The sequence below is a fragment of the Streptomyces sp. NPDC051315 genome, from assembly GCF_044455165.1.
GTDB lineage: Bacteria > Actinomycetota > Actinomycetes > Streptomycetales > Streptomycetaceae > Streptomyces.
The window spans coordinates 1-57671 of the sequence record NZ_JBITEN010000025.1 but is presented as its reverse complement, the minus strand read 5'-3'; the positions used below and the strand labels follow the sequence as shown (position 1 = coordinate 57671).

General features: G+C 71.2%; 41 protein-coding genes and 8 pseudogenes. 23 read left to right on the top strand and 26 right to left on the bottom strand.

Features of this window, described 5'->3' with window-relative positions; genetic code table 11:
• Nucleotides 1–35: 35 nt before the first annotated feature.
• The 4 genes and pseudogenes from ACIBBD_RS34515 to ACIBBD_RS34500 all read right to left on the bottom strand — a co-directional run.
• Nucleotides 36–446, bottom strand: coding sequence for a DUF6069 family protein (locus ACIBBD_RS34515; protein WP_399423528.1), 411 nt, complete (start codon nt 444–446; stop codon nt 36–38).
• A complete protein-coding gene (locus ACIBBD_RS34510) occupies nt 443–1054 on the bottom strand; it encodes a TetR/AcrR family transcriptional regulator (protein ID WP_399423527.1) in 612 nt (203 codons plus the stop codon). Before ACIBBD_RS34510 ends, ACIBBD_RS34515 begins: the two co-directional genes overlap by 4 nt.
• A gap of 138 nt (nt 1055–1192) precedes the next feature.
• Nucleotides 1193–1370 (bottom strand): annotated as a pseudogene (locus tag ACIBBD_RS34505) (lactate utilization protein C); the annotation flags it as partial.
• 76 nt (nt 1371–1446) lie between these two features.
• Nucleotides 1447–1738, bottom strand: a pseudogene (locus ACIBBD_RS34500) (TetR family transcriptional regulator C-terminal domain-containing protein); the annotation flags it as partial.
• A gap of 2 nt (nt 1739–1740) precedes the next feature.
• Here ACIBBD_RS34500 and ACIBBD_RS34495 point away from each other — a divergent pair.
• Together ACIBBD_RS34495 and ACIBBD_RS34490 are read left to right on the top strand one after the other, a co-directional pair.
• Nucleotides 1741–1992, top strand: a pseudogene (locus tag ACIBBD_RS34495) (SDR family oxidoreductase); the annotation flags it as partial.
• Nucleotides 1985–2167: pseudogene (locus ACIBBD_RS34490) on the top strand (TetR/AcrR family transcriptional regulator); the annotation flags it as partial. The pseudogenes ACIBBD_RS34495 and ACIBBD_RS34490, both read left to right, overlap by 8 nt.
• Nucleotides 2168–2597: 430 nt before the next feature.
• On the opposite strand, the gene ACIBBD_RS34485 reads toward ACIBBD_RS34490, so the two are convergent.
• Nucleotides 2598–3224, bottom strand: a complete 627-nt coding sequence (locus ACIBBD_RS34485; protein WP_399423526.1) for a TetR/AcrR family transcriptional regulator C-terminal domain-containing protein — start codon at nt 3222–3224, stop codon at nt 2598–2600.
• Between the two features lie 64 nt (nt 3225–3288).
• Between ACIBBD_RS34485 and ACIBBD_RS34480 the strand changes: the two genes are divergently transcribed.
• Nucleotides 3289–4758, top strand: a complete 1470-nt coding sequence (locus ACIBBD_RS34480; RefSeq protein ID WP_399423525.1) for an FAD-dependent monooxygenase — start codon at nt 3289–3291, stop codon at nt 4756–4758.
• A 469-nt stretch (nt 4759–5227) separates the two neighbouring features.
• Here ACIBBD_RS34480 and ACIBBD_RS34475 read toward each other — a convergent pair.
• Nucleotides 5228–5553: pseudogene (locus ACIBBD_RS34475) on the bottom strand (hypothetical protein); the annotation flags it as partial.
• Nucleotides 5554–5615: 62 nt separating this feature from the next.
• Between ACIBBD_RS34475 and ACIBBD_RS34470 the strand changes: the two are divergent.
• A pseudogene (locus ACIBBD_RS34470) lies at nt 5616–6447 on the top strand (IS5 family transposase).
• A gap of 54 nt (nt 6448–6501) precedes the next feature.
• Nucleotides 6502–7353: an RCC1 domain-containing protein gene (locus ACIBBD_RS34465; protein ID WP_399423524.1), complete on the top strand. Its 852-nt coding sequence runs from the start codon at nt 6502–6504 to the stop codon at nt 7351–7353.
• Between the two features lie 57 nt (nt 7354–7410).
• Here ACIBBD_RS34465 and ACIBBD_RS34460 read toward each other — a convergent pair whose 3' ends face one another.
• Nucleotides 7411–7572 (bottom strand): hypothetical protein, encoded by a 162-nt coding sequence (locus ACIBBD_RS34460; RefSeq protein ID WP_399423523.1) that lies wholly within the window; start codon nt 7570–7572, stop codon nt 7411–7413.
• A gap of 5 nt (nt 7573–7577) precedes the next feature.
• Here ACIBBD_RS34460 and ACIBBD_RS34455 point away from each other — a divergent pair, with 5 nt between their 5' ends.
• The gene (locus tag ACIBBD_RS34455) at nt 7578–8183 is read left to right on the top strand and encodes an isochorismatase family protein (RefSeq protein ID WP_399423596.1); all 606 of its coding nucleotides are present in this window, start codon (nt 7578–7580) and stop codon (nt 8181–8183) included.
• A 93-nt stretch (nt 8184–8276) separates the two neighbouring features.
• Here ACIBBD_RS34455 and ACIBBD_RS34450 read toward each other — a convergent pair whose 3' ends face one another.
• The 7 genes and pseudogenes from ACIBBD_RS34450 to ACIBBD_RS34420 form a co-directional block, all read right to left on the bottom strand.
• Entirely contained in the window at nt 8277–9458 is a 1182-nt protein-coding gene (locus ACIBBD_RS34450; RefSeq protein WP_399423522.1) for a glutamate--cysteine ligase, read from the bottom strand.
• A 134-nt stretch (nt 9459–9592) separates the two neighbouring features.
• Nucleotides 9593–10402, bottom strand: a complete 810-nt coding sequence (locus ACIBBD_RS34445; RefSeq protein ID WP_399423521.1) for a hypothetical protein — start codon at nt 10400–10402, stop codon at nt 9593–9595.
• Nucleotides 10403–10917: 515 nt separating this feature from the next.
• Nucleotides 10918–11916 carry a type I glyceraldehyde-3-phosphate dehydrogenase gene (gene gap, locus ACIBBD_RS34440; protein ID WP_399423520.1) on the bottom strand — a complete coding sequence of 333 codons (999 nt, stop codon included), beginning with the start codon at nt 11914–11916 and terminating at the stop codon, nt 10918–10920.
• Nucleotides 11917–12022: 106 nt separating this feature from the next.
• Nucleotides 12023–12979: a GlxA family transcriptional regulator gene (locus ACIBBD_RS34435; protein ID WP_399423519.1), complete on the bottom strand. Its 957-nt coding sequence runs from the start codon at nt 12977–12979 to the stop codon at nt 12023–12025.
• A 389-nt stretch (nt 12980–13368) separates the two neighbouring features.
• Entirely contained in the window at nt 13369–14349 is a 981-nt protein-coding gene (locus tag ACIBBD_RS34430) for a threonine/serine dehydratase (RefSeq protein WP_399423518.1), read from the bottom strand.
• Between the two features lie 73 nt (nt 14350–14422).
• Nucleotides 14423–14651 (bottom strand): annotated as a pseudogene (locus ACIBBD_RS34425) (IS256 family transposase); the annotation flags it as partial.
• A 589-nt stretch (nt 14652–15240) separates the two neighbouring features.
• Nucleotides 15241–18057 (bottom strand): SpoIIE family protein phosphatase, encoded by a 2817-nt coding sequence (locus tag ACIBBD_RS34420; protein WP_399423517.1) that lies wholly within the window; start codon nt 18055–18057, stop codon nt 15241–15243.
• Between the two features lie 392 nt (nt 18058–18449).
• Between ACIBBD_RS34420 and ACIBBD_RS34415 the strand changes: the two genes are divergently transcribed.
• On the top strand, nt 18450–19493 hold the full coding sequence (locus ACIBBD_RS34415; RefSeq protein ID WP_399423516.1) for a PP2C family protein-serine/threonine phosphatase: 1044 nt from the start codon (nt 18450–18452) through the stop codon (nt 19491–19493).
• A gap of 193 nt (nt 19494–19686) precedes the next feature.
• Here the strand turns inward: ACIBBD_RS34415 and ACIBBD_RS34410 are convergent, their stop codons facing one another.
• Nucleotides 19687–22575 carry a SpoIIE family protein phosphatase gene (locus ACIBBD_RS34410; RefSeq protein ID WP_399423515.1) on the bottom strand — a complete coding sequence of 963 codons (2889 nt, stop codon included), beginning with the start codon at nt 22573–22575 and terminating at the stop codon, nt 19687–19689.
• A 575-nt stretch (nt 22576–23150) separates the two neighbouring features.
• Between ACIBBD_RS34410 and ACIBBD_RS34405 the strand changes: the two genes are divergently transcribed.
• Entirely contained in the window at nt 23151–23375 is a 225-nt protein-coding gene (locus ACIBBD_RS34405) for a hypothetical protein (RefSeq protein ID WP_399423514.1), read from the top strand.
• Nucleotides 23376–24066: 691 nt separating this feature from the next.
• Here ACIBBD_RS34405 and ACIBBD_RS34400 read toward each other — a convergent pair.
• Nucleotides 24067–26652, bottom strand: a complete 2586-nt coding sequence (locus ACIBBD_RS34400) for a DUF262 domain-containing protein (protein ID WP_399423513.1) — start codon at nt 26650–26652, stop codon at nt 24067–24069.
• A gap of 341 nt (nt 26653–26993) precedes the next feature.
• The gene (locus ACIBBD_RS34395) at nt 26994–27581 is read right to left on the bottom strand and encodes a hypothetical protein (protein ID WP_399423512.1); all 588 of its coding nucleotides are present in this window, start codon (nt 27579–27581) and stop codon (nt 26994–26996) included.
• A 196-nt stretch (nt 27582–27777) separates the two neighbouring features.
• On the opposite strand from ACIBBD_RS34395, the gene ACIBBD_RS34390 reads away from it, so the two are divergent.
• Complete coding sequence (locus ACIBBD_RS34390) at nt 27778–28215, top strand: DUF4259 domain-containing protein (protein WP_399423511.1); 438 nt, start codon at nt 27778–27780, stop codon at nt 28213–28215.
• A gap of 454 nt (nt 28216–28669) precedes the next feature.
• On the opposite strand, the gene ACIBBD_RS34385 is transcribed toward ACIBBD_RS34390, so the two are convergent.
• A complete protein-coding gene (locus ACIBBD_RS34385) occupies nt 28670–29569 on the bottom strand; it encodes a helix-turn-helix transcriptional regulator (protein ID WP_399423510.1) in 900 nt (299 codons plus the stop codon).
• 78 nt (nt 29570–29647) lie between these two features.
• On the opposite strand from ACIBBD_RS34385, the gene ACIBBD_RS34380 reads away from it, so the two are divergent.
• From ACIBBD_RS34380 to ACIBBD_RS34365, 4 genes and pseudogenes are all read left to right on the top strand, one after another.
• Nucleotides 29648–30415, top strand: a complete 768-nt coding sequence (locus ACIBBD_RS34380) for an SDR family oxidoreductase (RefSeq protein ID WP_399423509.1) — start codon at nt 29648–29650, stop codon at nt 30413–30415.
• Nucleotides 30416–30499: 84 nt separating this feature from the next.
• A pseudogene (locus ACIBBD_RS34375) lies at nt 30500–30922 on the top strand (oxidoreductase); the annotation flags it as partial.
• A 96-nt stretch (nt 30923–31018) separates the two neighbouring features.
• On the top strand, nt 31019–31228 hold the full coding sequence (locus tag ACIBBD_RS34370; RefSeq protein WP_399423508.1) for a 4-oxalocrotonate tautomerase family protein: 210 nt from the start codon (nt 31019–31021) through the stop codon (nt 31226–31228).
• Between the two features lie 375 nt (nt 31229–31603).
• Nucleotides 31604–32923, top strand: coding sequence for a cation:proton antiporter (locus ACIBBD_RS34365; RefSeq protein ID WP_399423507.1), 1320 nt, complete (start codon nt 31604–31606; stop codon nt 32921–32923).
• Nucleotides 32924–33337: 414 nt separating this feature from the next.
• Here ACIBBD_RS34365 and ACIBBD_RS34360 read toward each other — a convergent pair whose 3' ends face one another.
• The 3 genes from ACIBBD_RS34360 to ACIBBD_RS34350 all read right to left on the bottom strand — a co-directional run bounded on the left by ACIBBD_RS34360 (nt 33338) and on the right by ACIBBD_RS34350 (nt 36773).
• A complete protein-coding gene (locus ACIBBD_RS34360; protein WP_399423506.1) occupies nt 33338–34216 on the bottom strand; it encodes an alpha/beta fold hydrolase in 879 nt (292 codons plus the stop codon).
• A 773-nt stretch (nt 34217–34989) separates the two neighbouring features.
• On the bottom strand, nt 34990–35430 hold the full coding sequence (locus ACIBBD_RS34355) for a VOC family protein (RefSeq protein ID WP_399423505.1): 441 nt from the start codon (nt 35428–35430) through the stop codon (nt 34990–34992).
• Nucleotides 35431–35843: 413 nt separating this feature from the next.
• A complete protein-coding gene (locus ACIBBD_RS34350; protein WP_399423504.1) occupies nt 35844–36773 on the bottom strand; it encodes an alpha/beta hydrolase in 930 nt (309 codons plus the stop codon).
• Between the two features lie 109 nt (nt 36774–36882).
• Here ACIBBD_RS34350 and ACIBBD_RS34345 point away from each other — a divergent pair, with 109 nt between their 5' ends.
• Complete coding sequence (locus tag ACIBBD_RS34345; protein ID WP_399423503.1) at nt 36883–37329, top strand: MarR family winged helix-turn-helix transcriptional regulator; 447 nt, start codon at nt 36883–36885, stop codon at nt 37327–37329.
• Between the two features lie 115 nt (nt 37330–37444).
• Here ACIBBD_RS34345 and ACIBBD_RS34340 read toward each other — a convergent pair whose 3' ends face one another.
• The gene (locus tag ACIBBD_RS34340) at nt 37445–40234 is read right to left on the bottom strand and encodes a helix-turn-helix transcriptional regulator (RefSeq protein WP_399423502.1); all 2790 of its coding nucleotides are present in this window, start codon (nt 40232–40234) and stop codon (nt 37445–37447) included.
• 178 nt (nt 40235–40412) lie between these two features.
• On the opposite strand from ACIBBD_RS34340, the gene ACIBBD_RS34335 reads away from it, so the two are divergent.
• The 3 genes from ACIBBD_RS34335 (at nt 40413) to ACIBBD_RS34325 (ending at nt 44444) form a co-directional block, all read left to right on the top strand.
• Nucleotides 40413–41327, top strand: a complete 915-nt coding sequence (locus ACIBBD_RS34335) for an MBL fold metallo-hydrolase (protein ID WP_399423501.1) — start codon at nt 40413–40415, stop codon at nt 41325–41327.
• A 22-nt stretch (nt 41328–41349) separates the two neighbouring features.
• The gene (locus tag ACIBBD_RS34330; RefSeq protein WP_399423500.1) at nt 41350–42840 is read left to right on the top strand and encodes a carboxylesterase/lipase family protein; all 1491 of its coding nucleotides are present in this window, start codon (nt 41350–41352) and stop codon (nt 42838–42840) included.
• 404 nt (nt 42841–43244) lie between these two features.
• A complete protein-coding gene (locus ACIBBD_RS34325; protein WP_399423499.1) occupies nt 43245–44444 on the top strand; it encodes an oxygenase MpaB family protein in 1200 nt (399 codons plus the stop codon).
• Between the two features lie 109 nt (nt 44445–44553).
• Here the strand turns inward: ACIBBD_RS34325 and ACIBBD_RS34320 are convergent, their stop codons facing one another.
• The 4 genes from ACIBBD_RS34320 to ACIBBD_RS34305 all read right to left on the bottom strand — a co-directional run bounded on the left by ACIBBD_RS34320 (nt 44554) and on the right by ACIBBD_RS34305 (nt 48309).
• Nucleotides 44554–45750 carry a TetR/AcrR family transcriptional regulator gene (locus ACIBBD_RS34320; RefSeq protein WP_399423498.1) on the bottom strand — a complete coding sequence of 399 codons (1197 nt, stop codon included), beginning with the start codon at nt 45748–45750 and terminating at the stop codon, nt 44554–44556.
• 197 nt (nt 45751–45947) lie between these two features.
• Nucleotides 45948–47039 (bottom strand): NAD(P)-dependent alcohol dehydrogenase, encoded by a 1092-nt coding sequence (locus ACIBBD_RS34315; RefSeq protein ID WP_399423497.1) that lies wholly within the window; start codon nt 47037–47039, stop codon nt 45948–45950.
• A complete protein-coding gene (locus ACIBBD_RS34310; RefSeq protein ID WP_399423496.1) occupies nt 47036–47545 on the bottom strand; it encodes a DUF4334 domain-containing protein in 510 nt (169 codons plus the stop codon). Before ACIBBD_RS34310 ends, ACIBBD_RS34315 begins: the two co-directional genes overlap by 4 nt.
• Before the next feature lie 53 nt (nt 47546–47598).
• Nucleotides 47599–48309: a TetR/AcrR family transcriptional regulator gene (locus ACIBBD_RS34305; RefSeq protein WP_399423495.1), complete on the bottom strand. Its 711-nt coding sequence runs from the start codon at nt 48307–48309 to the stop codon at nt 47599–47601.
• 260 nt (nt 48310–48569) lie between these two features.
• On the opposite strand from ACIBBD_RS34305, the gene ACIBBD_RS34300 reads away from it, so the two are divergent.
• The 6 genes from ACIBBD_RS34300 to ACIBBD_RS34275 all read left to right on the top strand — a co-directional run bounded on the left by ACIBBD_RS34300 (nt 48570) and on the right by ACIBBD_RS34275 (nt 57500).
• Nucleotides 48570–49724: a CaiB/BaiF CoA transferase family protein gene (locus ACIBBD_RS34300; RefSeq protein WP_399423494.1), complete on the top strand. Its 1155-nt coding sequence runs from the start codon at nt 48570–48572 to the stop codon at nt 49722–49724.
• Nucleotides 49724–50749, top strand: a complete 1026-nt coding sequence (locus ACIBBD_RS34295) for an LLM class F420-dependent oxidoreductase (RefSeq protein WP_399423493.1) — start codon at nt 49724–49726, stop codon at nt 50747–50749. The genes ACIBBD_RS34300 and ACIBBD_RS34295 overlap by 1 nt, the downstream gene beginning before the upstream one ends.
• A complete protein-coding gene (locus tag ACIBBD_RS34290) occupies nt 50746–51918 on the top strand; it encodes an acyl-CoA dehydrogenase family protein (protein WP_399423492.1) in 1173 nt (390 codons plus the stop codon). Before ACIBBD_RS34295 ends, ACIBBD_RS34290 begins: the two co-directional genes overlap by 4 nt.
• A gap of 53 nt (nt 51919–51971) precedes the next feature.
• Nucleotides 51972–53186, top strand: a complete 1215-nt coding sequence (locus ACIBBD_RS34285) for an acetyl-CoA C-acetyltransferase (protein WP_399423491.1) — start codon at nt 51972–51974, stop codon at nt 53184–53186.
• A 48-nt stretch (nt 53187–53234) separates the two neighbouring features.
• Nucleotides 53235–55463 (top strand): 3-hydroxyacyl-CoA dehydrogenase NAD-binding domain-containing protein, encoded by a 2229-nt coding sequence (locus tag ACIBBD_RS34280; protein ID WP_399423490.1) that lies wholly within the window; start codon nt 53235–53237, stop codon nt 55461–55463.
• A 204-nt stretch (nt 55464–55667) separates the two neighbouring features.
• The gene (locus ACIBBD_RS34275; RefSeq protein ID WP_399423489.1) at nt 55668–57500 is read left to right on the top strand and encodes an AMP-dependent synthetase/ligase; all 1833 of its coding nucleotides are present in this window, start codon (nt 55668–55670) and stop codon (nt 57498–57500) included.
• The last annotated feature ends 171 nt before the right edge of the window (nt 57501–57671 follow it).

Sequence of the window (57671 nt, the reverse complement as noted above, 5' to 3'; positions counted from 1 at the left end):
CCTTGGGGCTGTTCGCGGCGTACTGATGCTGGCGGTCACCCTCTGGCGGCACCGGCTCCCGCCCCGGGGGACCTGCCGCCGAGGCCCGGGATCAGCACCGCCGCCACCGCCAGGTGCATCAGAGCGAGGGAGACCCGGGTGCCGCCGTCCATGCCGTCGCCGATGAACGGCAGGAACGACAGGGCCAGTACGGCGCCGGCCACCCCGGTCCAGATGGCGCGGGCACGCCGCGCCCCGAACCGCTCCAGGGTGGCCAGCAGTCCCCAGCCGGAGAGCGACGCGAGCAGTGCGACGACCGCCACGGGCACGGCGCCGATGTCGAGCGTCCGCTCGCCGTCGGTGATCCGCAGCCGGTGCCCCACCAGCGGGTCCGCGACCAGCCACACCAGGACAGGGGCCAGGACGGCCAGGGCCGCAACCCCCAGGCGCCTTCTCCGCGGGCTCACTCGGCGCCCCCCGAAAGCGCCCCGTGCAGGAAGACCTCCACCAGTTCCTGCGGGGTCAGGTCGGGCTCGTCCTCCGTACGCGGCTGGGTGAAGAGCAGCCCGAAGAAGAGTGCCGCGATCTGCTCCGGCGGCCGGCGCAGGGCGGCCTTGTCGGGCTCCAGCAGCTCCGCGAGGGCCGCGCGGATACGGGTCGTCGACTCGTCGCGGCCCGCGCCGCGCACCGTGCCGGGGTGCTTGCCGCCGCGATGCCCCAGCGAGCCGGCGATCGCGCCCATCCTGGAAATGTGCGCCTGCAGCGCCTCGGCCGCCTCCGCAAGCCGGTCGCGCAGCGGCTGGGACACGTCGATCGCGTCGAGCTCGCGGACCGCGTGCTCGGGGGAGAGCGCCTCGGCCATGCAGGCCCGCAGCAGCTCGTCCTTGTCGGCGAAGACCCGGAAGATCGTGCCCTCGCCGATGCCCGCGGCGCGGGCGATCTTCGCGGTCGTCACCGCGGCGCCGTACTCGGCGATCAGGGGGATCGCGGTCTGAATGATCATTTTGCGGCGCTGCTCCGGCGACATGCCGGGGGCGCGGCGGCGGGTGGTCTGGTTCTCCTTAGGCGCTGTCATGCCTCGGAGAATACGGAGTGAGGACTCACTCCGTCAATGAGTGAGGACTCACTCCGCTGGGGGACCAGGAGTGGCTCAACTCGGCCGCTACCGGCCGCAGAACCCGGATCGAGGGAGAAGTAGCACCACCTCACCACGCACGACAGCCCGGTGGTCCGCCAGGTTCTCGGCGAGCGGGCCGTGGAGCAGTCACCGTCTGCTCCACGGCCCGCTCGCCGTGCTCCCGCGCGTACCCGCGCACCACGGCCTTGTCGTACGGCGTGTCGTCGACCGGCACGTCCGACGGCGCGCGCACCCGGCCCAGGATCCGTTCCAGAGCGCGGCGATCGCCGGCACGCGGGCGGATCTCTGCTTCCGCTCTGCGGATTTTGCCGCCGGCCCCTCGGCCGTGCGGCAGGTGGCCAGCTTCGCAGGGCCATGTCGGCCACCTGCTGGAGGCCGTCTCGGCTGTTGCCGCTGGCGGCTTGGGCGGCGATGCCGTTTGCCACGGTCACGAGGTAGCGGGCGAGCGGTGCGGTATCGGTGTCGGGGGCAGGTCACCTTCGTCGACGGCTTGTGAAACCGGTCGCGCAAGAGGAAGGTGTGCTCGTTGCGCCAGGAGATGAGGGCGTCGCGGGCATTGCTTCCCGGATCGGCGGTGGCGAGGGATCCTTGGACGCCGAGGCACCCGGTGGGACAGCCGGGGCCTGCAGCAGGTCACCGAAGAGCACTTCGAGGAGACCTCCGGCACCAACGTCCGGGGCACGTTGTTCACGGTGCAGAAGGCGCTTCCGCTGCTCAACGACGGCGCGGCGGTGATCCTCAACTCCTCGGTGCGCGCCGATGACGGTGTCGCGGCGTTCGGCACGTATGCGGCCTCCAAGGCGGCGATACGGTCCTTCGCCCGGACCTGGGCCAACGAACTCAAGGACCGCGGTGTCCGGGTCAACGCGATCACGGTTCCAGCGAGCCGTCGACGACGGCGACCTGCCCCCCGGGACCGATCCGGGGCTACTGGCCCGCTACTTCACCACCTTCGCCTACGGCATCGCCGTACAAGCGGCGAGCGGTGTCGACCGCGACGAACTCCAGGAGATGGCCGACGCCGCCCTGCGCAACTGGCCACTCTCCTGAGACCCGTCCGGGTACGTCTCTCGGCCACCCCGGGTGGGCGCCCGCCACGCGCACCGTCAACCGTCCGCCTCGGACGGTTCCGTGAGCACCATTGGCTGAGACACCCGTACGGGTCACATAACGCCGTCCAGCGCGGTCGCGTCCGGCAGTCGCACGGCCCCGGCCGTACCCTCCGGAAGCGAGGCCGCCATCTCGGCGCCGCGTGTTGAGCACAGCACCACCCGGCCCGCGTAGGGAGGCCGGCGCCCGGAACCGGTCCCACTTGACTTGTGCGCGGGTGGACTGTCCGTGGGGTATGGGCCGGCGTCATGCCGATCGCTGGGCGGAGTCCTTCTCGTGCCACCGTGTCCGCTGCGGCACGAGAAGGACCGGGCGTGCAGCCCGCTTCCGCCGCGGCGGCTGGACGCCCGGTGCCCCGGCGAAGGCGCTGCTACTCGGGCACGCGGGACAGGATCGCGTCCAGCCCGAAGGTGAAACGGTCCTCGAAGGACCCTTGCCGCAGGTAGGTCAGGGACTTGTGCAGTGCCGGGTGCGTGCCGGCGGTCACGGCTCGGGCGAGACGTTCGTCGCCTCGTGCGGGTGCGGCCTGTTCTTCCTGGGTCAGGCCGAGCGTGAAGTAGTTGACCGTCCAAGCCGTCCACGCCGCCTGCTTCTCGGCCGCTCCCGCCCGGAGGAGTGCGTCAACGAGGTGGTCGGCGAAGCGCAGGGTGTGGGGTTCGGCGGGGTAGGTGCCGGTCACCAGGGCGGCACCGTCGCGGTGCGCGAGCAGCGCCTGCCGGTAGCGGCCGGCCAGCTCCCGCACGCGTTGCCGAGGCGCGGCGGGCAGGTCGTCGTAGCGGATGCCGGCGAGGACGGCGTCGGCCATCAGCTCCAGCATCCGGGCCTTGGTCTTCACATGCCACAGCACGGTGTTCATCCGGACCCCGAGGCGGTCCGCCACCGCCCGGGTCGACAGCCCTTCCATCCCCCGTTCCTGCAGCACCTGGAGCGCGGCGTCGATCACGGCCGTGCGGGTGAGCTGGCCCGCGGCGTCTTCCCCGGCTTGCCTCTTGGTCACTGACCTAGTTTACTGCAGGGCAGTTCTTGGTCACCGACCAAGGGTCGAGAGAAGGGGGAAGGTCATGGACTGTCAGGTTGTCGTCGCCGGCGGAGGTCCCGTGGGCCTGTGGCTGGCCGGCGAGCTGCGCCGCGCCGGCATCACCGTCGCCGTCATCGAGATGCGGACCGAGCGCGACATGCGTTCCCGCGCCCTGACCGTGCATCCGCGCACCATCGAGACATTCGCCTCCCGCGGCGTGCACGAGCCCTTTGTCCGCGAGGGCATGCCGCTGCCCGGCGGCCACTTCGGCGTGCTGGAGTCGCGGCTGGACTTCCGTCGCCTGCCCAGCCCCTTCCCCCACACCCTCGCCCTGCCCCAGGAGCGCACCGAGGCACTGCTGGAGCAGCAGGCCCTCGACCTGGGCGCGGACATCCTGCGAGGCCAGGAGGTCACGGGCTTCACCGACGGACCTGACCACGTCGTGGTGCACCTCACCGGACCGCACGGGCCCTGCACCCTCCGGACGGCGTACCTGGTCGGCTGCGACGGCGCCCGCAGCACCGTCCGTACCGTGGCCGGCATCGACTACCCCGGCACCCCCTCCACCGTGCTCGGCTGGCTCGGCGACGTCCGTCTCGACCAGCCCCCGGCCCCCGGCTACAGCTACTTCGGCCCCATGGGCACGCTCATGGCCGTGCCCATGCCCGGCGGCATCCACCGCCTGGTCGGTATCACCCCCCGCGACCTGACCACCACCTGGCCCGGCGACCTCACCCTGGACGAACTGCGCGAGAACGTCATCGCCATGGCCGGCACCGACTTCGGCATGCGCGATCCGATCTGGCTCTCCCGCTACGGCAACGCCACCCGCCTGGCCGCCCACTACCGCAAGGGCCGCGTCTTCCTCGCCGGTGACGCCGCCCACCAGCACTTCCCCGCCGGTGGAGTCGGCATGAACGTCGGCATTCAGGACGCCGGCAACCTCGCCTGGAAGCTCGCCGCCACCCTCAACGGCTGGGCCCCCGATGCTCTGCTGGACACCTACCACACCGAACGCCACCCGGTCGGCGTCAACCTCACCGAGACCAGCCGCGCCCAGGTCGCCCTGATGACCGCCTTCACCCCCGAGGGCCTGAGCCTGCGCGGCCTGCTCGCCCGGCTGATCACCACGCTGCCCGACCTCAACGACCAACTGGCCGCCCAGGTCAGTTCACTTGCCGTCACCTACCCGCCCGCAGAGCCCCGTGCGCACCCACTGACCGGCACTCGCGCCCCCGACCTCGCCCTTGGCGACACCGGCCTGTTCGCCCTGCTGCGCGCCGACAGCTACCTCCTGCTGGACCTCACCCCCAGCGGCCGCCTCGACCGGCTCGCCCGGCCCGGGCTGCGCGTGCACACCGGCACCCTGCACCTGCCCCCGGCCGACTGGACCGGCATCCGCGCCGCCCTCATCCGCCCCGACGGCCACATCGCCTGGGCCGACACCCGTCACGAAGACACCGCCCGCACGGACGGCCTGGGCGCCGCCCTCGCCGTCACGCACCGAAAGTGAGCCCTTCCACGAGCGTCCGGCGCATCGACCCGCCCGGCCTGTACGCCGCACCCGGCCGCATCAGCCAGGCCGTCACCACCACGGCCGGCGCTCATCCACCTCTCGGGACAGATCGCCCGGAACGCGTGGGGCAGCCCCACAGGCGGTAAACCACGCCGTCCAGGCGGCCGTCATCGCCCGGGACACCACCACCGCCCTCGCCGCGGGCGCCACCCGCGACGACATCATCAAGCCAGCGCCGCCCAGGCCCTGGACGTCCGGACCGAGCCGGGCGGCGAGTTCTGGGGATGGGCCGGAGCGCACCCTGGGCGCCCCGGCCCGCACCGCCCCGCCGGCGCCCCCATCTGGCTGCGGCTGCCCAGGCGGCTCCCACGCCGACCGTCCCGGCAGTCGGCGCGCCGTCCGCCCCGGTCTGCGATCCGGCGGCCTTCACCCGACCGAGAAGGGCTCCAGCGGTTGCGGCAGCTCGTCACTGCTCGTCGAGGGATGCCTGCCGGGCAAGGAAGTCATCGAACGCCGCCTTCTGCTTGGGGTCCATGAAGCCTTGGCGGACGTTGCGGGCCTCCTCCTGGAGCCAGTGCGCCCGTCGGGGTGCAATAGCTCGGCGACCACCACGCCTTTGCGAGCAACGGCCGTGCGCCCTCCTGCGCGACGACGAAAGAGCGTAAACGCGCCGAATTCCGCTGGGTGGGCCAACTCCGGCTCCTCTGCCCGGTTCTCGTCCCCAGCGCCACTCGTCGGGTAGGCGGTGGGGGCGCAATGCTCCCAGAGCGCCAGTGTGGCCGCGGGCATTAAGGACTGGAATCAGAATGAGGGATTGACGTGGTGTCAGTCAGCGTTGAAGCGGCCCGGAGGGGGTGGTCGCGACCGAGACGCGTGGTGGGCGCAAGCCGTGGGAGGTTGACGATGGGCTGTGGGAGCGCATCGAGCCGCTGTTGCCGGTGATTGAGCGGCGCTTCCGGTACCCGGGGCGTCGTCGGCTCGATGACCGGCGGGTTCTGTGCGGCATCCTGTTCGTGTTCTACACGGGCATCCCCTGGCGCTGCCTCCGCAGGAACTCGGCTTCGGCTCCGGGATGACCTGCTGAAGGCGACTGCGGGAGTGGAACGATGCCGGGGTCTGGCAGCGCCTGCACGAGCTGCTGCTGGCCGAACTGCGGGCGGCCGGCATACTGGATCTCTCTCGGGCGTCAGTCGACTCAAGCCATCTGCGGCGGTGAAAGGTGGTGCGGCCACCAGCCCGTCCCCGGTGGACCGGGGCAAGACCGGCAGCAAGCACCACGTGATCGTCGAGGCTCACGGCATCCCGCTGGCCACCACGCTGACCGGCGGCAACCGCAACGACGTGACCCAGCTGAACCCACTGATCCGAGCGGTCCCGCCGATCCGAGGCAAACGCGGCCAACCGCTGCGCCGCCCGAAGCACCTCTGCGCCGCCCGCGGCTACGACCACGAGAGCTACCGCGACCAAATCCGACGGTTCGAGATCACCCCGCACATCGCCCGGCGCGGCACCGAACACGGCTCCGGACGCGGCGTACACCGCTGGGTCGTGGAAGGCGCCATCGCACTACTGCACTGGTTCCGCCGCCTACGCATCCGCTGGGAGATCCGGGACGACATCCACCAGGCCTTCATCACACTCGGTTGTGCCGTCATCTGCTGGCGACGACTGAGGAGCCCGCTCTGATTCCAGGCCAAAGTAAGGTGGAATCCCGTGTCGCAACTAGCGCGAGGAGGCGGAATGCTCGCCGACTCGTCGGCGCTGGCGGCCGGAAGGCGTCATTCGGTCGGACGGCGCTGCGATGGAACCGTTCTCGCCGTGGGCAATACCGCAGCCGCTGAATGTCGTGTCGAGCGATGGGAAGACGTCGTCGCGGTGGCAGCTGGCAACGTCCATACCGCGACGAACACGGGCAGGTCTCATACTGTGGGACTCCGGTCGGACGGCACGGTGCTGGCAACGGGGTGGAATGGCGATGGGCAATGTGATGTCGCCGGATGGCGAGGCGTTACGGCCGTGGCCGCAGGCTGGCGCCGCACGCTCGGGCTACTCGCGAATGGCCGCGTGCTAGCAGTTGGCCGGAGTTCAGAAGGACAGTGCGACGTGGAGTCCTGGCGCGACATGGTGGTCGTCTCGTGTGGTGACTGGCACTCGGTCGGCGTCCGGTCAGATGGTTGTGCACTGGCCGCGGGGAACAACCGACGAGGGCAGTGTGACGTTGAAGGATGGCGTGACCTGGCCGCCATCTCGGCCGGGTACCTCCATACCGTCGGCCTCAGAGCCGACGGGCGGGCAGTAGCGACCGGAGACCGGGTAGCCGGGGCGTGCGAGGTCGATGAATGGGAAGACGTGGTGGCGCTCGGCGCGGGCAGCTACCACACCGTCGGGGTCACTGCGTCCGGGCGGGTCCTCGCGGTGGGTGACAACAGCTACGGACAGTGCGAAGTCGGCGATTGGCACGACATCGTCGCCGTGGCGGCCGGTTCAACGCACACCCTCGGCCTGCGTGCCAACGGCACAGTCGTGGCCGCAGGGAACAATGACGACAGACAGTGCGAAGTCGATGCTTGGTCCGGAATCCAGCTTCCATAGGCCTCCGGATTGCGCCAAGGCGAACTGACACGCCGTCATTCCCGGTCCCGAGAGACCTCATTCTCTTTCCAGTCCTCGGACCGCGTGTTCCGCCTTTTCACGCCCCTCCCACATGAACGTGACAGTGACGGGCTCGCCGACCGCCTCGGCCAACCCGAGCATCCTTTCCACCTCATCGTTGATCGGGTAACCCACCACTACGTCGATTCGAATGCTCATGCTGTCTGACGCTACTGGCCGCTTCTGACACCCGGCCCCAAGCTCACGTCCCTCGTCGGCGACGGCGCACCGAGGAGACCGTGCGTGCCCGCGGGGTCGAGGAGGTCGATGGGGTGGGCACCGCGACGGATCACGGTGTCCGTGCGACTGCGCCGGAGGCCGTGAAGGCAGGCGTCCGCGTTCGCGTACTCATGGACGACTTGGTCGGAGTCGCACTCCGCACCACCGCCGCGGCCCTGGACGGTTTCCAGCAGGTCGGCGTGGCCGTGTCCGGCGCTGCACCAGCGCAGCAGAACCCGCCGAGCACCGGGCTCGGCCTGTGCCGATCGCTGGTCGGTCAGAGGCGGCGCGAGGTTGCCGCGGCCGGTCCCCGCACGCGGCCTGCGGTCGTATGGACGTCGGTGTCCTGCGCGGACGGGTGGTTGACCGAGCCGACCCACACCTCGTGTCCCGCGGCCGCGAGGGCGTTGGCATACGGGGCATGGCAGGTGTCGAGGTCAGCCGGGTGCTTCCCTCAGGGAGACGACGTTGCGGGGTTGGGGTGCGCGCGCCCATCATTGCTGCACGAGGGGGGGTGCCTCAGATGCCCGCAGCCGGCCACGGGGCCGTGACTTCCCGGGGCAACGTTGCTTACGGGCACGGACGGGCAGACGGATCGCGATGCCGGCCGGACCGGGCCTCTCTCCGGGAGCGTGCGAAACCTCTCAACCCGATGCGCTGGTCAGGGAGATGAGCTGGTCGACGACGTCAGTGAGACGGGCTCTACGCCGGTAGGCGGCGCGTTGCCGGTCGGCGCCGCTGCCGGCAGCGCGCACGCGTGACCAGAGCCTGTTCACCAGTTCCGTGTCGCCGTGCTCGTGGAGGGCGGGTTGCAGCCACGACAGGAGCTGGTCGACCTGGTCGACGGCGGGGGACAGACGGCCGGTGGACAGGTCGATACCCTGCCCGGCCAGGCCGTCGCGGGCCGCCCGCCAGCACGCGGCGCGCAGCATCTCCGGCCCGGGCCGGAAAACCGGGTCGCCGGCGGTGGTGGCCCGCAGGGCCGTGGCGGCCATCGCCCTGATGAGACCGGCGAGCAGCACGGTCTCACCCGGGGTGGCGGCCGCGTCCGCGACGCGGAATTCGAGCGTGGGTACGTGGTGGGAGGGCCGGATGTCCCAGTACAGGCCGCCGCGGTCCATGACGCTCCCGGTGGCGATGAAGCCGGCGACGAGGTCCTCGAAGTGGGAAGGGGACTCGAAGTACGGGGGAGGCCCGGCCACCGGCCACCGTCCCCAGGTCGTCGTGCGCCAGCTGGCGTACCCGGTGTCCCGCCCGGCCCAGAAGGGTGAGTTGCCGGTGAGAGCCGTCAGGGCCGGGATCCAGGGGCGCAGACGGTTGCTGATCTGCAGCGCTGTCGCGAGGTCGGGAACCCCGACGTGGATGTGACAGGCGCAGGCACACTGCTCGTCGTCCAGGGCACCGAACATGGCGGCACTCAACGTGTAGCGCGGGCCGGGGGTCAGCGGCGGCGGGGACGTCTGGCCGAGTACCGGGCTGCCGCTGGAGATGACGCGCAGACCCCGGCGGGCGGCGGCCCGGACGACCGCCGCGCGCGTGGAACGGACCTGCTCGGCGAAGTCCGCAAGGCTGGTGTGCGGGTCGGTCCGCACCTCGACCTGGTAGCGCGTCAGCTCTGTGCCGACGCGTTCGCCGAGTTCTCCCGCGGCCTCGGCCACCACTGTGTCCGCTTGCGCGCTCACCGCGCGCGATACCGGGTCGACCAGAAGGAATTCCTCCTCCGCTCCCACCGTCAGCGGGGCCTGGCTGCCTGCGGTCGTCCGGCTTCGGCCATGGCAAGGGAGCAGTCCTTGTGTACCGGCAGACGTACGCCCTGTACTCGTCATGGTCACCATGCTGTCACGGACGGTGAGACCGAGGCGAGGCGCAAAGACGACATCCCAGGGGACCTGGCAGGACCAGCCGTCGCGGACCCACAGCTGGCGCACGCCCTGAATGGTGCAGGTCAGGTGGGACGTCGTCAGTACGCCCCGAACGACCAGAAGACGCCCACCTCGTCGTCGGTTACCGCGATCAGGCCCAGGTCGTCGAAGAGGTCGAGGCCGTTGAGGTACTCGGAGGTGAGGTAACCGTTGGATTTGGTGCCCTGCAGGCCCGCTGCGAGGAAGTCCGGGGCCGGGTCAGAGGCGGCCGCCGTCGCGTTGGTCCAGTAGCGCGCGGTGGGCCCGTACCGGTCGAGCAGGGTCCGCGCATCCGCCAGCACGGCGTCCCGGTCCGGGCGGGAGCGGACGGGGGCAGGCTCCGACTGCCATTCCTCGGCCATGATGGCGAGCGCGGCGACCGCCGCCTCCTCCTCCAGCGGGTACAGGCGGCCGGGCAACTCTGATGCGTCCGAGGGGTCGAAGGGGTACGCAGGCACCGTGTGGCGGGCGGCGTTGGTGCGGTCCCAGTCCAGTCGGACCCAGCCCCTTGGGTCGGGGACCGACCGGTGCAGCACGGCGCGGACATCGTGCGCCCAGTCCTCGTACCGCCGAGGGCCGGTAGCCGCGAAGGTGTACGTGTCGTCGAGCAGCCGCAGCGCCGCCGCGTTCCAGGGACAACGACGGGAGCGGTACTCCACCAGCAGACTGCCGACTTGACGGGCGAAGGCGTCCTTCGGCTCGCAGGGGACGCGCCGGAGCTGATCGAGGGCCCAGCGGACGAGCTCGCCCCCTCCTTCCGCTGCGAGGCGGGCCGGCTCCTGCGGGAGCGGGAGGTCCGTTCCGTCCCACAGCGCCTCCAGGTGCGCATCGAGCAGGTCCAGGGCGGTCCGGTCGGCAGGCAGGGGCATTTCGCCATTTTAGGCGGCCGCTTTCACACAATGCCGGGCCGGGTGATAGGCGAGATGCACGCATCACCGGAGTCAGCAGCGAATCCAGCCGCACCGACGCCAGGCTGAATGGTCCCCGGAGCTGGTTGCTGCGGCGGGTCCATGCCACGCGAACTGGAAGAAGGCGACCACTACGTCGAGTGGAACAGCGGAGACCTGCTTCACCGGTACGAGTCGTTGGCGGCTGGTTCCGTCCTGGGTCCGAGGTCCCACTGTGGGCTTGACCAGGGGGCGGGTCCGTCTGACAGCCGCCAAATTCGCGGGGCGTCGCAGACTGTCAGGGGTGGCGGTAGGCCATCGCGGGGCGACGCTCGAAGAGCCCCTTGACCGGCCGTGGCGCTCCCGCACCCTCCGGGGGCAGGCGGACCCGCTGCTGTGACTGGTCGCTCTGGCCGGCCCGACGGGTCAACCAGAGCGACCAAAGGACGTGCCGGCCGGCGCGGTCGCCCGAGGCGGGGCGCCACCCCGGCGTCCGGTCAGCGGGTGGCGAGCAACCCGAGCGTGTCGATCACGCGGTTCGAGAAGCCCCACTCGTTGTCGTACCACGCGACCACCTTGACGTGGCGGCCGTCGACGCGGGTGAGGGCCGAGTCGAAGATCGACGAAGCGGGATTGCCCACGATGTCGGAGGAGACGAGCGGGTCGTCCGAGTACTCGAGGATGCCCGCGAGCGGCCCCTCCGCCGCGGCGCGGTACGCCGCCAGCACGTCGTCGCGCGTCACGTCGCGGGCGACGGTCGTGTTGAGTTCGACGATCGAGCCCACCGGCACCGGTACACGGATCGAGTCGCCCGACAGCTTGCCGTCGAGGTTCGGCAGCACCAGGCCGATCGCCTTGGCGGCGCCGGTCGTGGTCGGCACGATGTTGACGCCGGCGGCCCGGGCGCGACGGGCGTCGCGGTGCGGACCGTCCTGCAGGTTCTGCTCCTGCGTGTAGGCGTGCACCGTCGTCATGAACCCGTGTTCGATACCGGCGAGTTCGTCGAGGACCGCGGCCAGCGGCGCGAGCGCGTTGGTGGTGCAGGAGGCGTTCGAGACGATCGTGTGCACGGCCGGGTCGTAGGCGTCGGTGTTGACCCCGAACGCGAGCGTGACGTCGGCGCCGTCCGACGGCGCGCTGACGAGCACCTTCTTCGCGCCCGCGTCGAGGTGGGCCCGGGCGGCCTTGGCCGAGGTGAAGCGGCCGGTGGCTTCCAGGACGATGTCGACGCCGAGTTCGGCCCACGGCAGCTGCGCCGGTTCGCGCTCGGCCAGCACCGTGATCCGACGGCCGTCGACGACGAGGGCGTCCCCGTCGACGGTCACCGGGCGCCCGAGCCGGCCGGCCGTGCTGTCGAAGGCGAGCAGCCGGGCGAGAGCGGCGGGCTCCGTCAGGTCGTTCACGGCGACGATCTCGAGGGCGCTGTCGCGCCCCAGCAGCGCGCGCAGCACATTGCGTCCGATGCGGCCGAATCCGTTGATGGCGATGCGAGTCATGAGTGATGTCCCTTCCCTTCCCCACCAGGCTCGCCCGCGGCCGGCGCCGCTGACAGTGGCGGGATCGCCACGGTTCAAAAGGATCCCGCCAGCGGTGCCGGGCGGGTCACTCGCCCCGGGTGAAGGTGCGCCGGTACTCGCTCGGTGTGGTGCCGAGGATGCGCTGGAAGTGCAGGCGCAGGTTCGCGCCGGTGCCGAGCCCGACGTCGGCGGCGATCTGTTCGACGCCGCGCTGCGAGCGCTCGAGCAGTTCGCGGGCCAGGTCGATGCGGGCGCGCATCACCCACTGCATCGGCGTGTAGCCGGTCTCCTCGACGAAGCGCCGGGAGAACGTGCGCGGCGAGACCCCCGCCTGCCGCGCCAGTAAGTCGAGGGTGAGGGGCTCGCCGAGCCGGTGCAGCGCCCACTCGCGGGTGGCGGCGAACCGCTCACCGAGCGGCTCGGGGACGCTGCGCGGCACGTACTGGGCCTGGCCGCCGCTGCGGTAGGGGGCCGCAACCAGACGCCGGGCCGCGTGGTTGGACGCGGCCACTCCGAGGTCGCCGCGCAGGATGTGCAGGCACAGGTCGATGCCGGAGGCGGCGCCGGCCGAGGTGAGCACGCTGCCCTCGTCGACGAACAGCACGTTCTCGTCGACCCGGACGAGCGGATGCCTGGCCGCGAGTGCCCGCGTGTAGTGCCAGTGCGTCGTGGCGCGCCTGCCGTCGAGCAGGCCCGTGGCGGCGAGCGCGAAGGCACCCGTCGAGATGGCGGCGAGCCGCGCGCCCCGGTCGTGCGCGGCGTTCAGTGCCTCGACGACGGCCCGCGGCGGGTCGTCGCGGTCCGGGAACCGGTAGCCGGGGACGAAGACGATGTCGGCCCACGCCAGCGCGTCGAGGCCGTGGGCGACGTAGTACGCGAGGCCATCGCCACCGGTCACGAGACCGGGTGTCGCCCCGCACACCCGCACCTCGTACGGCATGCTCGCGCGGGTCGTGAAAACCTGCGCAGGAATGCCGACATCGAGCGGCTTCGCACCCTCGAGCACAAGGACGGCGACGCGATGCAGGCGGGAGACTGGCACAGGAAGAGGTTACGTGGGGCGTGACGTCGATACGCCCACTGCGCGGACCGGGCAACCGGGCAGACGACACACCGGCCGGCCGGGCTGTCTTGCACGTGGCAGTCCCCGCCCGTCCTCCCACCCGTCGCCCGCCTCCAGCCGGTCTGGCATCGAAACCCGCGCTCAAGAGGTCCGGCGTTCCCGCTGGCGCGTGCGCGCTGGATCACGTGGTGCAGTGTCTCGTCGAAGGGCGGGCTGATGGTGTCGGTACAGGCCTGGCGGGCGGAGGCGAGGCGCTGCCATTGCTCGGGGCCAGTGCGGACGGGACATCCGTCACGGCTGCTGCTCCGACCTGTCGGGAGGTGTGCGGTGCGGGTGATGGTCAGCTGCTGTCTGGCGTGGACCGATGGTCACGACTCGTGGATGGGAGGGGCACCGACCCAGCGGTGGTAGGCGTCCATGTCGACGTTGCTGCCGCACACGATGGTGACGACGTGTCGGCCGGCGAAGCGGTCACGGTCCTCGAGGATCGCCGCGATGCCGAGCGCGGCCGACGGTTCGACGACGAGGCCGGCGTGGTCAAGGAGCATCCGCATACCGGCGACGATCGACGCTTCCTGGACCAGGACGGCGTCGTCAGCGACCAGGAGGAGGTCGTCCAGGACGGCCGGGATGGGACGCCGGCCGGCGACGCCGTCAGCGATGGTGTCGGTCGAGTCGGTGGTGACGACGCGCCGTTGGTGCCACGAGTGTGTCATCGCCGGTGCGCCCGACGGCTGGACGCAGATCACCTCGACTTCGGGTGCCAATGCCTTCACCACATGACCCACGCCGGTGGCCAGCGCCCCACCGCCGAGAGCGATCAGGACGGTGTCGAACGACGGCGCGTTGTCCACCAGTTCCAGGCCGATGGTCGCCGCGCCCTCGCAGGTCTCGATGTCCAGGCTGTCCTCGACCAGCCGGATGCCGTCGTACCGTGCGATGGCCGCCGCCCGCTCGCGAGCCATCTCGTGGTCGCCGTCCACCAGCTCCAACCCGGCGTCCAATGCGCGGATGCGATCAAGCTTGGCCCGAGTCGCATAGCGGGATGCCACGACTGTGACGTCGAGTCCCCGGTTGCGACCGGACCACGCGAGGGCTTGGCCAAGGTTGCCCGCGCTCGCGCACACCGCGGCTCGCGAGGCATTGCCGGCCAGCAGGCTCGCGACCACCTCGGTGCCGCGGGCCTTGAAGCTGCGGACCGGGTTCGCCGTTTCGAGCTTGATGCTCACCGTGCACCCGAGGCCTGGCTCCAGCGCCTCGCAGCGGTACAGCGGAGTGTCGAGAAAGACCGGGTCGATCACCCGGCGAGCCGCCCGAATCCGAACAGTGTCGAGACGCGTCTCCTGCACGACACAGCAGCGTAGCGTCACCGGCGCCGGTTCCATGAGCAACTGCCATGAATCGAAGGTCGGTCGAGGTGTGTCACGCTGCGGCGGGTTCCGCGGGGCGTTCGACGAGGCGACCGTACTCGAAGCGGGCGCCGGCCCGGACGAGGGCGACGAGGTGGGGTGCGGTCACAACGCGCCCGCGGGCCTGGGCGGACTCGACAAGCTGGAACACCAGCGCCAGTGCGGCGGGGGCTGCCCGCGCCGCGCGTGACCTTCGTACGGAGTCTCACCGTGGAGAGGGTCGACTCGATGGAGTCGGTGGTCAGGGCGTATGCCGGCTGGTCGGCGCGGAGGACGCACGACATGGACGGAAGCTGCCGACTCGTCGCGGTGAGAGTCACCGCTCCGGCCGGCTGCATCGACGCAGAGGCACCCTGTCCCGGCGTCGGCGTTCCCGGTCCGGCCTTCACCCATGACGGGGCACCGGAGCGAGTGCGTTCAGGACCGCGGACCCACCCCCGCCACCTGGAACGGTGACGTGCGGCCCATACGCGGGCCACACGTCCCGTGCGCACCCAGCCGTGCTTCCGGGTCCTGGATGGCTTCGCCGAGGTGCCCGAGGAGTACGACGGCGATGACTCAGGCGGCCAGGTCCAGTGGGCGACGAATCCCCGGTGGAAGGAGTCGCTGACGTTCGCCGTGTTGACGGAGCCGCGAGCCAGAGCGTTGGGCGCGGGGAAGAAGGCCAGGAGGATCGTTCCGGCCAGCGCAGTCGGTGTGCTGATCTGCCGCTGCGGCGTAGCAGTCGTGCGGACGACGGGATGGAAGCGTTTCACGGAGGACTCACCCGACTGGGCGGGTGGAACGCATGACACGCATTCCGGGCCGCGGCGCTCGGGGGTTCGCCTCGGCTCACTGGCCGGGATCGTCGAACTGGTCGAGATCGAACTGGTCGAGGAGGAAGTCGACCGGTGCGAGGTGCGAGGCGGCGGAAGTGCCGTCGGGCAGAACCTGTTCCGCCCAGATGACCTTGCCGCGGGTCGTGTACCGCGTCCCCCATCGCTGGGCGAACTGCGCCACCAGGAACAGCCCCCGTCCGCCCTCGTCCGTGGTCGCCGCCCGCCGCAGGCGCGGCGAGGTGCCGCTGCCGTCCGACACCTCGCAGATCAGGGAGCGTCCGTGCAGCAACCGCACGCCGACGGGTGGCGTGCCGTACCGGATCGCGTTCGTGATCAGCTCGCTGACGATCAGTTCCGTGGCGAATCCGGAGTCCTCCAGCCCCCACCGGAGCAACGTCTCCCTGCAGCGAGCCCGCACCGAGGGAACCAGCGCCGGGTCCGGCGGCACGTCCCACTCGGCAACGCGCGAGGGTGGGAACATGCGGGTACGTGCGGTCAGCAGCGCGATGTCGTCGGAGGAGTGCGACGGCTGCAGCGCGTCGATCACCGCCTGACACGTCTCCTCCGGCGTGCTGCTCCCGGAACCGCCCAAGGCCCGGCGCAACCTCTCCATCCCCAAGTCGATGTCGTGGGTGCGGTCCTCCACCAGGCCGTCGGTGTACAGCACCAGTTGTGAACCCTCCGGCAAGGCGAACTCGGCGGTCTCGAAGGGGTAGCCGCCCAGGCCGAGGGGCGCCGAGGCGGGCACCCCGGGACAGGTGACCGTCCCGTCCGGGCGCACCACCAACGGTTCCGGATGTCCCGCACGGGCCATCGTGCAGACCCCCACCACCGGGTCGTAGACGGCGTAGAGACAGGTCGCTCCCGTGACGCCCGCGCCCTCGTGGTCCTGCGCGGCGTCGCCCATGCTCTCCTCGTTGTCCATACGGACGACCAGGTCGTCCAGGTTCCCGAGCACCTCGTCCACGGGCAGGTCCAGGGTGGAGAAATTGTGCACCGCGGTGCGCAGCCGGCCCATCGTCGCCGCCGCGTGCAGGCCATGCCCGACGACGTCACCCATCACCAGGGCCACGCGAGCCCCTGGAAGCGGGATGACGTCGAACCAGTCCCCGCCCACCCCCGCCTCCGCGGGCAGATACCGCCAGGCCACCTCCAGTGCGTCCTGCTCCGGCTGCCCCCGCGGCAGCAGGCTGCGCTGCAGTGTCACCGCCATCGCGTGCTCCCGGGTGAACCTGCGGGCGTTGTCGATGGCCACCGCCGCCCGTACGGCCAGTTCCTCCGCGAAGGCGAGGTCCTCCGGCTCGAACGCGGGGGACTCCACCGTCCGGTAGAAGTTCGCCACGCCCAGCGCTACGTTCCGCGCCCGCAGCGGCACGGTCACCAGTGACCGCAGCCCGCCCTCCAGGGCCTTCCGGGCACGCTCCGGATCCTGTTCCCGCCAGCCGTGTGCCTGCGACAGGTCCGCCTCCAGCATGCCCCGCCCCTCCCGCAGCGTCTGCATCTGCGGGGTGCGGGCCGAGAACGTGATCACTTCCCCCAGTGGATACATAGGCATCGTCCGGTGGTCGCCGCCGATCGCCGCCCGGCGCAGATGCCGCCAGCCCTCCGCCGTCGGCTCCCACCCCCGCAGCACCGCGTCGAGCAGATCCACCGTCACGAGGTCGGCGAACTGCGGCGCCGCCACGTCGGCCAGCTCCTGGGCCGTACGCCCCACATCCAGCGTCGTTCCGATCCCCATCCCCGCCTCGTACAGCAGCTTCAGCCGCTCCCGCGCGATCTCGGCCCGCCCCGAGACCGCCGCCAGCTCCGTCGTGTCCCGAAGGGTCACCACGCTGCCTCCCCGGTCGGCGTGCGGGTACGTCGGCCGCTTGTTCACCGCCAGCAACCGGTCCCCCGCGAGATGCACCTCGTCGGAGACGGCATCCGGTGACGACAGCAGGCGCATGACCGGCTCCGGCAGTTCCAGCTCCCGCACCGGGCGCCCGTGCATGTGCTCCGGCAGTCCGAGCAGCCGCCTCGCCTCGTCGTTGGCCAGCAGCAGCCGCCCGTCGGCGCTGGTGATCAGCACTCCTTCCCGCACCGCGTGCAGGACCGCGTCGTGGTGCTCGTACAGCTGGGCCAGCTCCACCGGGGCCAAGCCGTGCGTCTGCCGCCGCAGCCGCCGGGACACCAGCGTCGTTCCCGTCATGGCCAGTGCGAGCGCGGCCGCGCCGCTGCCCAGGATGATCGGCAGCTGCGGCAGCCACAGTGCCGACAGGTTCTTGACCGTGATTCCGGCGGAGACCAGGCCGACCACCTCGCCCCGCGAGTCGGTCACCGGGACCACCGCCTGCACGTTCGTCCCCTTGCCCACGGGCAGGGGCGGCCCGCCGGCCTCCTCGACGACGGTACGGCCCTGCAGCGCCGGTTCGATGGTGCCGACGAACTTCTTCCCGATCTCCTGCGGATACGGGTACGTATAACGAATCCCCGTCGTGCTCATGGCGACGACGAAATCCACGCCCGCACGCTTGCGCGCCTCCTCGGCCCGCGGCTGGAGCACCGCTGACGGGTCCGGGCCCTGCAGCGCCGCGGCCGTGCCAGGGGCACTCGCGAACGACTGGGCGGCGACGACCGACTCCCGCCGCCCCTGCTGCAGAGCGTCACGCTCCGCCTGGAGCATCATGCCCACCACCGCGGCCGCGACCAGCAGGACCACGATGACGACCTGGAGAAGGAACACCTGACCGGCCGCACTGCGCAGGTTCAGCAGGGAAGCGTGACGTGCGCGTGACGGTCCGACGGGCGGATGACGTTCCGGGCTCCGAGGGCGCCCGGAAAATACCTCCATACACCCTTGATAGCACCCCTGTGGGGCAGCCGACACTGATCAAGTCCGTCGCGCGGCTGCCGCGTCGCGGCCCACCGGGGGCTTTCGTCGCCTCGCCTTGTCCACGACCAGCACAGCGCGTACCCGCGCTGCTGTGGCTCTTCGCGTGGTCCGGAAGCGCCGGGCGGATGCGCGGGGACGGCTTCGTACGGAGTCCCGCGCGAACGCCGGAAGCCGCCGCGCATGAGACGCACCGCCCGGTCCAGCGGCTGGTCGGCGCGCTTGGGCGCACGCACTCTCACAAAACGAAGTCCGTTCTGCACCGATAAGATACTTATGTGATCAGGACAGTGCGGTCTCGGCGGCACCGCCTTCCCTACGGTGGCCGACGCGAGACCGTAGTGCTGTCGCCCGTGATCCTTACCGTCCTCATCTCCGGCCTGGCCTTCGCCACTCCCAGGGAGATCGCCTTCAGCCGTCTCCTGCCCGCCGCACCCGCCCTCGCCGCCGCGATGTGGCCCGTGGTCCCGACGATCCTGCTGGGGGCGTTCTGCCTGCTGGTCATGATCGGGCTCAGCTTCGTCTACTCCGATCTGGGAACGCCCTACACGGCGGGTGCGATCGCCGCGGTCACTTTGGCGGCCGCCTATACCAGCCATCTCCGCCTCCAGAGAGAGGAGGCACTCTTCCAGATCCGGCTCGTCGCGGACGCCGCTCAGAAGGTGCTGCTGCGCCCGCTGCCGCGCCGGGTCCAGAACGTCGAGATCGAGTCGCTGTATCTGGCGGCCCAGGAGCAGGCCCGGATCGGAGGCGACTTCTACGAGGTGGCCGACACGCCGTACGGGGTCCGGCTGCTCATCGGTGACGTGCGCGGTAAGGGGTTGTCGGCGGTGGGGGCTGCCTCGGCGGTGATCAACTGCTTCAGGGAGAACGCGTACGACCAGCCCGACCTGAGGGGCATCATCCGTCGCCTGGAGACCAGCCTGGGCCGTTACAGCGTCGCGATCCTCGACCCGGACCAGCCTGAGCACTTCGCCACCGCTCTGATCGCCGAGATCCAGTACGGCGGTGGGCACGTGAGAATCCTCAACTGTGGGCACCCCCCGCCCCTCCTGGTGCAGAGCGGGGAGATCCGCGTCCTCGAGCCCACCGCCCCCTCGCCGCCCCTCAACCTCGCGGCACTCCTCGGAGACGACTACACCGTCGACAGCATCGACTTCACCTCGGGCGACCAGATGCTGCTCTACACCGACGGTGTGACGGAGACCCGGGACCGTACCGGTGCGTTCTTCCCGCTGCCGGAGTGGATGCGGGAGCTCGGCCCGGCGGCGCCCCGTGAGCTGCTGGACCGGCTTCACCGGGACCTGCTCCGCTACAGCGGCGGAAGGCTCGATGACGACATCGCGGCCGTCGCCGTCCGCTGTGGGCACCACGGGGCTCGAACACGCCGCACGTAGGTCGCCGGAAGCCGTGGTGCGGCTGCGTCCGCCCCGGCCAGAGGCCACCGCACCGATGGCGCGGCGCGCCCTGCACGGCGACGGGTTCCCGGTCTCGGAGGGCTGCCAGGGGGCCGCGGCCCCTCGCCCGGGGGCCCTCCCCACGGCTCATGGTCTGCGCGACCGTGCTTCGGCCGTGGTGCCGGCCGGCGGGTCAGCCGGGGTCGTCGAACATGGCCAGCAGCGCCTGCTCGTCCGTCTCGGGCGCAGCCTGCTCCGGCTGCGGAGTCTGCTCGGCCCACACCGTTTTGCCCTGAGGCATGTAGCGGGCACCCCAGCTCCTGGTGAACTGCGCCACGAGGAACAGACCGCGCCCGCCCTCCTCGGTCGTGGCCGCCCGTCGGATGCGCGGAGAGGTGTTGCTGCAGTCGGAGACCTCGCAGATCAGTGAGTCGTCGCGCAGCAACCGCAGGCCCACCGGTCCCCGCCCGCCGTACCGCACGGCGTTGGTGACCAGTTCGCTGACCACCAGCCCGGTGTTGAAATCCAGCTCGGACATGCCCCAGTCGGCGAGCTGGGCCCGGGTCAGCGCCCTGGCCCGCGCCACGACAGAGGAGTCGGACGGGAACTCCCAGTACGCCACCCGGTCCTCGGGCAGCGCGTGCACACGGGCCAGCAGGAGTGCCACGTCGTCGTGCGGGCCACCGGGCGGGAGGGTGTCCGCGACCCGGTCGCAGATGTCCTCCAGCTCCGGACCGGCGAGCTTCAGCGAGTCCAGCAGTTGCCCGGTGCGCGCGTCGGTGTCCTCGTAGCCGCGGCTCTCCTTGAGCAGGCCGTCGGTGTACATCGTCAGCAGGCTGCCCGCGGGCAGCTCGACGGAAGCGGACTCGTACGGCTGGATTCCGCCGAGACCGAGAGGCGGACCGGCCGGGAGGTCGATCAGCTGCGGCTGCCCGCCCGGCGTCAGCAGAGCGGGCGGCGGATGACCGGCCCGCGCGGCCGTGCAGCGGCAGGACACCGGGTCGTATATCGCGTACAGGCAGGTCGTCCCGGTCGCGGGGTCCTCATCGTCGGCCGATTCGTCGGGGGTGCGGCTGACCAGGTCGTCCAGGTGGGCCAGTACCTCCTCGGGCAGCAGGTCCAGTCCGGCCAGCGTCCGCACCGCCGTACGCAGCCGGCCCATGGTCGCCGCCGCCTGCAGACCGTTTCCGGGCACGTCGCCGACGACCAGCGCCACGCGCATGCCGGACAGCGGGATCGCGTCGAACCAGTCCCCGCCCACACCTGCCGTGGCGTCCGCGGGCAGATAGCGGGAGGCGAGGTCGACGGTGGTCAGCCGCGGCAGGACGTGGGGCAGCAGGCTGCGTTGGAGGGTGAGGGAGGCGTGATGCTCCCGGCGGTAGCGTCGGGCGTTGTCCATGCTGATCGCGGCACGGGCCGCCAGCTCGCCCGCCAGCGTCAGGTCGTCCTGCTCGTACGGCCTCGTCCTGCCGCGGCGGTAGAACCCCGCCAGGCCCAGGACGGAGCCCCGCGCGGACAGCGGAGCGCCCAGGTAGGAGTGCACGCCCTCGCCGAGCAGGTCGACGGGGTGCACCCGGTCGGCCGGGTGCCCGGCCAGGGCGGCGGTCGACACCGAGTCCGTGACCGGCTGCCCGGTGGCCAGGCACCGCGCCTGGGGTGTACCGGCGGGATAGCCGGCCGGCTCGTTCACGCCGCCGTCCCAGGTGTCGCGGGAGTCCTCGCCGGCCCAGGCGGCCACCCGGCGCAGCGCCACGTCGTGGGGCGGTCGTCCCGGCGGTGGCTCTTCGCCCGCCAGGACGCTGTCGACCAGGTCGACGACGACCAGGTCGGCGAAGCGGGGTACGGCGATCTCCGCCAGTTCCTCGGCGGTACGCCCCAGGTCCAGAGTGGTGCCGAGCCGGAGGCCTGCCTCGTTCAGCAGGGACAGCCGCCCGCGTGCCTCGGCAGCGAGCCGGCCGACGCCAGGCTCGCCGACCAGCAGCAGCCACGCGTCGGTCGGTCCGGCGGCGTGCGGTTGCGCCGCCGCGTCGGTGGCATTCGCCGCCGCGTCGGTGGCATTCGCCCCCGCGTCGGTGGCATTCGCCGCCGCGTCGGTGGCATTCGCCCCCGCCGCCTCGGTGGGCCGGTCCAGGAGCGGCACATGACGACCGTCGGGGGCGGTCACGGTGGCCGCGCCTCGTGTACCCGCACCGCGGGTGTCCTCGAAGCTGACCTCGACGGCCGCCCCCTCCGCGTCGCCGTGGTGCAGCTCCCGGCGGCGCAGGATCGCCGTGCGACTGCCCGCAAGGGGCACCTCGGCGAACGCCTCACCGGTCGAGGAGATCAGCTCGACGGCCCGCTCCAGCAGTATCAGCCGCTCCTGCGGGGCCAGCCGGGGCGGCGGTTCGCCGAGCCGGGACAGCTCTCCGGAGCCGAGCTCCAGCTCGACGTGCCCACCGCGCTCCCTGGCGCGGCGGAAGGAGCGCATGAGGTCGCGCTCGCGGGCCGTGCTCAGCTCCAGCAGGCGTTCCCCGATGCGTTCGGTGGCGTCCTGCAGGGCCAGCGCCATGCCGGGGTCGGCCAGCGCCCGGGGCACGGAGAGGTTGACCGCGCCGCGCACAGTGCCGCCCACCGGGTCGCGCACCGGCGCGGCCATGCAGGTCAGCTCCTTGAGGTCGTGCAGGAAGTGTTCGTGGCCGACGACCACGAACGGCGCCCTGGTGCTCAGCACCATGCTGACACTGCTGGTCCCCATGAACCGCTCGTCGACGTTGGCGCCCGGCACCAGGGAGGCGGCGTCCATGAGCTTCAGCCCCACCGGGGCGCCCCACCGCTCCAGGATGTTCGCCCGCGAGTCGGCCAGCGCCACGGTCACCGGTACGCCCGAGAAGCGTTCCCACAGGCGGTCCAGCACCGGCGTGGCAGCCCTGACGAGCCGGGAGTCGGGATCCAGGTCACTCTCGATCGGCAGGACCGGCCGCTCGCGGTCAATGCCGAGCGACTGCGAGCGCTGCCAGGAGGCAAGGATTTCAGGGCGGACCCCGGCAACCGGTGGCGCCCGGTCACCGTGATCGCTGCCCGAAGGAGTTGGATACGGCTCCACGGGACCAGGATAATCGGGCAAATGGTGCATTTGCTCCGGTGTGGATGTTCACCCCCCCCATGTTTCGGGGAGTGAAGGGGCCCAGCCCGTCTTCGAAGGTGCACGCGCCGAACTAGTCGCGCGGCCGCGAGCAACGCTGACAAGCGGTTTCGCGGGGTGGTGGGCGGTAGGCACGCACTCCTCACTTCCCAGGGCGGGCAGGGACTGTCCTGGCGCTCGTAGGACGCTGTTCCGACAGGGCGTCCCGCCCGGCGGACTGCTGTCTGCCGTATGAGCCCCACACCTGGATCGCGGTCGTAGCCGGTCGGGACCAGGGGCTCGAGCTCCGATGTGCTCCGCATGAGCCATGCGACGGCGCGAAGCGTCAGCGGTCGGCTCGCCTCGGCTCGGCCGCACGGCGCTCCTCTCGCCGGCAGGCCCGTTCCGCCAGTGGTACTTGCTGGTCGCCCATCGAGGCGGCATGGCCGCATCTGATCGTCTCAGGCGGGCTCTGGCCGACGCTTGCAGCGGCCGTGGAGGGGCGCCGCTGTGTCCTCTGGGTGGCTCGGGCTCGAGCAGGGGAGCAGGCTGGAGAGGTGGCCACTGCTCCGATCGTTGTGCACCGACCGTCTCCGTCCGGGGGCCGGCGCGTCACCGCCCACGTGCACGGCCACGACGAGATCCTCGGCACGGCATACTCCGATCACGATCTGATCGTCTTCCTCGAAGCAGCGGGCGTGGGCGACTCCGAGCGCGTCATGGATGATCCGGAATGGGTCGAGTGGCGTGGAGGTCGAGCACATCAGTGGTCAGCCGCCTGACCCCGCGGGCGCCGTACGGGCCGGCATGCGGGTGTCCGAGCGCGGTGTCGTCGCCATCGGCGCTTCCCAGCTCCAGCCCGGTGAGTACCAGGCCTACGTCCATGACCCCGGTTACCAGGAGAGTGCCCGCAAGGCAGCGGCCGAGTGGACCGCGCAACTCAACGTGGCCGTGCAGGCGGTGAACCACGCCGACGAGGGCTTCAAGCTCACCCTCGCTGCCTTGGTGCAGGACTCCAACCTCCTGGACGGCACGATCAACGGATTCAACCGGGAACCGGCTCTCAGCCCTTACCCGTCCCTGGAAGCAGCCGCGAAGGCGCAGCACGTCCCGAAGGACAAGACCGAGGTCGCCGAATGGTGGCGCGACGTGTGCCCGCCGCCTGTGAGGGCGGCGGGCACGCCGCACCCCCCGGAGAAGCCACCGACTGTCCGAGATCGACATGGCCGAACTGATCGCGAACGCGGCCCTGCACGGCCGGGTGCGGGGCAGGAACGCACGCCCCAATACCCTGCGATCGAGGTCACCGACGCGCAGACGAACGTCTGCCCGTGCCGACTCCGGCCGCTGGTGCCGAGAGCGAGTCCGGGCGGGGCTCGCTCCTCGTCGGCTCGCTCGCGGACGCCTGGGGCTGCGAGCCGTCCCCGTCGGGCGGAGAGACGGCGTGGGCGACGTGTGCCCGGCGGGCAGCCCTCAGGACGTGCCCCGGCCCTCCCAGCGGTCCCGGAACCACGTCAGGGTCTCGGTGAGCAGCTCCCGGTTGCGGTCGTTCTCCAGCAGGGACAGCCGGATGTTGGGGCGCAGTTCCAGCTTGCCCTCCGGGAGGTCGACACCGTCCAACGCGTTGAGGCGCGTGAGGAGTTCGGCGCGCAGCGCGCGGTCGGTGAACGGCGCCCGCGCGGCCATGTACTGGAACACCACCTCCGCCGTGCCCCCGCGTCCGGCGCCGGGGTAGAGCGTCATCGGCCAGATGCCGCGGCCTGGGCCGCCCGTCTCGCCGAGCATGAGGTACGCGCTCGTGGTGACGTGTCCCGCGCCGTGGCCGATCCAGCCGCCCAGTGCCTCCCAGTGGGCGAAGAGCGCGCGGATCGCTTGCACCGTCTCGGGGGAGTCGTCCGCGGCGAGCTGGCGGAAGAACCGTTCGGCGCGGGTCTCCTCGCCCGCTGCTTCCGCGGTTCCGTCCTGAGCGGTGTCCTCGCCGTCCGTCCGGTCGTCGTCCGTGCCGGCGAGCAGCGCGGCGAGGTCGTCGACAGTGAGCCGCTGGGCCGGGTCGGCGGCTCCGGTGGCCGTGAACCGGACGCCGTCGGCGGCCAGCCGGGCGCGGACGTCGTCGCTTCCCGCCTCCTGGGGCGTCGCCCACCGGAAGCCGTCGGAGACCTTGCCCGCGGAGGTGAGGACGCGGTAGGCGTTGGCCACTCCGGGGGTGTTGGCCAGGTGGTTGCCCACGGCCTGGGCGCCGGAGCCGAGGAACGCGGCGAGGTCGCCGTAGGAGGTCCAGGTCCCGTGGGGGAGTGCGGCGAGGACCTGGTGGGCGAGCTGCCAGTCGCGGTTGCGCTCCGCGCGGCCGACTCCGCGCAGCGGGGCCGGCCACAACGCGATGGCGCGGTCGGCGAGTTCGTCGGCGCGGGCCAGGATCTCGCGCACGCCCCAGCGCTCGGTGGCGGCGATGCGGCGGTTCATCTCCAGGTGGCTGCCCCGCAGCAGGTCCTGTTTGCGCTCGAAGGGGTGGTTGGACAGCTCCGCGTTGACCGCGGTGAGCGTCAGGTTGCCGAGGGTGTGCTGGAACCGGGCGTGCAGTTCCTCCGCGGTCTCGTCCTCGTCGGCCTCCTCGCTCAGCGCGCGCAGCCACTCGTCGCCGGGCGACTGCGGCATGACGTGCTCGACGGTGAGCTGCGCGGCGGCGAAGTCGACCGGTTCGGGATGCCCGTAGCTCTCCTCCAGCCGTTGCAGCACCAGTTTGCGCTGCTGCCACCGGCCGTACTGGTAGAACGGCGCCGTCCTGATCTTCTCGCGCAGTTCGGCGTCGTCGGGCCAGAAGCGGTTCTCGGAGGAGAGGAGCCGGTGCAGCCCCTCGGTGACGGGCACGTCGAGCGGGAGCTGTCCGGGCACGGCCTGGAAAACCCGGTTGAGGTTGTTGGTCGGGACCCGGCAGATCATCCGGCGGACGAGGAAGCTCTCGATGTACGCCAGGGCGCGGGCGGTCTCGGAGGAGTCCAGCTCCCCGCGCTCGCGCCGGTCGAACAGCAGCATCAGGGCGGGGTAGGTGACGGCCGCCTGCCACGCGTCCAGGCGGCGGAGCGCGGCCCGGACCGCGGGATCGGGTTCCTCCTCGGGGTGCAGCAGCCGGCGGAAGCAGGCGCCCCGGCGGTGCAGTTCCCGGATGTAGTCCTCGATCTCCGCCTCGCCCGTCCTCCTCTCCTCGAAGCGCTTCTGCTGGGCGGCGTACAGGTCCTGACGGCGGACCCGGTCGTCCCCGTCGAGCACCAGTTGCAGCCACATGAGCTGTTCCAGCTCGTCGTTGCTCAGACTGTCCTGCAGGGGGAGCCAATAGGTCTCGTAGACGTGCTCGCCGCGCGTCGGAAGCCGCATGAAGAGGTAGTTGCGCAGCAGGTCGGCCTGGCTCAGCTTGAGTCCGGTGTTGTTGAGCGACTCGAAGATGCGGTGCACGTTGTCGCCGCGCTCGGCGGTCACCGCTACCAGCGTGAGCCGGGAGGTGATCGCCTGCTCGATGCGGAACACGTCCTGCGGGGCCGCCGGATCGTCCGCCTCGACGAGCTTCTTGCGGAAGAAGGCGTAGGCGGTGGCGACGCCGCTGCCGGTGCCCTGGTCGGTGAGGGAGCCGCGGATGTGGGCGGCGAACTGCGGCCGGTCCGCCTGCGTCGGCAGCAGGCGGAGGTGGTCGTTGCCGTTCTTCCGCTTGTTGATCAGGTATTCCTCGTTGATGCGCTCGGCCTCGTCCGGCTCGGCGTCCGCGACGTGATCGCGGATGGCGGCCAGGGCCAGGGACAGCGTGGTCAGCCGCTGCTGGCCGTCGACGACGAGCCAGCGGGGGAACGTCGCCTCGTTCTGCGGCGACGGTGCGAGCACGACCGAACCGAGGAAGTGCGTGCTCGCCTTCTCCTCCGCCGACTCGAGCAGCTCGGCCTGTTCGAGGATGTCGCTCCACAACTGCTTGAGGTGCTTCTCGGTCCAGGAGTACGTCCGCTGGTAGAGCGGCACTTGGAACTGCTGCGCCCGGCCCTGCACGAGGTCGGCGAACAACGTCTCCTTGGCCTGCATATGGCCCCCTTGATCCTCGATCGTCCGCCGCTGATTACACCAGGCCAGGTCGGCCTCCGTATCGGAAAAGGCCCAAGAGGTGCGGAAGTACGGCGTGTTCGGTCGTACCGCCGGTGTGGTGATGGCCGGGCCGGTTTCGGTGAGTGCCGGTTCCCGGACTCCGCGGGCTTCTCCCGGTCCGGGACGTGCCGGCAGCCCCGGCCGGTGAACCGCTCGCTCCGCCACCCCGCACCGGTCGCGCAGCCGGCGACGCCGGGATGATCCACGCGGTCACGATCACCTGTGCAGTTCCCCGTGTCCCTGACGGAGCGCTGTCTGCCCCGTGCCGGCGTTTCCGGCTGTCAGTTGAAGATGTCCAGGAGGTCCAGCCCGGAGCCTGCATCGTCGGCGGGGCGGGACCGCGTCGGGAGCGGATCCGGGTAGGTCTCCGCTGCGGCCCTCGCGCGGACGATGTCGGGCCCGCCGCACGCCGCGACCGCGAAGGCGCCGAAGACCTTGGCGAACGCGGCCGGGTCGCGGAACTCCACGCCGAACGCTCGGCCGTCCCGCAGCGGCACCCACACCACCCGGTCGAACCGTTTCCATTCCAGCACCGGCTGGGCATCCGCGGTCGACCGCCCCTCCAGCCACAGCCGCGCCACGTGCAGCAGGTTCACCGACTCCATCGGCAGCCGCTTGCGCCGCACCCGCAGTTCACGCGCCGTCAGCTCGACGCGCTGGTCCTTCTTCGGGTACCAGACGACGCCGATCCCGAACGGCACCCACAGCAGGATCCCGATCATCGGCCAGGCCACAGCGTCACCCCACGACCGGAGCAGCCCGCCGTCCAGCAGGTACAGGGCACCGAAGACCACAACCCACTTCGCCGTCATCCGCCAGAATCCGCTGCCCTGCCGGTACAGGACCCGTCGCTTCCCCGTCATCGCCATGCCCGCACGCTATCCGCCACTCCGCAGCTCACCGTAGGCACCCTTCGCCACCGGGGGGTGGCGTCACCGACGCGACCCGTCGGAGTCCGGGGCCGATGCGCCAGGTCCGAGGACGCAAACGGGTCCTGCTCGCCCCGTAATCGTGTTGTCGGTGCCTGATGGGAGGATCCCGGCAAAGCCATGGAGGGAGATCAGCATGGGCACCTGGGACATCGGCCCCTTCGACAACGACACGGCTGCTGACTTCGGGGGAGACCTGGACGACGCAGCCATGGAGGAACGAGAGTCCATGATCCGCAGCGTGCTCGAACGCGCCGTCAACCCTGCCCGCGAACTGGACGCCCCCGACGCCGAGCGAGCTGTGGCTGCAGCGGCCCTGGTCGCCGCACAGCATCCTGATGGCGAGCCGACGTGTTCGGTCTATGGTCCCGCGGAACCGATACCAGCGCTCCCCTCAACCCTCCGAAGGCTCTCAGTCGATGCTCTGGACCAGGTCGTCTCTGAACCGTCTGAACTTGCCGAGCTGTGGGGCGATACGCCGGACGGTCCGAAATGGCGCCAAGGCATCACTCGCCTCCGCGACGTCCTGGACCCGCCGGTCCCGCCACAAGAGGAAGCCCTCTTCGATGTCTGACCGGTAACGCACGAACGGCGCGGGCCTGACAGCGGCGGGGACCGAGGGGGCCAGGGAGGCCCCCGGCCGCCGTCACGACCATCCAGTTCGACCGTCAACGCGAAGGTGCACCCGCCCAGGCCCAGGAAGCCGGTCTTCACGCCCCACCCACCCGGGGCTCTGGCCTACTCGCTGATCTCGATGGCTCCGTTGCCGGACGGCTTCGCCGCGGCGGGGCCCGGTACGTGCTTCTGCTGGGTGATGCCCTGGAGGAGCTGGGTCAGGTCGCGACGTCGGCATGCAGAAGTGCACGAACCGAGGTGCCGCGGATGTTGGTGCGGTGCATCCGGTCCAGGCGGCGATGCCGTCCTGGGCGAGGCGCTCGGCGTGGCCGAGAACCGGGGCGAGTGCCATCTGTACCGGTGACGAAGTCATGCCGCCCGCCGTCCCCCCGGCGTGACGAACAGCACCAGAATCAGTAGCCGACGCTGCGGTGAGGAGCGCTGTCAGCGTGTCGGCCGGTGACTTCCTGGGTGCCGAGGACGGCGAGCAGGTCGAGGAGCTCGGCGCTGTCGGTGCCGACCGCGGGGGTGAACCAGAGCAGCCGCTGCCGGCCGTCCTCGCTGAACAGGTTGAGGCAGTTGACCTCGATCAGACCCAGTCTGGGGTGGTTGAGGCGTTTGCGGTCGTCGCGCCGGAACGCCACTTCGTGGTCGGCCCACAGGGCAGCGAATTCGGGGGAGGTGTCGAGCAGCGAGGCGATCATCGAGCTGGCTTCGGTGTCTTTGGCGTCTCGTCTTGCGGCGGCTGCCCGCAGGTCCGCGACGAACGCCCGGGACTGGTGCTCGTGATCGGCTTCGGGATACAGCTGCCGGGCATCGGGGTCGGTGAACCACCGGTGGACGAAGCTGGCCCGAGCGCCGCGGAGGCCGGAGTGGTCCCCGAGCAGCGCCACCGCCAGCGGGTTCTGCACGAGGGTGACGTGCAGGTCGGTGATGACCTGCGCGGGTGTCGAGGTCAGACGGGTGAGCAGGTCGAGCATGCCGGGGTGGACGTGCGAGGCGGCTCCGCCGTGTGCGGGCACCGGGCGGTCGGCCAGGCGGTAGAGGTAGTCGCGCTCATCGGCGCTCAGGCGCAGAGCCCTCGCCAGCGCGGCGATCATCTGCTCGGAGGGCTGGGACCCGGCGCCGCGTTCGAGTTCGTTGTAGTAGTCCACCGATGCGCCGGCGAGCTGGGCGACCTCATCGCGGCGCAACCCGGGCACCCGGCGGCGGGGGCCGTGGGGGAGTCCCACGTCGGCCGGGCGGATGCGGGCACGCCGGGAGCGCAGGAAAGCTCCCAGCTCGGTGTATTTCGCGGAACCCATGCCTGCCATTGTGCGTCCGGCCGGGCCACCGACACAGGGGATGACGTCCCCTGGTTCCGCCAGCGCGTGCCGCGCATCGTGGAGGGCATGAACACGAACCACCCCACAACCACTCCTCCTCCGGCGGCCGCGCGGGTTGCCGTGGTCACCGGCGGATCACGCGGCATCGGCCGGGCGGTCTCCCTCCAGCTCGCCCAGGACGGCCTTGCCGTGGTGGTGAACTACGCCCGCGACGCGGCTGCCGCCGAGGAGACGGTGGCGGCGGTCACCGCCGCCGGCGGGCGGGCCATCTCCGTGCAGGCGGACGTGGCGGACGAGCACGCGGTCACCGCCTTGTTCGACCGGGCGGAGCAGGAGTTCGGCGGCGTGGACGTCGTGGTGAACTGCGCCGGCCGACTCGCTCTGTCGCCCATCGCCGACCTCGACCTCGCGCTGCTCGACGCCGTGCACCGCACCAACATCCGCGGCACCTTCGTCGTCGCCCAGCAGGCCGCCCGGCGACTGCGCGCGGGCGGGTCGTTCGTGGGGTTCTCGACCTCCGTGGTCGGCACCCAGTTCCCCGCCTACGGTGCGTACGCTGCCAGCAAGGCCGCCATCGAGTCGATCACGTTGATCCTGGCTCGCGAGCTGCGCGGGCGGGACGTCACCGTGAACACCGTCGCCCCCGGTCCCACGGCCACGGACCTGTTCCTCGAAGGCAAGACGCCTGAGCAGATCGACCAGCTCGCCAAGACCCCGCCACTGGAGCGACTGGGCACCCCGCAGGACATCGCCCAGGTGGTCGCCTTCCTCACCAGCCCGGCAGGGCACTGGGTGAACGGGCAGGTCCTGCGGGCCAACGGGGGCATGGTGTGAGTACCCAGCCGAACGTCGTGGTGGTCACCGGAGCCTCCAGCGGCTTCGGAAACCTCACCGCACGGGCCCTGGCCGAGGCCGATCACAGCCAAGGCCGCGTTGGACGCCCTCGCCGAGAGCTACGCCGCCGAACTGGTCAAGTTCGGCATCGAGACAACCATCGTCGTCCCCGGCGCCTACCCGAGCGGCACCCACCACTTCGCTCACGCCGGCGCACCCGCCGACACCCTACGAGTCGCGGAGTACGACGCACCTTACGACCGGCTCAGAGACACCATGACCAAGGGTTTGAGCAGCATCCTCCCGCCCGGACATGAAGCAGCGGAGGTAGCCGGCGACATCATCCGCGTCATCGGCCTGCCCCACGGCGAACGCCCCTTCCGCACCCACGTCGACCCCAGCCGCGACGGCAGCGAGGTGGTATCGGTCGTGCACGACCGGATCAGGGCCGAGTTCTTCCACCGCGTCGGCATCGACGAATTGCTGACCCCCCACGCCAGCCTCTGACCACGCCGGCACCAGCGGCCAAACGGCCCCCATGGCCACACCCCTCCCGTACCCAGACTTCCACTCACGGAAGAACACACTCGAGGAGACACCCCCATGCCTTTCGCCAACTTCAAGGTCCCCGCAGGCACCATCACCGCCGAGGACAAGGAGAAGATCGTCAAGCGCACCACCGACCTGTACGCGGAGATCTACGGTGAACGGGCCCGTCCCACCACCGTCGTGCTGATCGACGAGGTCCCCGACGGCGGCTGGGGTGTCGCCGGCAACGTCCTGACCGCCGCCATGCTCAACGGCGACGCCTGACCTGCACCCTCTGTGTGGGCCCCGCACCACGCCGTAGGGCCCCCACGGCCGCAGCCCCCATCACCCCACACACCAGAGGAAGGTCTGCCGCGGCCTCTGCTGCTCTCATGGCGTACCGGGAGCTCAGGTCGCCGGTCGGTCACGCCGGGCCCGGTGCTGAAGGCCCGGATCGCGAGTCGAGTCGCCGAGGAACCGCCCTTCTCCGGGCCGAGTCCGTCTCGTAGTGCTGTGCTGCTGAAGCACGGCGTATGCGAGCCGGGGCCAAGGTTGCGTCGGTTTCATGCGGGCACGTGATCTTCAGTGATAGTTGGCTGGGGTTTCGTGCGGCGCGCGCGGGGCCACCGGGTGACATGGTGGAAGGACGGGCGCAGCGCAGTGACGATCGCCGATGCGGTGTTCGCGTGGTTGGGAGTGGGAGCGCTGCTCGCAGCAGTGCTGCCCCGAGTGGTGGCCGGGCGACCACTGTCGCTGCCCCTGGTGTTCCTGGTGGGTGGCATCGGCGTGTACCTGCTGCCCCTGCCGCTGCCTGTCATCGATCCGGTGGATGACCGGCTGCTGACGGAACACGTCACGGAGATCGGCGTGCTCATCGCGCTGATGGGCGCCGGACTGGCGCTCAATCGGCCCGTCGGCCGGCGTCGGTGGGCCTCCACGTGGCGATTGCTCGGTGTCACGATGCTCTTGACCGTCATGGGCACCGCCCTTGTGGCGTGGTGGCTGCTGGACTGGCCGCCGGCCGCCGCGCTCCTGCTGGCGGCCGTCCTCGCGCCGACCGATCCGGTGCTCGCCTCGGAGGTGCGGGTGGGTGAGCCCACTGAGGACGAGCACGACGAGGACGAGGTGCGTTTCTCCCTCACCAGCGAGGCGGGCCTCAACGACGGGCTCGCGTTCCCCTTGACGTACGCGGCTGTGGCCCTGGCTGCTGCCGCGGGTAGCGGCTGGTCGGCCGACTGGGTGGGCGCGTGGGTGGCGGAGGACGTCGCGTACAAGTGCACCGTAGGTGTGCTGAGCGGCCTGCTGGTCGGCCGACTGCTGGGCTGGCTGTTCTTCCGCCCCCGCTCGCCGGTCCTGCGGCTGTCCGAACATCGTGAGGGCTTCGTCGCGCTGGGCGCCACCTTCCTGTCCTACGGGGTGACCGAGCTGGTGGGCGGCTACGGCTTCCTCGCCGTGTTCACCACCGCGTGCACGATCCGGGCGGCCGAGCGCGCCCACGGCTTCCACAACATCCTCCACGACTTCGTGGAGCAGATCGAGCGCCTGTTCACCGCGGCGGTGCTGTTTCTGCTGGGCGCCTTCATCGCGCTGGGCGGCCTCGCCTCCCTGACCTGGCAGGGTGCCGTCGTCGCGCTGGTGCTTCTGCTGGTGATCCGGCCGCTGTCCGGCTGGGTCGGGCTCCTCGGGGGCCGCCTGCGCGGCCGGGAGCGATGGGTGGTCGCGTGCTACGGCATACGGGGCATCGGTTCGCTGTACTACCTCGCCTACGCGCTGGGAGAGCACGACTTCCCGGTGCCGGAGCGGGAGCTGTGGGCGGTGGTGACGTTCACCGTGCTGGCCTCGGTCGTGCTGCATGGTGTCACGTCGGGTCCGGTGGTGGCCCGGCTCGACCGGCTACGGGCTGCCGCACCCCCGCGACCAGAGGGCACAGACGGCGGAAACGGAGGAGCAGGCGGCACCGGTCGCAGCCCGGCACCATGATCCTGTCCACCGCGATGCCTGGATCCTGGGGCGGGCCGACCGGCCCATCAGTGCCACACCCGCTGCGCGACGGCTCTCGCGTGAGGACCACTTCGTCGGGGCGCGGACGGGGGACCGGCGACCGTGATCTTGGCCAGCGTCCGTGGGCGCCGGGACAAGGCGTACAGCAACCGCACATCCGCACCTGCCTCCGCAAGCGCGGCATCCGCCACGTCATCCCGGAGAACCAGGACCACAAGGCCGCCCCCTGTGCCGGGGTTCACGCGGCGGACGGCCTCCGGGCTTCGACAGGGACCGGTAAAGGGTCGCAGAACGGTGGAGGGAGCCATCGGAAAGCCCGAGCAGTTCAGAGCCGTCGCCACCCCCGAATGACAAGCGAGGGTACGTCTACCGCGGCGCTGTCACCGCCGCCGCTCACCTCATCGCTGATGATGGGTCGGCCGGCAAGAGCGCGGCGATTTCACCCAGAACCTGGGCCGCCGGTGCCGGGTCGACCAACCACTTCAGGTGGCTGCTGGCGAGCGTACGGACGTCGTAGGGGTTCTCCGGCGTCAAGGCGTCGCCCTCGCGGATCATGCGGTCCTGCATGGCGAGTGGCACGCTGGTGTCCTCGGCCAGCCGTACGTACGTCTTGGGGATCCGCCCCCAGGTGTCGGCCTGTGCCCGGTCATCGAGTGTGCCGGCGTCGAGGTTCTCGTCGGGCTGGAAGGTGTTGAGGAAGACCATGAACTCCTCGTCCGTGCCGTCGGCGAGGAAAGCCGCCTTGAAGGCCGCGAGGACGCCAGGGTCGGCGGTGCGGAAGTTGGAGCGCAGCAGCCCGAGCTCGGCAGGATTTCCGACCATCGCGGAGGCCAGCCCTGTGACGTCGACCGTGGCCATCTCGGGCTCGGCATAGTAGGCGCTGACGTCGAGGTCGACGGGGCACCAGGCGGAAACATAGACGATGCGGTCGATCAGGTCGGGCCGCTGATTGGCCGCAACGGTGGCCGTCAGGCCGCCTCGGCTGTGGGAGACGAGGATGACGGGCCCGTTCCGCTTGGCTCGCTCCAGTATCCCGATGAGGTGCGTGGCGTTGTCGGCGAGTGTGACGCCCGTGATGGCCCCGGGCGAGGTGGCGAACCCTTCGAGGTCCTGCGGCGCCTGATAGGCGCGCGGGTACGTCGCCGCGAACCCGTGCCCTGGAAGGTCGACGGCGACGGAGCGGTGTCCGAGGAGGCCGAGTTCGGCTTGGAGCGGCGCGAAGGAGAAGGAGTTCGCGAAAGCCCCGTGAACCAGTACGAACGTCGGTTGCATCTGTCTGCTCACTTTCTGGCCTCTGCGGCGTCGGCGGCACGCGCATGGCCAGTTCCGGCGCCGCGAACCACCTCACGGCCAAGGCCGGGGAACGAGTCGTCGTCCTGCGGCGTACCACCCCCGCCGCAGAGGCGTTTTTCGTGCATGGCAAGCGCCAGCGGTCAAGCGCGGAGTCACGAGGGTGACTTGGAGCGAGCTGCCCACCATCCGATGCCTCACAGTACGCAGTGAAAGATCGTCCGCACCACTCGGATGGGTCCTTCCGCTTGTGCGCTTCGCCGCCCACCCCCGTACGACCTTGGCTCGACGGACCGGCCTCCTCATCACCCTGTTGCCCGGCATGGTCGACCAAGGGCTCGCCGGCCTCATCCGGCTGGGCCTGACCCGGGCACAGGCGTGGTCCTCACCGTTGCGTCATGCCGCGGAGTGACGGACGTCCTCATCGCGCCTCCAGTGCGCCACACCGGAGGAAGGCGGCCGACGCCGCAGCCCAACCCTCCCTGTTCGTGGACCAGTTGCGGGTGATCACTGGTGTGCTCGCCGCCCCATGACCCGCACACCGGGCGCCGTGTGCGCGCACACCACGCCCGCGCCTCCCGGGCCTGGACGCGTGAACCGAGCCGGGCGGGGAGTTCTGGGGTTGGGCCTGGCCCGTCTTGTGGGGGGGGGTGCTGGCTTGCTCGGGAGATGGACGAGAGGGGCGTTCGTCGCCCGTCTTCCTCGTCCATCCAGCGGATTGTTCTGATCGCTCGCAGGTCGGCCTCGAAGGGCCGTTAGCTGTTCTGTTCGGCCAGGGCGAGGATGATGCCTGAGGGGCCGCGGAGATAGCAGAGGCGGTAGATGTCCTTGTACTGCGCTACCTCGCCGATTAGTTCGGCGCCGTGGGGGCGCAGGCGGGCGATGGTGTCGTCGATGTCGTCGACGGCGAACATGACCCGGTGCAGGCCCAGCGTGTTCGGCGGCGGGTTGTGCGATCCGTCGCCGATCGCCGCGGGGGTGTGGTACTGCGCCAGCTCCAGCTTGCCGTGGCCGTCCGGGGTCCGCATCATCGCGATGTCGCTGCGGACTCCGTCGAGTCCGACGGCCTGGTCCGCGAAGAGGCCCTCGATCTGCGCCTTGCCTTCGACCTCCATGCCCAGTTCGGCGAAGAAGGCGACGGCGGCGTCCAGGTCTTCGACGACGATGCCGACGTTGTCCATCCGCTGAAGCGTCATGACGGTTCTCCCTCTGCGGTGCGCGGCTCTTGCCCACCGGTATACCGAGGACGGAGCCGGAGTCCCCTCCTCGACACCCGTGAACGGGCTGGGTTCCGGAGGCCCGCTTCCGGCCCGTCCTGGGGCGCCCCAAGCCCCGAACGAGAACCCGCCCGCCCATACGCGACCCAAACAGTCAGGGAAGCCCTCCGTCGGACACCCGAATGAGACACCCCAGAGAGTCCGGAGAACCGTCCCACTTCGGCTCCGCGGCCCACCCGGTGGGGCCCTCTGGACTGCTGCGTCATCCACTCCCAGGTACTGGACTCCTCCCACCTGCGGTGCCGGGTGTCGAGGAGGTCGAACTACGTGTTGTCGGCGATGGTGCCCCTGCGGGCGTCGCGGACATCACGCGGGGGCCGCCGGGGTCGGCGTCAGTGGGCCGGTTCGAGGTGGTCGGCGCGCGGATGCCCGGCGCCGAGGTGGGTGGTGAGGAAGCGGGCGGCGCGGTCGAGCGCGGCGTCCGCCTCGTCGAGGCGGCCGTAGTGGTGCTGGAAGACGTGGGGGAGGCCGGGCCCGACTTCGAGCGTGACCTCGACGTCGTCGGCGCCCGCTCGGCCGGCCAGCCGGACCGCGTCGTCGAGCAGCACCTCGTTCGCCCCGACCTGCACGAGGAGTGGGGGCAGTCCGGTGAGGTCGGCGAACACCGGGCTGGCCAGGGGATGCGCCCGGTCGCCCGCGCCGACGTAGAGATCGGCGTAGGCGCGCACGTCGGCCTCGGTGAAAATGGGGTCGGCGCCCTCCTTGGAACGGATGCTTCCTCCAGCGAGGGTGAGGTCGACCCAGGGGGAGAAGACGACCACGGCGGCTGGTTGCGGCAGCCCGGCCTCCCGGGCCGCGAGCAGCGTGGCGATGCTCAAGCCGCCACCGGCGGAGTCACCGGCCACGACGAGGTCCCGTGGGTCGGTACCCGCCGCCAGCAGCTCGCGATATGCCGTGAGCCCGTCGTCGACGGCCGCGGGGAAAGGGTGCTCGGGCGCCAGCCGGTAATCCACCGACATCGCGCGCAGCCCGGCGCGGCGGGCCAGTTCACCGACCAGCCCCGCATGGGTGTCCGGGGAGCCGATGACGTAGCCGCCGCCGTGAAGGTAGAGCAGTCGGCCGCGGCCGGAGGCGTTGGCCGGCTCCAGCTCCAGGGTCGGCCGCCCGCCCAGGACTGTCCTGCGGGCGGCCACGCCCTCCGGCGCGGGGCGGGTGACGGCCGCCGTGAAATCGCTGCGCTGCTCCTCGACAGGGGGCCGCGTCTCACTGCGAGGGGCGGAACGGAGCAGGGCGTCCAGGGCGTCGCGCTGCTGTCGGGACATGTGGGGCCTCCATGGGTCGGGGTGCAAGGATGGATTCCTTGGAATCCATCTGTCCGAGCCCAACCGGATTCCAAGGAAGATGATTCCCAGGAATCTACTGGAGGTTGCTGTGAGGCACGTCACCCCGATCTTTGCCGACCTCGTCCGCGTCGAGACCCGGCTCTACAATGCGGTGAGCGCCCGGCTGCGCGCCGAACAAGGGCTGGGACTGGGACAGTTCGAGTTTCTGGAGATCATCGACCGCGTGCCGGGGTGCCGTGTGCTCGACATCGTCGGTGAACTGGCGATCACCGTGGGGGCCGTCAGCAAGGCGGTCGATCGGCTGGTGGCTGCGGGCTGGTGCCTGCGGGTCGCGCACCCCCAGGACCGCCGCTCGTCCGTCCTCCGCCTCACATCCGAGGGCAAGAAGCAGTTGGCCGCTTCCCGCCCCATTGTCGAAAGCGAACTCATCTCGCTGACGGCGGCGGTTCCCCCCGACGACCTGACCCGCATCTCCTCAACCCTGGCCACCCTTCGCGCGGCCCTCGAGGCGAAGTCCCACGGCCAGCCGGGCTGAGGGGGCGTGACCTACGCACGGCGTCCGACTCACCGGAGCCGAGCGGGAACGCTTCGCCCGCGAGGCCGACATCACGAGTTGCGTCGAGTGACCGCTTCCACGGCCCGGAGCGTCCTTATTCCTGGTGGGCCGCCGTCGTGAGGGTCCCCTCGATGAGATCGCGCAGCTGGGAACGGGCGGTGATGCCCAGCTTGGGGAAGCTGCGGTAAAGGTGCGAGCCGACCGTGCGCGGGGAGAGGAAGAGCCTCTCGCCGATCTCCCGGTTGGTCAGCCCGCGGGCAGCGAGCCGGACGATCTGCCGCTGTTGCGGGGAGAGTTCGGCGAGCGCGTCGGGGGCCGCATCCGTGACGTCGAGGCCGGCGGCGCGCGATTCGGCCCGGGCACGCTCGATCCACGGGCGCGCGCTCAGACGACGGAAGATCTCCAGGGCTTCGGTGAGCGGCCCACGGGCCTCTGCGATGCGCCGACGGCGCCGCAGCCACTCGGCGAGGTCCAGCAGGGTTTGCGCGCGTTCGAAGGGCCAGTACTCCAGGACCGGATCCGCCAGAGCCGCCCGGAAGTGCCCTTCGGCGTCCTCGGGGTCCGCCAGAAGGCCACGGGCTCGGCTGATCAGCGCACGCAGGCGGGGTGAGGCGTTGTCTGCCAGCGCGGTTGCGGAGCGCTCGACGACCAGGGCAGCCTCCTCCTGGCGACCGCTGCGCACAGCGGCGGCCGTCAGATCCGCGAGGGCCGGGTAGGAGGCGTGGTAGTGCACGGGTGCGCCATCTGCCGTGAAGACCGCGCGGAGTTGGCCGTATGCGCTCTCGTAGGCGCCTTCTGCGGCTGCCGCGGCACCGAGCGCACGACGGGCATAGACGGCGACCGAGCGGCTTTCCAGCGGATCGATCAGAGCGAGCGCGTCCTCGGCCCGGGCTCGGGCCGACGAGGAGTCGCCCTGGAAGGCCGACAGGGTGGCGTCCACGGTGGCCGCACAGGCCACGGCGTGGTCGAGGCCGGCCGCCCGGCCGACCGCGGTGGCGCGGGCGCAGGCCTCACGGGCCTGTTCCCACCGTCCTCGCTCCACATAGGCCCAGGCGACTGCGCCGCCCAGCCCCTCGGGCAGCGCTCCCTGCACCTGCCAGCGGTCGAAGGCCTCGTCGAAGGCGCGAACGGCCTGCGCGGTCTCGTCCAGGAGCCACGCCATGATTCCGACGGCGGTGAGCCGCTCGGGCCGGTCTTCCGCATCGGCAGCCAACCGCGGCAGCGCGGAGAGGAGGTGGGCCCGGTTGTCGATGGGGTCCGACACGGCCCTCACCCAGGTGCGCAAGCCTGGGTGTGAGGCGTTCTCGGGAAGGCGCCGCAGGATGTCCTGGATGCGGTGGCGCTGGGTGTCCTCTCCGGAGTAGAAGCGGGCCACGGCGGCGCCGGCCACGAGGTCCAGCCCGGCCGCGGGCTGGGAGACCGCCCACTTCGCGGCCGCGTCGGCCAGTCGGGAGAAGACCACGGTGTGGCGCACGGTCAGGACCGCCAGCCGTCCGGCCTGCACGGCGGCGGACGCCAGCAGCGACGGGTCATCCGTCCGAGCGCGTGCCGCGGCGGTCAGTTCCTCGACCCAGGCGATGTCTCCGGTGAACACGGCCGCCGCGGCGGCTTCGACCAGCAGCCGGGCACTGTCCTCGCGCTGCGGTGCGAGTTCCGCGGCGCGCTGCAGGGCCTGGGCCGCCGCTGCATGGCCGCCGCGGCGGCGGGCCCGGCCGGCGGTCCGTTCCAGCTCCGCCGACACAGCCGCGTCCGGGTGCGGGCAGGCGGCGGCAAGATGCCAGGCACGCCGGTCCGGTTCGTCCCGCAGCATCTCGGCGAGCGCGAGGTGAGCCTCGCGCTGGGCTCCCGATGACGCGGCGTGGTACCCGGCGGAGCGGGCCAGTGGGTGGCGGAACCGCAGATGCCGGCCGGTCCGCCGGACCAGCCCGGCCTGCTCGGCCGGCAGCCAGGCCGCGTCCTCGGCGCGCGGCAGCCCCGCCGCGACGGCGATCGCACAGTCGGCGCTGTCCATGGCGGCCAGGAGCAGCAGAGCCCGCCTGGTGGAGGCGGGGAGACTGTTCAGGCGGGCGGCGAAGATCCGCTCCAGGTGATCGGTGAGCGGAAGCGGACCTGCGGACGGCAGCCCCGCGGCCGTCTTCGGTGCTGAGGCTGTCCTCGCCAGTTCCACCAGCGCCAGCGGGTTGCCGCCTGCCTGGTCGAGGATCCGCGACCTGGTGTGCCCGGTGGGGCTCTTCGGCTGCAGGTCCAGCAGCTGATTGGCCGAAGCGTTGTCGAGCGGTCCCAGGGTGAGCGTCGGCACATGACGGCCGAATCCCGGGAGGTGATCGCCGCCACGAGCCCCGATCAGCATCGTGACCGGTTCACCTTCCAGCCGTCTGGCAACGAAGGACAGCGCGTCCAGGGAAGCACGGTCGAGCCACTGCGCATCGTCCAGCACCACGAGCACCCGATGGTGGTCGCCCAGGCCCGACAACAGGCTCAGGACGGCGACCCCGACCAGCATGAGATCGGCTCCCGACGCGGCCGACCCCGCGCCGAAGGCGTCCCGCAGCGCAGCGCGCTGCCTTTCTGGCAGTCCCTCCACCTCGGCCAGCACCGGCCGCAGCAACTGATGCAGTCCGGAGAACGCCAGGCTCGACTCCGACTCGCTTCCCTCGGCACGCAGTACCCGAGCACCACCGGCTGCGGCCCGGCGCGCCGCGTGCTCCAGCAGCGCGCTCTTCCCGGTGCCCACATCACCAACCAGCATCAGCACCTTCTCGGCCGACACCGAGTCCACCGCACGCGTCAGGCGTGCCCATTCCGCGTCCCGGCCGACGATCAGCTCCCCCGGATCCGGCTCCGGTCCCACGACCGCACCGCGGTCGCCTGTGTGCCCGCCCACGTCAGTCTCCCGGAATCGCGGCTTTCGATCGGAGTCGCTCACCCTGGCCCACCCAGGCTACTAGCGGCCGGCCCGGTGCCCGGGCCATGCGCACAGGTGCAGTCGCGTGACGGATACCGCGCGCGCCGAGGCCGCTCGTACGGTCCCAGGAAAACCTCCGCATTCCCAAGGACGCCCCATGGAACAGATCACGCTCGGCAACGTCACCGTCACGCGGGTATGGGAGTACTTCGGTTCCGTCGAAATGACGCCCGACACCTTCTTCCCCGGAAGTCCGAAGGAAGCGTGGGACGGCGGCGCCTCCTGGCTGACCCCGCATTTCCTCGATTCCGCTACCAATACCGTCAATTCCGCGATCCAGACCTGGCTGCTGCGCAGCGGAGGCAGGACCATCCTCGTCGACACCGGCGTGGGCAACCACAAGGACCGCCCGTACGCGCCGGTCTGGAACCGCCTCGAAACAGGCTTCCTGGCCAATCTCGCGCGCGCCGGCGTCGAGCCCGAGGACGTGGACATCGTGATCAACACACATCTCCACATCGATCACGTCGGCTGGAACACGTACCTGAGCGGCCGGCAGTGGGTGCCCACATTCCCCAACGCCACCTATCTGATGCCGAAGGACGACTTCGACTTCTGGAATCCCGAGAACGACCACAAGCCACTGCTCGGCCGCGGCAACCAGAATGTCTTCGAGGACAGCGTGGCCCCGGTGCACCAGGCCGGCCAGACGCTGCTGTGGGAGAACAGCCACCAGATCGACGCCGACCTCCGCCTCGACCCGGCTCCCGGACACACCCCCGGTTCCTCCGTACTGACCCTCACCTCCGGGACGGACCGCGCGGTATTCGTCGGCGACATGCTGCACAGCCCCGTGCAGATCCTCGAGCCCGACTCCAACAGTTGCTTCTGCGAGGACCCCGCGGGCGCCCGCGCCACCCGCCGCAAGGTGCTGGGCTGGGCGGCCGACAACAACGCACTCGTGATCCCCGCGCATCTCGGCGGCCACGGCGCCGCCGAAGTGGCACGCGCGGGAGACAAGTTCACCATCAAGGGCTGGGCTCCCTTCGCCCCGTACACCGAGCAGGCTTGAGTCCTGCGGAAGGACACGAGACATGAGCCACCACCCCGAACCCATCGTGACCACGGCGCAGGGAGCCGTCCGCGGCCTGCGCCGGGGCGACACGGCCGTTTTCCTCGGCATCCCCTACGCGGCCCCGCCGCGCGGCGGCGGCCGGTTCGCGCCGCCCCGGCCGCACGAGCCGTGGGACGGCCTACGGGACGCCACCGTGCCCGGACCCAACGCCCCGCAGTCCGAGCGCAAGCTCGGCAGCGTCGACATGTCCCCCTACTTCGGCACCGGTTGGAGCCGCGGCGCGGACTACCTCACCGCCAACGTCTGGACGCCCGCCGACGCGAACGGCGACCTGCCGGTCATGGTGTTCGTCCACGGCGGCGGATTCGTCGCCGGATCGACGCGGTCCGCGCTGTACGACGGCTCCGCCTTCGCCCGCGACGGCGTCGTCCTCGTCACCCTCAACTACCGGCTCGGCATCGCCGGGTTCCTCGACATCCCCGGCGCGCCCGCCAACCGCGGCCTGCTCGACGTTGTCGCCGCGCTGCGCTGGGTGCGGGAGAACGTCGCCGCCTTCGGCGGTGACCCGCACAACGTCACCCTCTTCGGCCAGTCGGCCGGGGCGACCGTCGTCGGCGGCCTCCTCGCCGCCCCGGAAGCCGCTGGCCTCTTCCGCCGGGCGATCGTCCAGAGCGGCAGCGGCCTGGGGGCGTTCACCACCGAGCAGGCTGCCCGCGTCACCCACGCAGCGGCCGAGGCCCTGGGCATCGAACCTCATGTCGACGCCTTCGCGGAGATCTCCGACGAGCGCCTGGTCGAGGCCGCCTCCGGGCTCGCGGGCATCGACCTGCAGACCGAGTCGCACCACGATCCACTGATCGGACTCAGCCCCTTCAGCCTGGTCCTCGACACGCAGCCCGCCGAATCCGTGGCCGCAGGCCTGAGCGCCGACGTCGACCTGCTCATCGGGACCAACACCGAGGAGGGAAACCTGTACCTGGTCCCGGTGGGCAGGTACGCCACCTCGACCGCCGGTGACGTCGACGATGCGGCGGCGCGTTCGCACCCGGAACCGGCGCGACTCGTCGAGACGTACCGCAAGACACGCCCCGAGGCGTCCTTCGGCGAGCTGCGCTCCGCCATCATGGGCGACGCGCTGTTCGGCGCAGGTAGCTGGGCCTTGGCCGGCGCGCATGCCGCTCACCCCGAATCAGCCACATACGCCTACGAGTTCGCCTGGCGCTCGCACGCCCTGGACGGAGAGCTCGGCGCCACCCACGCGGTCGAGCTGCCGTTCGTCTTCGATGTCGCCCACCTTCCGCAACTGCGCGGCCCCGCCGCCCTGCTCGGCCCTGACAAGCCCCCCGCGGATCTCGCCGCCCGTATGCACCAGACATGGGTCCGGTTCGCCAGGACCGGCAGCCCCGGCTGGGACCCGTACGACGACGAGCGCCGGGCCACCATGCGCATCGACGCCGAGTGGACCCGGGCCGACGACCCACGCGGCCAGGAACGACAGGCCTGGCGCTGACCGACCTGCCCTGCCGGCCGGGCCTCTTCGTGGACCGTCTGCGGCAGGAAGGCGTGTGGACCGGGAGTCGATCTCCTTCAGCTCCTCGGCCCGGGACGAGTTGCTTCCAGGTCGCGCGCAGAAGGTGACGGCCCGTCGAAGGCCGGCCCGAACCGCCCCGTCACGGCGGGCGGAGCGCGGAGGTGCGGATGCTGCCGGCCGTCGTGCCGGAGCGGGGGCGACGGACCGTGGGCCGGTATGGGCGACGAGCTTGGGTCACCACCATTGCCGACGGCTACGCACCTCGCTATGTTAATCGAAAATCACATCCGTGCGACAACGTTCGTCGTCGCAGAGGTTGCGCAACTGGCAGGTGTGAGCAGGCATCGGAAACCATCCGGCCCATCAGGGAAGCAGGTAAGTCAATGGATAACCTCAGCAGACGAAAGGCTCTGTCGCTCGGTGTGGCACTCGGCCTCGTGGCCGTGGCGAACCCCGCCCAGGCATGGGCGTCGTCGGGTTCGGTGACCGGAGCCGCCGCGGGGACCGGTCCGGAGTGGATCTGGGACGACGCGGCGGACCCTCTGATGGCTTCGATGCTCGACAACGGACACGTTCCGGCGATCAACACCGCGTGGGCGTCGTGGGTGCACAACAACGACCCGCTGCCCAGCGGCCTGCCGGCCGAATTCGCCGCATACCTGCGGCAGGTCAACCGGCTGCCCTCCTGGGCCGACCCCGCCAAGCTCGCTCGCGCCGCCGACTTCAACCGGCGCAGGGACACGTACCTCTTCATGCTGTACGGGCTCGGCAGCGGAATCATGAGCACGGTGATCCCGCGCGAGGCCAAGAGCGTCTACTGGTCCGCGGGTGGCGCGGACATGCAGGACCGTGCGGCCAAGACCTTCACGTTCGGCTACGACCTGTCCGAGCTGGGAGCCTTTACGCCGACGGGACAGTTCGTCGTCACCGCCAACAAGACGCGCGTGGTGCACGCCGCGGTGCGTCACCTGCTGCCGCAGTCGCCGCACTGGCGGGCGGTCGCCGACGAGAGCATTCCGATCAGCGCCGCCGACATCCTGGTGACCTTCCACAGCCTGGGCACCTACGTGTACAGGAAGCTGCGCGACTGGAGGATCCCGTTCCCGGCCGCTGACCAGGAGGCGTTTCTGCACTCGTGGCAGGTCGCCATCCACCTGCTCGGGGTGCCGTACGAGCACATCCCCCGGACGTGGGCGGAGGCCGAAGCGCAGTCGGCGCGGGTGCTCACCCCGATCCTCAGCCCGTCGACCGAGGGCATCGCACTGGCGGAGGAGCTGCTCGGCCTGACCGCACAGATCGACCTCGGCGTCACGCGCGGGTTCCTGAACGAGTTCGTGCGCTACGTCCTCAGCGACGAGGTCGGCGACTGGCTGGGGCTGAAACGCGACTACGCGGCGGCGACCCTGGTCCGCACCGGGTGGCCGGCGTTCATCCTGTTCCGTGAGGGGCTGTCGCCCGTCATGCCTGGCACCTTCTACCTGTTCGACCAGTTCGTGCGCGCCCTGGCCATGCTGTTCCTCAACAAGGGCTCCTCCGGAACCACCACCCCCATCACGATCCCTACCGGAAACAGGGCTGGCTGAGCCGTCGATCCGACCTCACCTGCCCGCCCCGCGGCAGACGGGCCGAGGGGCGGGCGGCAGGGTGACTTCCGCACGCGGCGCCTCGTCGCTGTTGGATGCCGGCGGCCACTCAGAGGCCCAGAGCGCCCACGACCAGAGCGGTCACGGCCTCACGACGGTCAGGGCTGTCCTGCCACCGCAGTCTGCGTCCGGCTTCGACCACCACGCCGAACCCCGCGTGCACCAGTACCCGGGCCTGGCGCGGGTCCAGTTCCGGACGGGCCAGCCGCAGCTGCTGCTCCCAGACGGCAATGTGCTCCCGCTGTGCGAGGACCACGGGCCGCCGCAGGTCGGCCGGCAGGCCGGCGAGCTCGGCCTCGGCAACGCTGTTCAGCTCGGTGCACTCGAAGCTGTAGGCCACATACGTCGCTGCCAGCGCGACGATGGCGTCGTGCGGGTCGGCCACCTCGTGCAGACTCCGCTCCACCCCCTGGGCCAGCAGTCCCGCAGCCTGGAGGCATGCCGCCGCCAGGATGTCGATCTTGTTGGGGTAATGGCGGTAGAGCGCGGACGGGGTCAGTCCCACCGCCTCCGCGATCTGTCCGTTGGTGACGTTGGCGAATCCGTCCCGGGCGAACAGCGGGATGGCGGCCGCGAGGATCTCCGCGCGTCGCGTGCGCGGCACCGGCCGGGCAGGCAGCTCGACGGGGTGCGCGCCCAGCCGGCCCGCCGCCGGATCGGTCGCGGCCACCCGCAGCGCGGACGCCAGCAGCAGGTCCTCGGCCCGGCGCCCGGCGATGGAGACGTGATGCATCGTGATGGACCCGATCACACCGAGGGCCGCCATGGCCCGCAGGCGCTCGTCAGGCAGTGGGTGCTCGCGCTGTACCGCCTCGTCGACCCGCCCGACGAGGCGGGCGAACTTCACCCCGAGACGTCGGCGGTCCTCGTGGTCGAGGTACCGGGCCTCCCATCGGTACACGCCGCCCGACGCGCGATGAGCGATGGTGGTCCGGGTGAGGGCGGTGAGCACGTCCGTCAAGGTCGCCTCGGAGGGCACCTCGTCGAGCGCGGCGACCAGTCTGTCCACCATGACGTGGGCGCACTCGGCGAACAGCGCGTACTTGTTCGGGAAGTGCCGGTACAGAGCGGCCGCGGTGATACCCACCCCGGCGGCGACCTCCTCCATGGACGCCTTGTGGTAGCCGCGCTCGCTGAAGACCCGCCCGGCCGCGTCGACGATGAGCTGTTTGCGGTTGCGGGGCCGAGTGGCCGCGGTCGAATCGGCGGTCGCGGCCGAACGTGCGGATGGGGAGGCGGGGGCCATGCGGATCAGTCAATCACAGGCCGTCAGGAGGCCGTGCTCACTCGGCGCGGACGGCACGGGACGTGACTCCAGGATCACTTGCTGTCCCGTCCTGCGACGTGAACGGCTCGTGTCGACCGCCGGACGGTGTGTCCCCGTCGGCATTCCGGCGGGGACAGGCCGTCCGGCACCGCTGTTCCCGGTGCCGGAGCGGCCGGTCAGGCGAAGGTGAGGACGGGCTTGACCACGCTGCCGTCCGCCATGGCGGCCACGGCCGCACCGATGTCCTCGAACGGGAACGTGGTGACCAGCCGGTCGAGGGGGAAGTGGCCACGCCTGTGCAGGCCGATCAGCTCGGGGACGAAGCGGCCGGGGTCGGAGTCTCCCTCGATCACCCCGTGGACGCGGACGCCCTTGGCGAGCAGGCTCATCACATCGAACGTCACCTCACCGCCGATGCCGAGGAGGGCGAGCTCGCCGCGCGGGCGCAGCGCGCCGACGGCCCGGCGGACCATCTCCGGACGGCCGGTGGTCTCGACTACGTGGTGCGCACCACCGCCGGTGAGGTCGCGCAGCGCCGCCACCAGACCGTCCCCGGGGGCAAGGGCCGCCTTGGCGCCGAGGTCGGTGGCCAGGGCACGGCGGGAGGCGACCGGGTCGACGGCCACCACCGGGTCGCAGCCCATGGCCACCGCGGCCATCAGCGCGCTCAGTCCGACCCCGCCCGCGCCCAGGACGACCAGCGAGGAGCCCGGATCGGGGAGCAGGCGGTTGAGCACGGTGCCCGCGCCCGTCTGGCCGCTGCAGCCCAACGGCGCGGCGACCGCGGCAGGCAGGTCGGAGGGCACCTTGACCACACCACGCTCGTGGACGACGGCGTGCGTGGCGAAGCTGGACTGCCCGAAGAAGCCGGCGTGGAGCGGTCTGCCGTCTGCAGAGAGCGGAGTGGTCCCGTCGGCGCGGCCACCGGAGAAGTTCAGCGCCTGCGCGGCGTGGCAGTAGGCCGGGTGGCCCGCCGCGCACTGCTCGCAGCCGCCGCAACTGGCGAAGGTGAGGCAGACGTGGTCCCCCGGCACGACGCCGGTCACCTCCGCGCCCACCGCCTCGACTCTCCCGGCGCCCTCGTGACCGAAGACCATCGGGGTGAGCCGCCGGGGCCACGTCTCCCGCATCCCCAGGTCGGTGTGACAGATGCCGACTGCGGTCATCCTCACCAGCACCTCGCGCGGCCGTGGGTCCTCGAGGTCCGCGTCCCGCACGGTGAACGCGGCGCCCGGCGCCTCGGTGACCGCGGCACGGACGCGCCTCACGAGCCCTCTCCGGCATGTGGGCCCTCGTGCGGGGTCTCGGGGGCGCGCTCGAGGAAGAAGTAGTAGAAGGGACCCTCTGCGGGGGTTCCCTTGGCGTTCATGATCCCCATCAGCGTGGTGTCGTCCACCCGCTTGAAGTGGTCGAGGACCGGCTGGCCGTCGTAGACCATGGTGGCCGTCGCCTCGCCGCGGAACTCGACGGTCCACAGGCTGGCCTCGCCCTTGCCGAGCTCGCGGTTGGAGTACAGCTCGCCCGCGGCGTTGCGGCAGATCAGCGGCTTGGCGTCGTGCACGGCGGCGAACGTCTTGCCGTACCAGTCGGCCTTCGCCAGCATGCCGTTGAGGGGGTGGCCGGTGCGGAACTCGCCGCCCTTCCACTCACCGAGTATGTCCTCGGGGCGGACAGTGGCCAACGCCGCCCAGATCTGGTCGAGTTCGCAAGGGTCGACCTGGCCGTCCCTCTCCTGGAGCTCCTTGAACCGGGCGCGGGCCTCGAGCACGTCCATGCGGGGTGTCCTCTCTCTGAGCCGTCACCTCGGAAGTGAGGGGAACCGAGGCGTCAGGATGGTGCCGGTGTACGCGGAGCGGAACCCCGGGGGGAAGAGTGCCTAGGGAACGGCAGCGCAAGATCGCCGGTGACCGCGCCGGGGTGGCCGACGGTGCAGAGGCTCAGCAGCACATGGCGTTCGGCGACCTCCTCCGCGGAGAGCGGGCCGTCCTCGCGGAACCAGTTGGCGACCCCCTGGCACATGACGAGGACCGAACGCACCGCGTCGGCCGGGATCGGCGTGGTGAACGCGCCCTGGGCGCGGCCCGCCTCGACGGTGTCCAGCAGCATGTGCTCGAGATAGTCGCGCAGGGCGACGTACCGCGCCCGGTTCCGGGGCTCCAGGCTGCGTATCTCGGTGTCCAGGAAGGCCAGTTGCTGACGGTGGGCCATGTAGAGCACGATCGACTCGACCATGCCGCAGAATCGCGCCAGCGGATCGTCCCCGGCCTCCGCGGCCGCGGCCCGGCAGCGGTCCAGTACGTCCTTGATGGACGTCTCCAGCAGCGTTGCCAGCAGAGCCTGCTTGTTCTCGTAGTGGTAGTACAGCGCGGGCACGGTGACGCCGACCCGGCCGGCGATGTCCCGGACCGAAGTGCCGTGGTAGCCGTGCTCGTTGAAGGCCTCCATGGCGCGCATCAGGATCGGGTGCAGGTCGAGGGGGCTGTAGGAGCGCCAGTGCTCCGCCGGTGGTGTGGAGTCCTGGCTCGGCGCGGTGTTCAACGACTCTCCTCGGGACGGGCGGCGATCGGCGACATCGTACGGCCGTGAGTCCGACGCGCCTCCCTCCGTGCGCTTAGCGATCGATCAGTGAAGTCGGCATCCGGCGGCCGACCGGAAGCCACTTTCCCGGTGTCGACCCACAAAAACAAGTGTCGCGCGAGGAGTTGACCGACGGGCGCCGCCCTCCTACGTTTTAGCGAACGCTCAGTAAGTCTCCGGTTGATGGCGCCCGAACCCGCCTCGCACCGAGAAGGGAACCCATGAGCCAGTACTCCACCGACCGTTCCGACTGCGACGTGGCGGGCCCGCTGGACGGCGTGCGCGTGGTGGAACTGGCGGGGATCGGTCCCGGTCCGTTCGCCGCGATGCTCCTCGCCGATCTGGGCGCCGACGTGGTGCGCGTGGACCGCCCCGGCCCCTCGCCGCTCGGCGGCGATCCCGCCCACGACGTGACCAACCGCAACAAGCGCTCCGTCCTGGTCGACCTCAAGTCGCCCGAAGGACCCGCAACGGTACGGGCGTTGGCGGCGCGCGCCGAGATCCTGGTGGAGGGATACCGGCCCGGTGTCGCGGAGCGGCTCGGGGTCGGTCCCGAGGAGTGCCTGGCCGCCAACCCCGCGCTGGTGTACGGCCGGATGACCGGCTGGGGCCAGCGAGGCCCCCTCGCGCCCCTGGCCGGACACGACATCGGCTACATCGCCACCGCCGGCGCCCTGTCCATGATCGGCGCGCCGGACGGACCACCCGCCTTCCCCGTCAACCTGCTCGGCGACTACGCGGGCGGCTCCCTCTACCTGACCACCGGCGTCCTCGCCGCGCTGCTCACCGCCCGCGCCACCGGCCGCGGCCAGGTGGTGGACGCCGCGATCGTGGACGGCACCGCACACCTCACCTCCCTGTTCTGGGGCATGCTCGCCGAGGGCACCTGGCAGGACGCCCGCGGCCGCAACCTGCTCGACGGCGGCTGCCCCTACTACGGCGTCTACGAGACCGCCGACGGCGGCTGGATGGCGGTCGGCGCCCTGGAACCGCAGTTCTACGCGGTGTTCGTCTCCCTGCTGGGCCTGGACGGCGAGGACCTGCCGGACCGCGCCGACCCGCGCGACTGGCCCGAACTTCGGGCCCTGTTCACCACCCGGTTCAAGACCGCCACCCGGGAGGAGTGGACGGCCGTCTTCGAAGGCACCGACGCCTGCGTCGCGCCCGTGCTCTCGCTGCACGAGGCGGCCGGCCATCGGCACCTGACCGGACGTGGCACCTACACCGAGGCGTACGGCATCACCCAGCCCGCGCCCGCCCCCCGTTTCTCCGACACCCCCGGCACCCTCCGGCTCCCCCCGGCCGTCCCCGGGGCGCACACGCCCGACGTGGCCCGCGACTGGGGCGTGCCCGAACTGCTGAAGGACCACTGCTGATGGAACTGTCCTCACCCCTGACGTACGCCGGCGATCCGCGCGCCGCGGCGGACCGGGCCGCGGCCCTGGAGTCCGCGGGCCTCGACGCCGTCTGGGTGGCCGAGGCCTACGGCTTCGACTCCCCGACGGTCATGGGATACCTCGCCGCGAAGACCGAGCGGATGCGGATCGGCTCGGCCATCCTCAACGTCTACTCGCGCACCCCCGCGCTGATCGCCCAGACCGCGGCCGGACTCGACGCCCTCAGCGGCGGCCGCGCCCTCCTCGGCGTCGGCGCCTCCGGACCCCAGGTCGTCGAGGGCTGGCACGGCCGCCGTTACGACCGCCCGCTGGGCCGCACCCGCGAGGTGATCGAGCTGTCCCGGCGGATCTGGCGGCGCGAGGTGATCGAGCACCACGGCATCACCGACCTGCCCCTGCCACCCGAGAAGGGAGGCAGCCTCGGCAAACCGCTGAAGCTGCTGAACCACCCGGTCCGCGACACCGTCCCGGTCTACGTCGCGGCGCTGGGCCCGGCCAACGTCCGGATGACCGCCGAGGTCGCCGACGGATGGCTGCCGTTCCTCTACGTCCCCGAGCACGCCGCCAAGGTGTGGGGCGAGCCGCTCACCGAGGGCACCGCACGCCGCGACCCCGCGCTGGGCCCGCTCTCGGTCGTGGCGGGCGGCCTGCTGGCCATCGGGGACGACGCCGAGGCCGTCCGCGACCTGATGCGCCCCACCGTCGCCCTCTACGTCGGCGGCATGGGCGCGCCCGGCCGCAACTTCTACCACGACCTGGTCTGCTCCTACGGCTACGAGTCGGCCGCGGCCGCCATCCAGGAGCACTACCTCGCGGGCCGCAAGAAGGACGCGGAGGCCGCCGTACCGGCCGAGCTGCTGGAGCACCTCTGCCTGGCCGGCCCCGAGGGCTACGTCCGCGACCGCGTCGAGGTCTTCCGTGAGGCGGGCGTGACCATGCTCAACGTCACCCCCGTCGGTCCCGATCCCGCTCGGCTGATCGAGCGCGTGAGGAGTTGGCTGTGACATTGGAACGAGACCTGTACGCCCCCGACCACGAGGCCTTCCGCGAAACGGTACGGACCTTCCTGGCCAAGGAGGTGGTCCCGCACCACGAACGCTGGGAGAAGGACGGCGTCGTCGACCGCGAGGTGTGGCGCTCGGCGGGTCGCCAGGGCCTGCTGGGCATGGCCGTCGGCGAGGAGTACGGCGGCGGCGGGACCGGCGACTTCCGGTACAGCGCCGTCCTCATCGAGGAGTTCGCCCGCGCCGGTGCCTCCGGCCTGGCCCTGAGCCTGCACAACGACATCGTCGGCCCGTACCTGACCCGGCTCGCCGACGAGGAGCAGAAACGCCGCTGGCTGCCCGGTTTCGTCTCCGGCGACCTCGTCACCGCCCTCGCCATGACGGAACCCGGCGCCGGTTCCGACCTGCAGGGCATCCGTACCACCGCCACCGACCAGGGCGACCACTACCTGCTCAACGGCGCGAAGACCTTCATCTCCAACGGCGTCCTCGCCGACCTCGTCGTCGTGGTCGCCCGCACCACCCCCGAGGGCGGAAGCGGGGGGCAGAGCCTGCTCGTCGTCGAGCGCGGCATGGAGGGCTTCGAACGCGGCCGCAACCTCGACAAGATCGGCCAGAAGGCCCAGGACACCGCCGAGTTGTTCTTCAACGACGTGCGCGTTCCCAAGGAGAACCTGCTGGGCGAGGAGAACCGGGCCTTCACCTACCTCATGGGCAACCTCGCCCAGGAGCGGCTGGCCATCGCGGTCGGCGCCGCCGCCGCGGCCGAGGAGATCCTGGACGTCACCGTGCGGTACGTGACGGAGCGCGAGGCGTTCGGGAGACCGCTGGCGGGGCTCCAGCACGTCCGCTTCGAGATCGCCGAGATGGCCACCGAGACCGCGGTCACCCGGACCTTCGTGGACCGCTGCGTCACCGAGCACAGCCAGGGCCGGCTCGACGCTGTGCACGCCTCGATGGCCAAGTGGTGGGCCACCGAACTGCAGAAGCGGATCGTCGACCGCTGTCTGCAACTCCACGGCGGCTACGGCTACATGAGCGAGTTCCGGGTGGCCCGGGCGTTCCTCGACAGCCGTGTCCAGACCATCTACGGCGGCACCACCGAGATCATGAAGGAGATCATCGGCCGCTCGCTGCTCGGCCGCGCCCCGGCCGGGTCCCCTCGATGACTCCCGTGTGGCGTTCGACGCTTCCTTCAGACCCGACATGGAAGGTACCCAAGGTGAGCACCGAGGCGTACGTGTACGACGCGATCCGCACCCCGCGCGGTCGCGGCAAGGCCGACGGGGCCCTGCACGGCACCAAGCCGATCGACCTGGTCGTCGGCCTGATCCACGAGACCCTCCGCCGCTTCCCGGACCTCGACCCGGGGGCGATCGACGACATCGTGCTCGGTGTGGTCAGCCCGCTGGGCGACCAGGGCGCGGACATCGCCCGTACCGCCGCCCTCCTCGCGGGTCTGCCGGAGACGGTGGCGGGCGTGCAGGAGAACCGCTTCTGCGCGTCCGGCCTCGAAGCCGTCAACCTGGCGGCGACGAAAGTCCGTTCGGGCTGGGAGGACCTGGTCCTGGCGGGCGGCGTGGAGTCCATGTCGCGTGTTCCGATGGGCAGTGACGGCGGTGCCTGGGCGCTGGACCCGCGGACCAGCCACGCCACCGGCTTCGTCCCGCAGGGCATCGGCGCCGACCTGATCGCCACTTTGGAGGGCTTCTCCCGGCACGACGTGGACTCCTACGCGGCGCTGTCCCAGGAGCGGGCCGCCGCCGCCTGGAAGGACGGGCGCTTCGACCGCTCCGTCGTCCCCGTGCGGGACCGCAACGGGCTGCTGGTCCTCGACCGGGACGAGCACATCCGGCCCGGCACGACGGCCGAGAGTTTGGCCGGGCTCAAGCCCTCCTTCGCCCGGACCGGCGAACTGGCCGGCTTCGACGCGGTGGCGCTGCAGAAGTACCACTGGGTGGAGACGATCGACCACGTCCACCACGCGGGCAACTCCTCCGGCATCGTCGACGGCGCCGCCCTGGTCGCCATCGGCAGCAAGCAGGCCGGCGAGCGTCACGGCCTGACCCCGCGTGCCCGGATCGTCTCCGCCGCCGTGTCGGGAGCCGATCCCACCATCATGCTGACCGGGCCCGCGCCCGCCTCCCGCAAGGCGCTCGCCAAGGCCGGCCTGACCGTCGAGGACATCGACCTGGTCGAGATCAACGAGGCGTTCGCCGCCGTCGTCCTGCGCTACGTCAAGGACCTGGGGCTGAGCCTGGACAGGGTCAACGTCAACGGCGGCGCCATCGCCATGGGGCACCCCCTCGGCGCCACCGGCGCGATGATCCTCGGCACCCTCGTGGACGAACTGGAGCGCCGCGACCTGCGGTACGGGCTGGCGACCCTGTGCGTCGGCGGTGGCATGGGCATCGCCACCGTCGTCGAGCGCCTCTGACCGGCCGTCCACCTCCGCAGCCGTTCGCCTTCACGGGAGACCTCAGCCATGGACACCACCGCACGACCCTCCACCATCCGCTGGGAAGAGTCCGACGACCACGTCGTCACCCTCGTCCTCGACGACCCGGACCAGTCCGCCAACACCATGAACGCCGCGTTCATCGACTCGCTGGACGCCGTCGCGGCGCGGCTGGCGGAACGCCGCGACGCCGTCCGGGGCGTCATCGTCACCTCCGCCAAGAAGAGCTTCTTCGCCGGCGGCGACCTGCGCGACCTGATCTCCGTGACTCCCGAGACCGCCGGCGCCTCCTTCGAGGCCGGGATGCGTGTCAAGCGCTCGCTGCGCGTCCTGGAGACGCTGGGCAGGCCGGTCGTCGCCGCGATCAACGGCGCGGCGCTGGGCGGTGGTTACGAGATCGCCCTGGCCTGTCACCACCGCGTGGTGCTGGACAGCCCGGCCGCCCGCGTCGGGCTTCCCGAAGTCACCCTGGGCCTGCTGCCCGGCGGCGGCGGAGTGACCCGCACGGTCCGCATGTTCGGGGTGGCGGGCGCCCTGCGGAAGGTCCTCCTGGAGGGCACCCAGTACGGACCGACGCGCGCCCTGGAGGCCGGCCTGGTCGACGAGATCGCCGCCGACCCGGACGAACTCCTCGCCAGGGCACGGGCGTTCGTCGACGCCCACCCGCGGTGCACGCAGCCCTGGGACGCCCCCGGGTACCGCATCCCCGGCGGTACCCCCTCGGACCCGGAGCTGGCCGCGCACCTCCCCGCCTTCACCGCGACGCTGAAGAGGAAGACGGGCGGGGCCCCGTACCCGGCCCCGCGCAACATCCTCGCGGCGGCCGTGGAGAGCTCCCAGGTCGACGTGGACACGGCGTTCGTGGTGGAAGCGGGGTACCTGACGGAACTGGTCACCGGGCGGATCACCAAGAACATGATCCAGGCCTTCTTCTTCGACCTGCAGGCGGTCAACTCCGGCGCCGGCCGCCCGCAGGGCGTCGAACCGCGCAAGGTGACCAAGGTGGCCGTGCTCGGCGCGGGCATGATGGGCGCCGGCATCGCCTACTCCTGCGCCGAGGCGGGCATCGACGTCGTGCTGAAGGACGTCTCCGCCGAGGCGGCGGCGCGGGGCAGGAGCTACTCCGAGAAGCTGTGCGCCAGGGCCGTCTCGCGCGGCACCTCGACGCGGGAGGAGGCGGACGCCCTGCTGGCCCGCATCACCCCGACCGCCGACGTCCAGGACCTGGCCGGCTGCGACGCGGTGATCGAGGCCGTCTTCGAGGACACGGGCCTCAAGCACAGGGTGTTCCAGGAGGTGCAGGAGGTCGTCACCCCGGACGCTTCCCCGTACTCCGTCCGGGGGTACCCCCTGCTGTGCTCGAACACCTCCACCCTGCCCATCACCGTCCTCGCCAAGGGGGTGGAGCGGCCGCAGGACTTCATCGGCCTGCACTTCTTCTCGCCGGTCGACAAGATGCCGCTGGTGGAGATCGTCAGGGGTGAGAAGACGGGGGACGAGGCGCTGGCGCGGGCCTTCGACCTGGTGCGGCAGATCCGCAAGACGCCGATCGTGGTCAACGACTCGCGCGGCTTCTTCACCTCCCGTGTCATCGGCCGCTTCCTCGACGAGGGCGTCGCCATGGTCGGCGAGGGCATCGAACCGGCCTCCGTCGAGCAGGCCGCCGCCCAGGCCGGCTACCCGGCCAAGGTCCTCAGCCTGATGGACGAGCTCACCCTCACCCTCCCGCGCAAGATCCGCGAGGAGACCCGCCGCGCGGCCGAGGCGTCGGGCCGCAGCTGGGAGCCGCACCCCGCGGACGCGGTGGTGGACCGCATGATCGACGAGTTCGGCCGCCCCGGACGGTCCGGCGGCGCGGGTTTCTACGACTACGTCGACGGCGAGCGCGCCGGGCTCTGGCCGGGTTTGCGCGAGCACTTCACGGATCCCGCGAAGCAGCCCGCCGACCTGACCGAGCTGATGGAGCGGATGCTCTTCGTCGAGGCGCTGGACTCGGTGCGCTGCCTGGAGGAGGGGGTGCTGGTCTCGGTGGCGGACGCCAACATCGGCTCGCTGCTCGGCATCGGCTTCCCGCCGTGGACGGGCGGCGTGCTGCAGTACATCAACGGCTACGACGGTGGCGCCGGGGGCGGTACCGGGCTGCCCGGCTTCGTGGCCCGCGCGCGTGAGCTGGCCGGGAAGCACGGGGAGCGCTTCGCCCCGCCCGAGCTGCTGGTGCGCAAGGCCGAGCAGGGGGAGACCTTCACCGACTCCTGATCCGCTCCGAGGGTCCGCGGTGCCCCCGGCCCGAATCCGCAGCTCCCGAGCACCCACCGGTTCCCTGGGCAGGGCCGTCCTTCCCCGGGCCCCGGGGGAGGACGGCATGCCCACCTCCCTCCCCGGCTCCACCGCGCCCGCCCGCAGGGGCTTCCCCCCGCCCCGGTCTTCCAGACGTTCCCTCCGACCCGCAAGGAGGCCCCGATGACATCAACGTCCCGCACCACCGGCGACCAGCCCGACGACCCGGCCGACCGGACCCTGCCGCAGCTGCTGGCCCGCAACGCACGCGAGTACCCCTGCCTCCCCGGCCTCTCCTGGCAGTCGGCGGACCCGGACGGCGGCTGGACGACGCTCAGCTGGGCGGAGATCCACGAGCACACCCGGAGCCTCGCCGCCGGCTACCGGGCCCTCGGCGTCGGCCGCGGCGACCACGTGCTGATGATGATGTCCAACCGGCCCGAACACTGGCTGTCGGACCTGGCGCTGGTCCGCCTCGGCGCGGTCCCGGTCAGTGTCTACGGCACCGCGGCCCCCGAGCAGATCACCCACATCGCCCGCAACTGCCGGGCCCGCCTCGCCGTCGTGGAGGGGGCGGCGCAGGTCGCCGTGTGGGAGCCGCTGCTGGCCGACGCCGACACCCCGCTGGAGCGTCTGGTGGTGGCCGAGGCGGGCGCGGAGGACGGCCACTTCCCGTACGCCGCCCTGCTCCGCGAGCCGGTGCCGGAGCAGTACGCCAAGGAACTGGACGCCGCCCGTCCGGAAGATGCGCTGACCGTCGTCTACACCTCCGGCACCACCGGCGAGCCCAAGGGCGTCGTCCTGACCCACCGCCAGGTGATGTCCAACGCCCTGGCGCTGGACGCCGTGGTCGAGCTGCCGCCGCACGTCGAGCACATCTGTTACCTGCCGTTCGCCCACATCGCCGAGCGGATGCTGGGCATCTACCTGCCCTGCCACCGGGCCTCGCACGTGTACCTCTGCGCCGACCCGACGCGCGTCGGCGAGGTGGTGCGCAAGGTGCGTCCCGCGCAGTTCTTCGGCGTGCCGAGGATCTGGGAGAAACTGTCCGCCGCCGTGCGGGCCGTCCTCTCGCTGATGCCGGCCGATCAGCGGGCGGTCATCGACCAGGCGTTCGAGATCGCCCGCGAGCACGTCGGGTACCGCGAGCGGGGCCAGACGCCGCCCGCCGGGCTCGAGGAGCGTTACGCCCGCGTCCGCGAGGACGTGCTGCTGCCCATGCTGGCCGCGGGCGGTCTGGACCGCGTGACCTGGTCGGCCAGCGCGTCGGCGCCGATGCCGGTCGACGTGGTGAAGTTCTGGGCCGGCTTCGGCATCGTCGTCATGGACGCCTGGGGGCTGACCGAGACCACCGGCGTGGCCACCAGCAACAGCCCGAAGACCGGCTTCCGGCTCGGTTCGGTGGGACGCCCGGTGGAGTCCGTGGAGATCCGCATCGCCGAGGACGGCGAGATCTTGGTGCGGGGCTCGTCCGTCTTCTCCGGCTACCTCCAGCCGGACGGCTCGGTGCGGTCCGGCATCGACGCCGACGGCTGGCTGGCCACCGGCGACATCGGCCGGATCGACGAGGACGGCTACCTCTGGCTCACCGACCGGAAGAAGGAGATGATCATCACCTCCACCGGCAAGAACGTCTCGCCGACCCTGGTGGAGAACGCGCTCAAGGAACACCCGTTGATCGGCCAGGCGATGGTGCACGGCGACAACCGCTCCTACCTGGTCGCCCTGCTGGTGCTCGACGCGGAGGCCGCCCCCGCCTGGGCCGCGGCCAACGGCGTCCAGGCGGACGGGGGACTGGCCGGGCTGGCGGAACATCCCGCTGTCCGGGCGGAGGTGGACCGCGCGGTGGCCGCCGCCAACACCCGGCTCAACCGCACCGAGCAGGTCAAACGGTACGAGCTGCTGGCCGAGGAGTGGGGTCCGGCGACCGGCGAGCTGACGCCCTCGCTGAAGATGCGGCGCCGGGTCATCCGGGACAAGTACGCCGACGAGCTGTCCGAGCTCTACCCGGACTGACCCGGGCCGCGTTCCTCTCGCGCCCCCGGTCCGCCCGGCACCGCGCCTCCCGCACTCGAAAAGCGGCCGCCCACCCCCGACCGGGGTGGGCGGCCGCTTTTCGAGTGCGGGCCGTCTCAGAGACCGTAGGTGTTTGCGATTAAGTCCCCCTGGATATAGCGGGTCCCGCCG

What these genes read in the sequence shown, in the direction of transcription:
- ACIBBD_RS34350 (WP_399423504.1), bottom strand. Translation starts at nt 36,773, where the DNA reads ATGTCCCGACAGCAGCGCGACGCCCTGGACGCCCTGCTCCGTTCCGCC.
- ACIBBD_RS34390 (WP_399423511.1), top strand. Translation starts at nt 27,778, where the DNA reads ATGGGCACCTGGGACATCGGCCCCTTCGACAACGACACGGCTGCTGAC.
- ACIBBD_RS34510 (WP_399423527.1), bottom strand. Translation starts at nt 1,054, where the DNA reads ATGACAGCGCCTAAGGAGAACCAGACCACCCGCCGCCGCGCCCCCGGC.
- ACIBBD_RS34335 (WP_399423501.1), top strand. Translation starts at nt 40,413, where the DNA reads ATGGAACAGATCACGCTCGGCAACGTCACCGTCACGCGGGTATGGGAG.
- ACIBBD_RS34380 (WP_399423509.1), top strand. Translation starts at nt 29,648, where the DNA reads ATGAACACGAACCACCCCACAACCACTCCTCCTCCGGCGGCCGCGCGG.
- ACIBBD_RS34420 (WP_399423517.1), bottom strand. Translation starts at nt 18,057, where the DNA reads ATGGAGGTATTTTCCGGGCGCCCTCGGAGCCCGGAACGTCATCCGCCC.
- ACIBBD_RS34310 (WP_399423496.1), bottom strand. Translation starts at nt 47,545, where the DNA reads ATGGACGTGCTCGAGGCCCGCGCCCGGTTCAAGGAGCTCCAGGAGAGG.
- ACIBBD_RS34460 (WP_399423523.1), bottom strand. Translation starts at nt 7,572, where the DNA reads ATGAGCATTCGAATCGACGTAGTGGTGGGTTACCCGATCAACGATGAG.
- ACIBBD_RS34400 (WP_399423513.1), bottom strand. Translation starts at nt 26,652, where the DNA reads ATGCAGGCCAAGGAGACGTTGTTCGCCGACCTCGTGCAGGGCCGGGCG.
- ACIBBD_RS34295 (WP_399423493.1), top strand. Translation starts at nt 49,724, where the DNA reads ATGGAACTGTCCTCACCCCTGACGTACGCCGGCGATCCGCGCGCCGCG.
- ACIBBD_RS34300 (WP_399423494.1), top strand. Translation starts at nt 48,570, where the DNA reads ATGAGCCAGTACTCCACCGACCGTTCCGACTGCGACGTGGCGGGCCCG.
- ACIBBD_RS34280 (WP_399423490.1), top strand. Translation starts at nt 53,235, where the DNA reads ATGGACACCACCGCACGACCCTCCACCATCCGCTGGGAAGAGTCCGAC.
- ACIBBD_RS34325 (WP_399423499.1), top strand. Translation starts at nt 43,245, where the DNA reads ATGGATAACCTCAGCAGACGAAAGGCTCTGTCGCTCGGTGTGGCACTC.
- ACIBBD_RS34355 (WP_399423505.1), bottom strand. Translation starts at nt 35,430, where the DNA reads ATGACGCTTCAGCGGATGGACAACGTCGGCATCGTCGTCGAAGACCTG.
- gap (WP_399423520.1), bottom strand. Translation starts at nt 11,916, where the DNA reads ATGACTCGCATCGCCATCAACGGATTCGGCCGCATCGGACGCAATGTG.
- ACIBBD_RS34395 (WP_399423512.1), bottom strand. Translation starts at nt 27,581, where the DNA reads ATGGCGATGACGGGGAAGCGACGGGTCCTGTACCGGCAGGGCAGCGGA.
- ACIBBD_RS34330 (WP_399423500.1), top strand. Translation starts at nt 41,350, where the DNA reads ATGAGCCACCACCCCGAACCCATCGTGACCACGGCGCAGGGAGCCGTC.
- ACIBBD_RS34450 (WP_399423522.1), bottom strand. Translation starts at nt 9,458, where the DNA reads ATGACGAGTACAGGGCGTACGTCTGCCGGTACACAAGGACTGCTCCCT.
- ACIBBD_RS34480 (WP_399423525.1), top strand. Translation starts at nt 3,289, where the DNA reads ATGGACTGTCAGGTTGTCGTCGCCGGCGGAGGTCCCGTGGGCCTGTGG.
- ACIBBD_RS34385 (WP_399423510.1), bottom strand. Translation starts at nt 29,569, where the DNA reads ATGGCAGGCATGGGTTCCGCGAAATACACCGAGCTGGGAGCTTTCCTG.
- ACIBBD_RS34320 (WP_399423498.1), bottom strand. Translation starts at nt 45,750, where the DNA reads ATGGCCCCCGCCTCCCCATCCGCACGTTCGGCCGCGACCGCCGATTCG.
- ACIBBD_RS34370 (WP_399423508.1), top strand. Translation starts at nt 31,019, where the DNA reads ATGCCTTTCGCCAACTTCAAGGTCCCCGCAGGCACCATCACCGCCGAG.
- ACIBBD_RS34275 (WP_399423489.1), top strand. Translation starts at nt 55,668, where the DNA reads ATGACATCAACGTCCCGCACCACCGGCGACCAGCCCGACGACCCGGCC.
- ACIBBD_RS34465 (WP_399423524.1), top strand. Translation starts at nt 6,502, where the DNA reads ATGCTCGCCGACTCGTCGGCGCTGGCGGCCGGAAGGCGTCATTCGGTC.
- ACIBBD_RS34445 (WP_399423521.1), bottom strand. Translation starts at nt 10,402, where the DNA reads ATGCCCCTGCCTGCCGACCGGACCGCCCTGGACCTGCTCGATGCGCAC.
- ACIBBD_RS34360 (WP_399423506.1), bottom strand. Translation starts at nt 34,216, where the DNA reads ATGCAACCGACGTTCGTACTGGTTCACGGGGCTTTCGCGAACTCCTTC.